General features: G+C 59.4%; 33 protein-coding genes, 1 tRNA gene and 1 pseudogene (1 of these 35 running past the window's edge). 23 read left to right on the top strand and 12 right to left on the bottom strand.

All coding sequences use genetic code 11. The features are described from left to right. The 5 genes and pseudogenes from E4P00_RS09310 to E4P00_RS09290 form a co-directional block, all read left to right on the top strand. Positions 1-1,410, top strand: the 3' portion of a protein-coding gene (locus E4P00_RS09310) for a long-chain-acyl-CoA synthetase (RefSeq protein ID WP_248131252.1). It extends 417 nt beyond the left edge of the window; the window shows 1,410 of its 1,827 coding nt (coding positions 418-1,827); the start codon falls outside the window, past its left edge; the stop codon is at positions 1,408-1,410. A 106-nt stretch (positions 1,411-1,516) separates the two neighbouring features. Continuing rightward, on the top strand, positions 1,517-2,032 hold the full coding sequence (locus E4P00_RS09305) for an ankyrin repeat domain-containing protein (RefSeq protein WP_078821929.1): 516 nt from the start codon (positions 1,517-1,519) through the stop codon (positions 2,030-2,032). Between the two features lie 40 nt (positions 2,033-2,072). After that, on the top strand, positions 2,073-2,603 hold the full coding sequence (locus tag E4P00_RS09300; protein ID WP_078821928.1) for a hypothetical protein: 531 nt from the start codon (positions 2,073-2,075) through the stop codon (positions 2,601-2,603). Positions 2,604-2,671: 68 nt separating this feature from the next. Beyond that, positions 2,672-2,863, top strand: coding sequence for a PLDc N-terminal domain-containing protein (locus E4P00_RS09295; protein ID WP_003172956.1), 192 nt, complete (start codon positions 2,672-2,674; stop codon positions 2,861-2,863). Between the two features lie 397 nt (positions 2,864-3,260). Beyond that, positions 3,261-5,347, top strand: a pseudogene (locus E4P00_RS09290) (LTA synthase family protein). Positions 5,348-5,402: 55 nt separating this feature from the next. On the opposite strand, the gene E4P00_RS09285 reads toward E4P00_RS09290, so the two are convergent. Next, positions 5,403-5,555 (bottom strand): DUF3309 family protein, encoded by a 153-nt coding sequence (locus tag E4P00_RS09285; protein ID WP_003192767.1) that lies wholly within the window; start codon positions 5,553-5,555, stop codon positions 5,403-5,405. A gap of 329 nt (positions 5,556-5,884) precedes the next feature. Between E4P00_RS09285 and E4P00_RS09280 the strand changes: the two genes are divergently transcribed. Beyond that, positions 5,885-6,700 carry an SDR family oxidoreductase gene (locus E4P00_RS09280; RefSeq protein ID WP_223018166.1) on the top strand — a complete coding sequence of 272 codons (816 nt, stop codon included), beginning with the start codon at positions 5,885-5,887 and terminating at the stop codon, positions 6,698-6,700. A 127-nt stretch (positions 6,701-6,827) separates the two neighbouring features. Continuing rightward, positions 6,828-7,031: a carbon storage regulator CsrA gene (csrA, locus tag E4P00_RS09275; protein WP_005789902.1), complete on the top strand. Its 204-nt coding sequence runs from the start codon at positions 6,828-6,830 to the stop codon at positions 7,029-7,031. A 9-nt stretch (positions 7,032-7,040) separates the two neighbouring features. Here csrA and E4P00_RS09270 read toward each other — a convergent pair whose 3' ends face one another. From E4P00_RS09270 to mnmC, 5 genes are all read right to left on the bottom strand, one after another. Beyond that, positions 7,041-7,268, bottom strand: coding sequence for a YheU family protein (locus tag E4P00_RS09270; RefSeq protein ID WP_003192759.1), 228 nt, complete (start codon positions 7,266-7,268; stop codon positions 7,041-7,043). A 75-nt stretch (positions 7,269-7,343) separates the two neighbouring features. Beyond that, a complete protein-coding gene (locus E4P00_RS09265; RefSeq protein WP_005789901.1) occupies positions 7,344-8,528 on the bottom strand; it encodes an osmoprotectant NAGGN system M42 family peptidase in 1,185 nt (394 codons plus the stop codon). A 171-nt stretch (positions 8,529-8,699) separates the two neighbouring features. Continuing rightward, positions 8,700-10,445, bottom strand: a complete 1,746-nt coding sequence (gene ngg, locus E4P00_RS09260; protein ID WP_078821927.1) for an N-acetylglutaminylglutamine synthetase — start codon at positions 10,443-10,445, stop codon at positions 8,700-8,702. A 3-nt stretch (positions 10,446-10,448) separates the two neighbouring features. After that, positions 10,449-12,221 carry an N-acetylglutaminylglutamine amidotransferase gene (locus tag E4P00_RS09255; protein WP_032880150.1) on the bottom strand — a complete coding sequence of 591 codons (1,773 nt, stop codon included), beginning with the start codon at positions 12,219-12,221 and terminating at the stop codon, positions 10,449-10,451. Positions 12,222-12,355: 134 nt separating this feature from the next. Next, entirely contained in the window at positions 12,356-14,356 is a 2,001-nt protein-coding gene (gene mnmC / locus E4P00_RS09250; RefSeq protein ID WP_248131250.1) for a bifunctional tRNA (5-methylaminomethyl-2-thiouridine)(34)-methyltransferase MnmD/FAD-dependent 5-carboxymethylaminomethyl-2-thiouridine(34) oxidoreductase MnmC, read from the bottom strand. 212 nt (positions 14,357-14,568) lie between these two features. On the opposite strand from mnmC, the gene E4P00_RS09245 reads away from it, so the two are divergent. The 3 genes from E4P00_RS09245 to E4P00_RS09235 all read left to right on the top strand — a co-directional run bounded on the left by E4P00_RS09245 (position 14,569) and on the right by E4P00_RS09235 (position 22,214). Continuing rightward, on the top strand, positions 14,569-19,404 hold the full coding sequence (locus E4P00_RS09245; RefSeq protein ID WP_248131248.1) for an NEL-type E3 ubiquitin ligase domain-containing protein: 4,836 nt from the start codon (positions 14,569-14,571) through the stop codon (positions 19,402-19,404). A 101-nt stretch (positions 19,405-19,505) separates the two neighbouring features. Continuing rightward, positions 19,506-21,020 carry a polyphosphate:AMP phosphotransferase gene (gene pap / locus E4P00_RS09240; protein WP_078821923.1) on the top strand — a complete coding sequence of 505 codons (1,515 nt, stop codon included), beginning with the start codon at positions 19,506-19,508 and terminating at the stop codon, positions 21,018-21,020. A gap of 237 nt (positions 21,021-21,257) precedes the next feature. Further along, positions 21,258-22,214 carry a DMT family transporter gene (locus E4P00_RS09235; RefSeq protein ID WP_032880154.1) on the top strand — a complete coding sequence of 319 codons (957 nt, stop codon included), beginning with the start codon at positions 21,258-21,260 and terminating at the stop codon, positions 22,212-22,214. On the opposite strand, the gene E4P00_RS09230 is transcribed toward E4P00_RS09235, so the two are convergent. Next, a complete protein-coding gene (locus E4P00_RS09230; protein WP_032880155.1) occupies positions 22,211-23,593 on the bottom strand; it encodes a class II fumarate hydratase in 1,383 nt (460 codons plus the stop codon). The two genes, E4P00_RS09235 and E4P00_RS09230, sit on opposite strands and share 4 nt — an antisense overlap. Before the next feature lie 195 nt (positions 23,594-23,788). Here E4P00_RS09230 and E4P00_RS09225 point away from each other — a divergent pair, with 195 nt between their 5' ends. The 4 genes from E4P00_RS09225 (at position 23,789) to E4P00_RS09210 (ending at position 30,578) form a co-directional block, all read left to right on the top strand. Next, positions 23,789-24,307 (top strand): DUF2059 domain-containing protein, encoded by a 519-nt coding sequence (locus E4P00_RS09225; protein ID WP_032880156.1) that lies wholly within the window; start codon positions 23,789-23,791, stop codon positions 24,305-24,307. A 6-nt stretch (positions 24,308-24,313) separates the two neighbouring features. Continuing rightward, complete coding sequence (locus E4P00_RS09220; protein WP_032880157.1) at positions 24,314-24,607, top strand: BolA family protein; 294 nt, start codon at positions 24,314-24,316, stop codon at positions 24,605-24,607. Between the two features lie 147 nt (positions 24,608-24,754). Then, on the top strand, positions 24,755-27,466 hold the full coding sequence (locus tag E4P00_RS09215; RefSeq protein ID WP_078821921.1) for an RHS repeat-associated core domain-containing protein: 2,712 nt from the start codon (positions 24,755-24,757) through the stop codon (positions 27,464-27,466). Positions 27,467-27,590: 124 nt separating this feature from the next. Further along, a complete protein-coding gene (locus E4P00_RS09210; protein ID WP_216091878.1) occupies positions 27,591-30,578 on the top strand; it encodes an RHS repeat-associated core domain-containing protein in 2,988 nt (995 codons plus the stop codon). Positions 30,579-30,741: 163 nt separating this feature from the next. Here E4P00_RS09210 and E4P00_RS09205 read toward each other — a convergent pair whose 3' ends face one another. Genes E4P00_RS09205 through E4P00_RS09195 form a run of 3 tightly spaced genes read right to left on the bottom strand, consistent with a single transcriptional unit; the run spans position 30,742 to position 42,982 of the window. After that, the gene (locus E4P00_RS09205; protein ID WP_248131246.1) at positions 30,742-35,325 is read right to left on the bottom strand and encodes a SpvB/TcaC N-terminal domain-containing protein; all 4,584 of its coding nucleotides are present in this window, start codon (positions 35,323-35,325) and stop codon (positions 30,742-30,744) included. After that, complete coding sequence (locus E4P00_RS09200) at positions 35,322-40,148, bottom strand: neuraminidase-like domain-containing protein (protein WP_248131244.1); 4,827 nt, start codon at positions 40,146-40,148, stop codon at positions 35,322-35,324. Before E4P00_RS09200 ends, E4P00_RS09205 begins: the two co-directional genes overlap by 4 nt. Positions 40,149-40,192: 44 nt before the next feature. Then, positions 40,193-42,982 (bottom strand): Tc toxin subunit A, encoded by a 2,790-nt coding sequence (locus E4P00_RS09195; RefSeq protein WP_248131242.1) that lies wholly within the window; start codon positions 42,980-42,982, stop codon positions 40,193-40,195. Positions 42,983-43,182: 200 nt separating this feature from the next. On the opposite strand from E4P00_RS09195, the gene E4P00_RS09190 reads away from it, so the two are divergent. The 6 genes from E4P00_RS09190 (at position 43,183) to E4P00_RS09165 (ending at position 52,988) form a co-directional block, all read left to right on the top strand. Further along, entirely contained in the window at positions 43,183-46,089 is a 2,907-nt protein-coding gene (locus tag E4P00_RS09190; RefSeq protein WP_248131240.1) for an RHS repeat-associated core domain-containing protein, read from the top strand. A gap of 131 nt (positions 46,090-46,220) precedes the next feature. Beyond that, positions 46,221-47,162, top strand: a complete 942-nt coding sequence (locus tag E4P00_RS09185) for a rhodanese-related sulfurtransferase (RefSeq protein WP_248131238.1) — start codon at positions 46,221-46,223, stop codon at positions 47,160-47,162. Between the two features lie 3 nt (positions 47,163-47,165). Continuing rightward, a complete protein-coding gene (locus tag E4P00_RS09180; protein ID WP_078821909.1) occupies positions 47,166-47,801 on the top strand; it encodes a DsbA family protein in 636 nt (211 codons plus the stop codon). Beyond that, positions 47,794-49,596 carry an ABC transporter ATP-binding protein gene (locus tag E4P00_RS09175; RefSeq protein WP_005789883.1) on the top strand — a complete coding sequence of 601 codons (1,803 nt, stop codon included), beginning with the start codon at positions 47,794-47,796 and terminating at the stop codon, positions 49,594-49,596. The genes E4P00_RS09180 and E4P00_RS09175 overlap by 8 nt, the downstream gene beginning before the upstream one ends. Positions 49,597-49,667: 71 nt before the next feature. Next, positions 49,668-52,130 (top strand): EAL domain-containing protein, encoded by a 2,463-nt coding sequence (locus E4P00_RS09170; RefSeq protein ID WP_078821907.1) that lies wholly within the window; start codon positions 49,668-49,670, stop codon positions 52,128-52,130. Positions 52,131-52,175: 45 nt separating this feature from the next. After that, positions 52,176-52,988 (top strand): iron-containing redox enzyme family protein, encoded by an 813-nt coding sequence (locus tag E4P00_RS09165; RefSeq protein ID WP_032880165.1) that lies wholly within the window; start codon positions 52,176-52,178, stop codon positions 52,986-52,988. A 21-nt stretch (positions 52,989-53,009) separates the two neighbouring features. On the opposite strand, the gene E4P00_RS09160 is transcribed toward E4P00_RS09165, so the two are convergent. Both E4P00_RS09160 and lldD read right to left on the bottom strand, forming a co-directional pair. Beyond that, a complete protein-coding gene (locus tag E4P00_RS09160) occupies positions 53,010-53,936 on the bottom strand; it encodes a GGDEF domain-containing protein (RefSeq protein WP_005789880.1) in 927 nt (308 codons plus the stop codon). 407 nt (positions 53,937-54,343) lie between these two features. After that, the gene (gene lldD / locus E4P00_RS09155; RefSeq protein ID WP_032880167.1) at positions 54,344-55,480 is read right to left on the bottom strand and encodes an FMN-dependent L-lactate dehydrogenase LldD; all 1,137 of its coding nucleotides are present in this window, start codon (positions 55,478-55,480) and stop codon (positions 54,344-54,346) included. Positions 55,481-55,580: 100 nt separating this feature from the next. Here lldD and E4P00_RS09150 point away from each other — a divergent pair, with 100 nt between their 5' ends. From E4P00_RS09150 to E4P00_RS09140, 3 genes are all read left to right on the top strand, one after another. Beyond that, positions 55,581-56,477: a LysR family transcriptional regulator gene (locus E4P00_RS09150; protein ID WP_032880168.1), complete on the top strand. Its 897-nt coding sequence runs from the start codon at positions 55,581-55,583 to the stop codon at positions 56,475-56,477. 60 nt (positions 56,478-56,537) lie between these two features. Continuing rightward, positions 56,538-56,613: transfer RNA gene (locus E4P00_RS09145), tRNA-Asn, on the top strand. A gap of 121 nt (positions 56,614-56,734) precedes the next feature. Beyond that, positions 56,735-57,622 (top strand): ParA family protein, encoded by an 888-nt coding sequence (locus E4P00_RS09140; RefSeq protein ID WP_248131236.1) that lies wholly within the window; start codon positions 56,735-56,737, stop codon positions 57,620-57,622. Positions 57,623-57,671: the final 49 nt, after the last annotated feature.

Genomic DNA, 57,671 nt, shown 5'->3' with positions numbered 1-57,671 from the left:
GTCGACCCGGTTGCCATTGTGGTGGGGGCAGAGTTGCTGAGCGCCTACGCAGCGGTGCGCGATCAGGTGCAGATCCCGGCCGAGCGCACTTGGTTTGTGGCGGATCAACCCGATGGTGCAGTTCCTGAGGGCTACATCGACCTGATGGCGGCCAGTGCCGGGCACCCGGTGGACAACCTTGCGATCTGCGCGCAGATTTCCTACAACGATCCCTGCTTCTATATCTACACCTCCGGCACCACCGGCTTGCCCAAGGCCGGCATCATGAAGCATGGGCGCTGGACCAAAACCGCTGTGAGCTTCGGCAGGATTGCCCTGGACATGGCACCGCACGACGTTCTCTATTGCACCTTGCCGCTGTACCACGGCACCGGTTTGTGCGTGTGCTGGGGCTCGGCCATTATCGGCGCGTCCGGCTTCGCCATTCGGCGCAAGTTCAGCGCCAGCCAGTTCTGGGAGGATGCGCGCAAGTTCAACGCAACCACCCTCGGCTATGTCGGTGAGTTATGCCGCTATTTGCTCGACCAGCCCCTCAGCGAACAGGATCGCGATAACCGCGTGACCAAGATGGTCGGCAATGGCCTGCGCCCCGGTGTATGGGCGCAGTTCAAACAGCGCTATGAGGTGGAGCATATTTGCGAACTGTATGCGGCCAGTGACGGCAATATCGGTTTTACCAACGTGCTGAATTTTGACAACACCATCGGCTTTTGCCTGCAGCATTGGGCATTGGTGGATTACGCCCCTGACACAGGTGAACCGTTGCGCGGCAGTGATGGGTTCATGCACAAGGTCTCAACGGGCGGGCAGGGCTTGTTGCTGGCGAAGATCGATGAAAAGTCACCGTTCGATGGCTACACCGACCCGCAAAAAAATCGCAAAGTGGTGATCAGCGACGTGTTCGAGAAGGGCGACCGGTATTTCAATACTGGCGATCTGGTACGCAGCATCGGCTTCGGTCATGCGCAATTTGTCGATCGCCTGGGGGACACCTACCGATGGAAGGGTGAAAACGTCTCGACCACCGAAGTGGAAAACGTGCTGCTGCAACACCCGCAAATCGCCGAAGTGGTGGCTTATGGTGTCGAGATCGCGAACACCAATGGCCGTGCTGGCATGGTCGCCATCACCCCGAGTGAGTCTCTGGCTGCCCTGGACATGCGCGAACTGCTGCAATTTGCCCACGGCCAGTTGCCGCACTATGCGGTGCCGCTGTTCCTGCGGATCAAGGTAAAAATGGAAACCACCGGCACCTTCAAGTACCAGAAAATGAAACTCAAAGAGGAAGCATTCGACCCCGCCAAGGCCGGCAATGACCCGGTGTACGCCTGGCTGCCAGGTTCGCAGAGCTACGTGCCGGTTACCGGGCAATTATTGGCGCAGATCCAGGGCGGGCACTTTCGTTATTGATTCTGGCTATGGCGGCTTTTGACAAAAAAGCCATGACAGGGGGGAACTCCATCGCGACACTGGGCGCCTTATTCAGTTACACAAGCCGCCTCAGCAAGGAGCCCCCATGTCAGATCAGCCTAAACAAATGACCGAAGACGAAGCCGCCGAATTTGCCGAGCAGGTCTTCGACGTGGCCCGCCGCGGCGATGCAGCCATGCTTGCTGCGTTATTGGCCAAGGGCTTGCCGGCCAACTTTCGTAATCACAATGGCGACACCTTATTGATGCTCGCGGCCTACCACGGCCACTCCGAGGCGGTAAAAGTACTGCTGGAATTCAAGGCCGACCCCTTGATCGCCAATGACAAGAACCAGTTGCCGATTGCCGGCGCGGCGTTCAAAGGCAACCTGCCGGTGGTTCAGGCCCTGATCGAAGGCGGCACGCCGGTTGAGGCGGCCTCATCGGATGGGCGTACGGCGTTGATGATGGCGGCGATGTTCAACCGCGTTGAAATGGTCGAATACCTGCTCGGTCAAGGCGCCAATCCCAAGGCTACCGACGCTCAAGGTGCCACGGCACTGGCTGCGGCACAGACCATGGGCGCGGTGGATACGGCGGCGCAGTTGCAGAAACTGGTGTAGGCTACGCGCCCTCGAAAACCCGCCCGCTACAGGATCGCCCATGAAAACCGCCCTCGTCGAACTCATCAGCAAAATCAGCGCCGGCGTCATGGCTGAGGACGAGGTGGCACGTATTGCCGACGAAGCGGCGCAAGCCTACGCAGACCCGGCCGCTTTCCTGGCGGCTAACCCGGATATCAACTACGACGACAGCTTCCCGATACCGCTGGGGGAGTGGGTGGTGGTCGGCAGCCTGCCCGACACGGTGTTGTTTCAGGCTGATACCTACGGCGACCTGTTCGCGCAGATCGTCGCCTCGTTTGGTCCGGGCGTGGCGTTCAATCTCAAGCCCAAGCAATTGACCAAGACTGAAGACCTGACCGCGTTGAACCGCATCCAGATTCAGATGAGCGCCTTGAGCCCGGAAGACGGCGGTTATGTGCTGATGAACTTCAGTCAGTTGCTCGATGATGAGATCCAGGCCGTATTGGTGTTCGGCAACGACCTGCCGCGCGTGCTGCAACTGTGCGTTGAAGTCGGCATCAAGGCTGAGCCGTCGCTTGAGGCATTGAAGATCGCCGTGCACGTCTGAAATTAAAACGGAACCCCCGCCAAGGCTGACTATCCTACAAGTGCATGCCCTCACTTAGGAGCGACACCATGGGTTCCACTTTCAACGGCCTGATTGGCCTGATCATCCTCGCGCTGGATATCTGGGCGATCATCAACGTGTTCAAAAGCGGCGCAAGCACAGGTGCCAAAGTGCTGTGGATCCTGTTGATCCTGCTGTTGCCGGTACTGGGTCTGATTATCTGGGCTATTGCCGGGCCACGCGGTAACGTGCGGATCTGAGCGCCTCACTCCTCCTGGAGTCGGCGCAGTCAATGTGGGAGGGGGCTTGCTCCCGATAGCGGTGGATCAGTGACAAATAAGCTCACTGACACACCGCTATCGGGAGCAAGCCCCCTCCCACATTTGTTCGAAAAATTTGTGTATCGAAATATTCGCTGTACAGAATTTTCACATTCCATCCAAGACAATTCGCCGGCTTTATTCGCCTGCCAAGGCTCTATCCCTGGGGCCTTTAAAGACACGACAAGGTTGCACGTTCAGTAATTAATAGCCTTGCCGGCCTTGATCGGGCACCATTTGTGCCACCGCGTAAACCGCTTACCCCAGCCAGCCTGGGCGAGGGCGGACGCCACTGCATTATTTCGCAACTTAAACTTCCAATGGGTCCTAAAACGACATGGCAAACCCGGACGCCCTGAATCAGCAGCGAGCTTCAAATCGCCTGCTGCAACCGACCGTCAAATCCCATCTGGCGTACACGCTGCTCTGCGCACTGGTCATGATGGTGATGTTCTCCCTGCTGCGCCTGGCGTTGCTGGTCTACAACCGCGAGATGATCCTGGACACGCCGGCCTCGACGTTCCTGGAAGCGTTTGCCAATGGCCTGCGCCTGGATATCCGCTTGGTGATGTACCTGCTGATCCCGTTGCTGCTGGCGTTGTTCAGTGTACGGGCCATGGCGGCACGGGGTTTCTTCCGTTTGTGGCTGACCGTCGTGTCCAGCATCGCCTTGTTCCTGGGGCTGATGGAAATGGACTTCTACCGTGAATTCCACCAGCGCCTCAACGGCCTGGTCTTCCAGTATGTGAAGGAAGACCCGAAAACCGTGATGAGCATGCTCTGGTACGGTTTCCCGGTGGTGCGCTACCTGCTGGCCTGGGCCGTGGGCACGCTGATCCTGAGCATGGCCTTCAAGGGCGCCGACCGTGCAACGCGCCCGCGTGGCCCGTTCAGCGGCGGTACGATCAGCACGCGCCAGGTGGCTCCGTGGTACAGCCGCATCGCTGTATTCGTGGTTTGCCTGCTGGTCGCCGTGGTCGCCATTCGCGGCCCCTGCGTCGGGGCCCGCCATTGCGTTGGGGGGATGTCTACACCACCGATTCGAACTTCGCCAACCAGTTGGGCCTCAATGGCACCCTGTCGCTGATCGCGGCGGCCAAGGCGCGGTTCGGTGAAGACCGTGCCAACATCTGGAAAGCCACCCTCGAACAACCGCTGGCCACCCAGACCGTGCGCGACATGCTGGTGTTGCCGAGCGAAAAACTGGTGGATACCGACACCGCTGCCGTGCGCCGTGATTTCACGCCGCCGGCCGAGAAAACCCTGCCGATCAAGAACGTCGTAGTGATCCTGATGGAAAGCTTCGCCGGTCACTCGGTAGGCGCGTTGGGGCGTCCGGGCAATATCACGCCGTACTTCGACAAGCTGACCAAGGAAGGCTTGCTGTTCGACCGCTTCTTCTCCAACGGTACCCACACCCACCAGGGTATGTTCGCCACCATGGCCTGCTTCCCGAACCTGCCGGGCTTCGAATACCTGATGCAGACCCCGGAAGGCAGCCACAAGTTGTCGGGCCTGCCGCAGTTGCTCAGTGCGCGTGATTTCGACGATGTGTATGTCTACAACGGCGATTTCGCCTGGGACAACCAGTCGGGCTTCTTCAGCAACCAGGGCATGACCAACTTCATCGGCCGTAATGACTTTGTCGACCCGGTGTTCTCCGACCCGACATGGGGCGTGTCCGACCAGGACATGTTCAACCGTGGCCTGGAGGAACTCAAAGCCCGTGAAGGCGGCAAGCCGTTCTACGCATTGCTGCAAACCTTGTCCAACCACACCCCGTACGCGTTGCCGACGCCATTGCCGGTTGAAAAAGTCACCGACCGTGGCAGCCTCAACGAGCATTTGACGGCCATGCGCTACTCTGACTGGGCTCTGGGCCAGTTCTTTGAAAAGGCCCGCAAGGAGCCGTACTTCAAGGAAACGCTGTTCGTGATTGTGGGCGACCACGGTTTCGGCAACGAGCAACAGATCACCGAAATGGACCTGGGCCGCTTCAACGTGCCGATGCTGATGATCGCACCTGGCATGCAGGAAAAGTTCGGCGTACGTGACCACACCGTGGGCACCCAGATCGACATCGTGCCGACCATCATGGGCCGCCTGGGTGGTGACACATTGCACCAGTGCTGGGGGCGTGACCTGTTGAACCTGCCGGAAGGCGACAAGGGCTTCGGCGTGATCAAGCCATCGGGCAGCGACCAGACCGTGGCCTTGCTTACCGCTGACCGCGTACTGGTATTGCCCAAGGAAATGCCACCCAAGTTGTGGGAATACACCCTGGGCGCCGAACCGACTGGCAAGGTGATCCCTGAGTCGCCGGACGAAGCTGCGCTCAAGCAGAAACTTGAGTCGTTCCTGCAGACCGCTACCAAGAGCCTGCTGGATAACACCGCAGGTGTTGTAGATGGTAAGCCGGACTAACTGACCGGCAATAAAAAAGAGGCCTCGATCGAGGCCTCTTTTTTTGTCCCGGCTTTTATATCTTGCCGAGCAACAACAGCACCAGCAGGACGACCAGCACCACACCCAGGATACCCGACGGTCCATAACCCCAGTTACGCGAGTGCGGGAACACTGGCAGGCCGCCGACCAATAGAAGGATCAGGATAATGATTAGAATGAGGCTCATGGTTTTATTCCTTATAGGTTCTGTGCAAAAACCGGCTGTTTGACCGTTATCTCGTCCATGTGCATCGGGACGTCTTAACCATTCCGACTCATGCACTTCGCAGAAAATTCATTGTTTTTCTAAAACATTTTGATTAGTTGCTTATTTCTTTTAACCCGTGCGCAACTTGAACTAATCAGTTGAAAAAAATTGAACTTGGGCTATATGCGTGCCTGCGACCCGGCCCACGGTTTGCCTGGGGCATTCATCAATCTGATGGTGCGTGGGTGCGGGAAAAACCTTCGCTACACTGCCGGTCACTTCTTCGGTAAACCACAAGGCTACTTCCTATGCAAAACCGCATGATGATCACTGGCGCCGGGTCCGGCCTGGGTCGTGAAATCGCTCTGCGCTGGGCCCGTGAGGGCTGGCAGTTGGCGTTGTCGGATGTCAGTGAGCCCGGTTTGCAGGAGACCCTCAAACTTGTGCGCGAGGCGGGGGGGGAAGGGTTTATCCAGCGCTGCGACGTGCGCGACTACAGCCAGCTCACCGCGTTTGCCCAGGCGTGCGAGGTCAAGCTCGGCGGCATTGATGTGATCGTCAACAACGCAGGCGTGGCCTCGGGTGGGTTCTTCGCCGAACTGTCCCTGGAGGATTGGGACTGGCAGATCGCAATCAATCTGATGGGCGTGGTCAAGGGCTGCAAGGCGTTCCTGCCGCTGTTGGAGAAGAGCAAGGGCCGGATCATCAACATCGCGTCGATGGCTGCATTGATGCAGGGGCCGGCCATGAGCAACTACAACGTGGCCAAGGCCGGCGTAGTGGCGTTGTCGGAAAGCCTGCTGGTCGAGCTCAAGCAGCAGGAAGTGGGCGTGCACGTGGTGTGCCCATCGTTTTTCCAGACCAACCTGCTCGACTCCTTCCGTGGGCCGACCCCGGCCATGAAGGCGCAGGTGGGCAAGTTGCTTGAAAGTTCACCTATTTCGGCGACCGATATCGCCGATTACATCTACCAGCGCGTGGCCGCGGGCGAATTCATGATCCTGCCCCATGAGCAAGGGCGCATGGCCTGGGCCCTGAAGCAGAAAAACCCGCAGTTGCTGTATGACGAAATGACGCTGATGGCCGACAAGATGCGCGCGAAGGCGCAGGTCGTTAAGGGCTGATTTGGATGAAGTCTGTCAGGCAAATTACCTACCTGTGTAGGTAATGCCTGATTTTCCAGCAAGCCATTGCCGGTCCATTTCCAAGGGCGCATGGTCCAGGTCCTGCTACTTGAAAAGGACACACGCCATGCTGGTCTTAAGCCGCACCATAGGCGAAGCCATCGCTATTGGCGATGACATCACCGTCTATATTCTCGAAGTGAACGGCACCCACGTGAAATTCGGTATCGAAGCCCCCGTGGGCGTCAATGTGCACCGCGCCGAGGTTTACCAGAAGATCCGCGAACGCCAGGGGCCCGTCACGCATCCCGTGTCGGTACCCAATCCTTAGGCGGGGTTTTCAGTCGAACAGGTGCTTGGGCACATCGTGCTTGAGCATCAGTTGGCATTGCTCGCTCTCGGGGTCGAAGACGATCAGCGCCTGGCCCTTGGTCAGTGCCTGGCGTACGCGCAGCACACGCGTTTCCAGCGGCGTGTCGTCGCCATTGTCGGTGCCGTCGCGGGTGACGAAGTCTTCGATGAGGCGGGTCAGGGTGTCGACTTCAAGTGCATCGTAGGGAATCAGCATACAAGCCTCAGGTGTCAGGTCCCGGCGATGCTACTGCGCCGGGACCTATGTTGCCAGTAGCAGCTGTCGCCGGCGTCAGGACTTGTTTCCGACCAGGCTGTCCACCGACGGCACGCGGGTGTCGCTCTCCATTTGCGTTTCATGCTCGATCTGATGACTGAACCGATCCAGGGAACCCTGGGCCGGTTGCGCATCGCTGGCAAAGACCGGCGGGCTGAGGATATAGGCGCCCAGCAAGCGACTCAGGGCGGCCAGGCTGTCGATATGGGTACGCTCGTAGCCGTGGGTGGCATCGCAACCGAAGGCCAGCAGGGCGGTGCGAATGTCATGGCCGGCGGTAACCGCTGAGTGCGCATCGCTGAAGTAATAGCGGAACAGATCGCGGCGCACCGGCAAGTCGTTATCGGCGGCCAGGCGCAGCAAGTGCCGCGACAGGTGATAGTCGTACGGCCCGCCGGAGTCCTGCATCGCCACGCTCACCGCGTGTTCGCTGGAGTGCTGGCCCGGGGCGACCGGGGCGATGTCGATGCCGACAAACTCGCTGACATCCCAGGGCAGGGCGGCCGCTGCGCCACTGCCGGTTTCCTCGGTGATGGTGAACAGCGGGTGGCAGTCGATCAGCAGCGGTTCGCCACTGTCGACGATTGCCTTGAGCGCGGCGAGCAGGGCGGCGACCCCAGCTTTGTCGTCCAGGTGACGGGCGCTGATATGCCCGCTTTCGGTGAACTCCGGCAGTGGGTCGAACGCTACATAGTCACCGACGCTGATGCCTAGGGAGTCACAGTCGGCACGAGTGGCGCAGTAGGCGTCCAGGCGCAGTTCCACATGGTCCCAACTGACCGGCATTTCATCCACGGCGGTGTTGAACGCATGCCCGGACGCCATCAACGGCAATACGCTGCCGCGGATGACACCGTTATCGGTGAACAGGCTGACCCGGCTGCCTTCGGCAAAGCGGCTCGACCAGCAGCCCACCGGTGCCAGGGTCAGGCGGCCGTTGTCCTTGATCGCTCGCACGGCGGCGCCGATGGTGTCCAGGTGCGCAGAGACGGCACGGTCAGGGCTGTTTTTCTGGCCCTTGAGGGTGGCGCGAATAGTGCCGCGCCGGGTCATTTCAAACGGGATGCCAAGTTCTTCCAGGCGTTCGGCGACGTAGCGCACGATGGTGTCGGTAAATCCGGTGGGGCTGGGAATGGCGAGCATCTCCAGCAGCACTTTTTGCAGGTAGGCGAGATCGGGTTCTGGGATGGTTCTGGTCATGGAAACTCCTGATGAGTTGAGGGCATCGATGGTTTCGATGATAGGGTTGAGAGATTCGTTGCCAGTGCCGGCCTCATCGGGGGCAAGCCCCCTCCCACCCTTGATGTGTGAACACAGGAAAATGTGGGAGGGGGCTTGCCCCCGATAGCGGTTTCACATTCAACACAAGCCTCAAGCGGCCGGTTGACTGTGTGGAAACAACAAATCCACAAACTTCTCTGCAGTCGGTTGCGGTTCATGGTTGGCCAGCCCGGCCCGTTCATTGGCTTCGATAAATACGTACTCCGGCTGGTCGGCCGCCGGTACCATCAGGTCCAGGCCGACCATGGGAATATCCAGGGCGCGGGCGGCGCGCACGGCGGCGTCCACCAGCGTCGGGTGCAGGATGGCGGTGACGTCTTCCAGACAACCGCCGGTATGCAGGTTGGCAGTTCGCCGCACGGCCAGGGTCTGGCCGCGGGGCAGGATGCTGTCGTAGTCGTAGCCGGCGGCCTTGAGCGTGCGCTCGGTCTCGCCGTCCAGGGGGATCTTGCTTTCGCCATCGGTGGCGGCCTGACGACGTCGGCTTTGCGCTTGGATCAATGCACGAATCGAATGCTGACCGTCGCCGATCACTTCGGCGGGGCGGCGAATCGCGGCGGCGACTACGTCGAAACCGATCACCAGGATGCGCAGGTCCAGGCCCTCGTGAAAGCTTTCGAGCAGTACGCGGCTGTCGAACTGGCGTGCCGTTTCGATGGCTTGCTGCACCTCCTCGATCGTTCGCAGGTCCACCGCCACGCCCTGGCCTTGTTCGCCATCCAACGGCTTGACCACCACGCGCTGGTGCTCGTCCAGAAACTCCAGGTTGTCGTCGGCACTGCCTGCCAACTGCTGCGCAGGCAACTTCAGGCCAGCGGCCTTGAGCACCTTGTGGGTCAGGCTCTTGTCCTGGCAAAGGGTCATGCTGATGGCGCTGGTCAAATCGCTCAGCGACTCGCGGCACCGCACGCGGCGCCCGCCGTGGCTGAGGGTGAACAGCCCGGCATCGGCGTCATCCACCTGCACATCGATACCGCGCCGATGGGCTTCTTCGACAATGATTCGTGCATACGGATTGAACCCCGCCTGCGGCCCCGGGCCGAGAAACAGCGGCTGGTTGATGCCGTTCTTGTGCTTGATCGCAAAGGTGGTCAGTGCGCGAAAACCCAGCTTGGCGTAAAGGCTCTTGGCCTGGCGGTTATCGTGCAGCACCGACAGGTCCAGGTAGCTCAAGCCACGGCTCATGAAGTGTTCCACCAGGTGGCGCACCAGCACTTCACCCACGCCTGGGCGGGTGCACTGTGGGTCTACCGCCAGGCACCACAGGCTGCAACCGTTTTCCGGGTCGTGAAAGGCTTTCTGATGGTTGAGGCCCATCACGCTGCCGATCACGGCGCCGCTGTCTTCGTCTTCCGCCAGCCAATACACCGGGCCGCCTTGATGGCGCGGTGTGAGGCGTTCGACGTCGACGGGCAACATGCCGCGGCCCTGATACAGCAAGTTGACGGCGTGCCAGTCGGCTTCGCTCTGTACGCGACGGATCCGAAAACCGCGAAACACACGGGTGGCGGGGCGGTAGTCACTGAACCACAGGCGCAAGGTGTCTGACGGGTCGAGGAATAACTGCTGCGGGTCGATCCCGAGGATTTGCTGGGGCGCGGCCACATACAGAGCGATATCACGTTCGCCGGGCTGTTCGTTGAGCAGCTCCAGGGCAAGGCTGGCAGGGTCGGGAAACGTATGCCCGATCAACAAGCGCCCCCAACCGCAATGCACGGCAATCGGTTCGGGACCTTGCGGGCTGCCGTCTTCGGCAAGCCGGGCCTGCAGGCGCTCGTAGGTCGGCGCCTGGCCTTTGATCAAGCGTTGGCTATACGCCGCGGCGTTAGGTTTCATGGATCAGATTCCTTGTTCGCTGAGCCACAGGTTCAGCGCCGCCAGTTGCCACAGCTTGGAGCCGCGCAATGGGGTCAGTTGACCCTGAGGGTCCGTCAGCAGGCGATCGAGCATGGCCGGGTTGAACAGGCCACGGTCCTGGCTCGGGTCCAGCAGCAACTCGCGCACCCAGTTCAGGGTGTCGCCTTGTAAATGCTTGAGGCCGGGGACCGGGAAGTAACCTTTTTTACGGTCGATGACTTCGCTGGGGATCACCCGGCGCGCGGCCTCTTTGAGCACCTGTTTGCCGCCATCGGGCAGTTTGAACTTGCCCGGTACGCGGGCCGAGAGTTCTACCAGGCGGTAGTCGAGGAACGGTGTCCGGGCTTCCAGGCCCCAGGCCATGGTCATGTTGTCGACGCGTTTGACTGGGTCGTCCACCAGCATCACCGTGCTGTCCAGGCGCAGGGCCTTGTCTACGGCGGCTTCCGCGCCCGGCATGGCAAAATGTTCGCGCACAAAGTCGCCGGCAGCGTCGTTGGCGGTCAACCATTTCGGTGCGACGGTGGCCGCGTAGTCATCGTAGCTGCGGTCGAAAAACGCCTCGCGGTACGCGGCATACGGGTCGCTTGCGCCATCCACCTGCGGGTACCAGTGGTAACCGGCGAACAATTCGTCGGCGCCCTGGCCGCTCTGCACCACCTTGCAATGCTTGGCGACTTCCCGCGACAACAGGTAGAACGCGATGCAGTCATGGCTGACCATCGGCTCGCTCATGGCGCGGAACGCCGCTGGCAGTTGCTCGATGATCTCGCTTTCGGCGATGCGCAGTTGGTGGTGGCGGGTGCCGTAATGCTTGGCGATCAGGTCCGAGTACTGGAATTCGTCGCCGCGCTCGCCACCGGCGTCTTCAAAACCGATGGAGAACGTGGACAGGTCCTGCACACCGACTTCACGCAGCAGGCCGACGAGCATGCTCGAGTCGACGCCACCGGAGAGCAGCACGCCCACATCCACGGCGGCGCGTTGGCGGATGGCCACGGCTTCGCGGGTGCTGTCGAGCACGCGGTCGGTCCAGTCTTCCAGCGTCAGGTGTTTTTCGTCCTCATGGGGCCCGTACGGCAGAGTCCACCAGGTTTTCTGTTCGGTCTTGCCGCTTGCGTCGATGCGCATCCAGCTGGCGGGCGGCAGCTTTTCAATGCCCGCCAACAGCGTGCGCGGCGCGGGGACCACGGCGTGGAAATTCAGGTAGTGGTTGAGAGCGACCGGATCGAGGATCGGGTTGATGTCGCCGCCCTTGAGCAACGCCGGTAACGCCGAGGCAAAACGCAGGCGCTGGCCGGTGCGCGACAGGTACAAAGGTTTTACGCCCAAGCGGTCACGGGCGATGAACAGACGTTGGGCGTCACGTTCCCAAATGGCGAAGGCAAACATGCCGTTGAGCTTGGGCAGCAGTGCTTCGCCCCAGGCGTGGTAGCCCTTGAGCAGCACTTCGGTATCACCGCCGGAATAGAAGGCGTAGCCCAGGGCTTCCAGCTCTTCTCGTAGTTCCGGGAAGTTATAGATCGCGCCATTGAACGCCAGGGACAACCCCAGTTGGGCGTCAACCATCGGCTGCGCGGAGCCGTCCGACAGGTCCATGATTTTCAGGCGGCGGTGGCCCAGGGCAATCGGCCCTTGGGCGTGGAAGCCCCATGCGTCGGGGCCACGGGGGGCGAGGTGATGAGTGATGCGTTCTACGGCTGCCAGGTCGGCAGGTTGATGATCAAAGCGTAACTCGCCAGCTAATCCACACATAAGTTCCTTACCGGTTTTTCCGTTGGGGAGGGGTCAATACTCAATACGCCAAACGGCGCGTACCCAGAAACTGACCCAGTGCTATGCGTGGAGTTTTAGACCGATAAGTTATAAGGCAGATGGCCGCCTAGCCATCAATCCCGCTCTTTACGGGCTGCGGCCTGGCCTCGAACCAGAGCGCGCAGGGTAAACCGGTTGGGGTGGCAAGCCGCGGCCACGCTGGCCGGTACCGGCAGCGGTTCGTCATTCAGCCAGGCGGCCAGGAGCTCGCCGCACAGTGGTGCAGTGATCAGGCCGCGGGAGCCATGGCCACTGTTGAGGTACAGCCCGGGCAGCCAGGGGCACGGCGTATCCGGTACTTGCCGGGCGTCTTTGCCCAGCACGGCATAAGCCTGCTGGAACGCTTCATGGTCGGCCAGCGGCCCGACGATCGGCAGGTAATCGGGGCTGGTGCAGCGAAACGCAGCACGCCCTTCCAACTGTTCGGCCGCCAGGCGGTCGGCGCCCAGGCGCTGCAGCAGGTCTGTGGAGATCTCGCGCAGCATCTCCAGGTTGCCGGTGTGTTCAGCGAGCGTGGGTGTGAGGTCCTGGTTGTTGAAGTCAAAACTGGCGCCCAGGGTATGTTCACCAAGGCGGGCTGGTGCGACGTAACCCTCGGCACAGACCACAGTAGTAAGGGCCTCACTGGCCGGGGTTTGTGCGAGCCGGGTGATCTGCCCGCGAATACGCTTGAGCGGCATGTCTGCGCTCAAGGGGAAACGCTTGATCTCGGCCGCCCCGGCGAGCACCACCACGCTGGCGCTGGCCAGCACGCGATCGCCGGCGCGAGCGTGCCACTGGTCGTCGTGCCGGTCCAGTTCAAGCGCCTCATGGTGGCTGAGCACCTCAATCAGCGGATGCGTCGCCTGCCACTGGCACAGTGCGGGTGGATGCACCCAGCCGCCCTCGGGGAAAAACAGGCCGCCGTGGGCCAGTTGGATTCCAGCCTGTTGTTGCGCCTGCTCGCGGTCGAGCAGGTGCAGCAGGCTCGGTGCGAAGGCGTCGGCGAGTTGGGCCTGGCGCTGGCCTTCCTTGGCGTCGAACGCCAGTTGCAACACACCACAGCCATCCCAATCCACGCCACGGTGCAAGTGCTCCAGCAGGCGGCGGGTGTGGCCGAAACCGCTGAGTATCAGTTGGGACAATGCGGTGCCATGGGCCGACAGCTTGAGGTACAGCACGCCCTGAGGGTTGCCCGAGGCTTCCTGCGCCAGGCCGGCATGGCGTTCCAGCAAGCTGACGCGCCAACCGCGGGCGGCCAGGCTGGCAGCCGTTGCGCAACCGGCCAGGCCACCGCCAATAACCATGGCGTGGCGTTCACCGTCGATGGCTGGGGGGCGAGCGAACCAGGGTTTGCTTTTTGCGGGCGGCGGCGTCTCGTCGGGCCAGCCGAGAAACTCTCCACGCAGGATCTCCCACTTATGCCCGATGCCCGGCGTGCGCTTCATCTTGAAGCCCGCGGCGTTGATCAGGCGCCGTACCCAGCCGGTGCTGGTAAAGGTGCTGATGGTCGAGCCCGGAGCGGCCAGGCGCGCCAGTTCAGCGAACAGTTCGGCGGTCCACATATCGGGGTTTTTCGCCGGGGCGAAACCGTCCAGAAACCAGGCGTCGATCTGCGCATCCAGTTGCGGCAATTGCTCCAGAGCATCGCCGATCAACAGGGTCAGGACCACGCGGCCGTTATCCAGTACCAGGCGTTGGAAGCCTTGGTGAATGGCGATGTATTGCGCCAAGAGTTGTTCGGCCAAGGGTTGCAGTTCAGGCCAGAGGGCGAGGGCGCGTTGCAGGTCGGCATGGCTCAGCGGATATTTTTCCACGCTGACAAAGTGCAGGCGCGCGCCGGCCGGTGCGTGTTGCTCAAACAATTGCCAGGCGCAGAGAAAATTCAAACCCGTGCCGAAGCCGGTTTCGCCGATCACCAGCCGCCCGCCCGCTGGCAAGCCAGCAAAGCGCTCCTGCAAGCGGTTCTGCTCCAGGAACACATAGCGGGTTTCTGCAAGGCCCGACTGGTCGGAGAAGTACACGTCGTCGAACACCCGCGAATGCGGGCGACCTTGGTCATCCCAGTCGAGCTGGGCGTGGGTGATGGGGGTCATGGGCGGCTCATAGACATACAGCAGGCAAAGACAAGGCGGCCATTCTAGCCGATCGCGGCGCGCAGGGCCGATTCCAGGTGGTAGCCCCATAGGTTTTGCATGGAAATAGCTGCTGCGTCCGGCCTGCAATCCATCAACTATCAGCGTTAATTCTGTGCAAGTTGCTGCGGTATCGTAATAGCTTGATTTATAGGCAATAAAGGACATTGCTGATGCGCCCGCAGGACGATTTGAACAGCAAACTGAACCAATTGACCCAGCGGCAACTGCAATCCGCCTTACTGGAAATGACGGGTGATTTGGACAAGGCCCAGGTGTTGCAAAAGCAACTGCCGGGCTGGATGGTCAACGCACCGCCTGGCGTGTTGGACGCACTGACCAGAGATGCCGCACGGGTTGCAGATGCCCAGGCAGTTGTCGCCGAGCAATTGAAGCCTTTGCAAGCACTGGATGAGTTTTGCAGTGAGCGGCTCAAGGCTTACTGTCAGACCCGATGGCAACTGACCGTGGATCCGAAAAAAGATCTTTTGGTGCGTGCTGTAAACGAGTACGAGAAAGAAGTCTTGCCATTGAAATATGTGAAAACGGTGAGGCTGGTGCAGGACAGTCTCCTGCATGTGGCGATGCAGAATTTTTCCGAGGATGAAGTGCGAGCGCAGCACTTTCCGACGGGCTCGCTGCTGCGCTTGGGGGCTGCCGCTCGCGGGGTCATTGGCATAACCCCCCTGGAGTTTGCCCAGGGGTGCCGTGCCCTGGATCTGGGTGGCCTGTATCAGCAGCACATCAGTGAAGTATTCAAGCTGGGGAGTGATCAGCCCAACCTCAATGATGTCGCAACTGATATCGGCCAGATGAAAACCCTGGATATAAAAATCGACGCCCACATTGCCCTGATGCGCGCAGATATTTCCCAAGGTGTCTACGAGGTGTTGTGCAAATTGCTGGACCGCAAGCTGACAGCGTCTCAGGCTCAGGCGGCAGGGATTTTGTTTGAATGGCGCCCCGTCACTTGGCAATGGCTGAATGTACAGGGCAGTTGCCTGTGGAGCATCCTGGTGTTCTCCGGCCGCTCGGTTGCGCAATACCCGCAAGAACCCTGTGTGGTGTACATGCCCAATGAGCCGGAGCGGCCATTGTTCGAGTATTCCTCGTTTGATGACTTTCAGGTCTACCTCAAGGGCAAGCTTGAAGTGCCGGCTTATCGTAGTTTCTTTACCCGGTACCTGAGCCAGGATGACCGGGTCGGCTTCTTCAGCCATTTCGATCAATCCCGTACCTTGGGGGCGCTGGAGGCAAACCCCATTACGGTTAGCCTGGCGGGGCATTTTTTCGCAACTTACGCCGCCAAACTCCAAGCCGACGCGCGGACCCTGGCGGTACCGGTGGCCGACGTGGATGAGGTGGCCCGCGAGCAGCGCTTGCAAGCGTACCTGGATGCCGGTTTGACAGTGCTCAACCTCGCCGGGTTTGTTGTGCCGGAGTTGGGACTATTGATGACTGGCGTGGCGGTGGGCCAGATGCTCGGCGAGCTGTATGAGGGCATTGAGGACTGGCGCCGTGGCGATAAAGAGGAGGCGTTCAAGCAGTTGGCAGCGGTAGCGCAAAACATCACCTCGATGGTGCTGTTCGCGGCGGGGAGCAAGGTTGTCGGTTCGGCGATGAAACGCAGCGGTCTTAACCTGGATAACTTTTTTCGCCAGTTTGAAGTGGTACGCCCCACAGATGGCAATCTGCGGCTGTGGCGGGCAAATGTCACGCCGTACTTCCATGATCAGCGTCTTGTCGACGACGAGGTTGCGGACGCTACGGGAATTTACAAAGTCGGAGGGCATTCATACGTCAAGGTCAATGATTGCGTACATCGGGTTGCGTTTGACTCGAAACTGGATCGATGGCGGGCCAGCCACCCGCTGCGGCAGACGGCTTATCGCCCGCTGTTGCTGCACAACGGCGAAGGACGCTGGCGTTTTGCGTTCGAAACGCCCGACGAATGGGAGGATCAGGAGTATCTCTTTTCACGCCTGAACCCGGCAGGCCCAGGTGCTTCGCTGCATCCCAGGAAGCTTGTGCAGATCAAGGCCATTATGGATATGCCCCATGAATGGGGCGTCTATCAGGCCGAAGAGTGCCTGCCCTTTCCCGCACGTTTTCGTGATTTGTATGAGCGTTTCAAGCTGGACCAGTCCATTCGTGATCTGATCTGGCAGTTGGAAAGCGGTGCGTCCCCCAGTGTAGAAAACTTGACCTTGCAGATGCATGCCCTGCCCTTGTTAGACGGGTGGCCGGTGGGGCGCTATTTTGAGGTGCTGGATGCACAGGGCAGCGTCAAGGCGCGTTACCCCACCGGTGGGCCGTTTGACAATGCAGGCCTGCGTTTGACGCTCACTGAGCAGATGCTTCGTGAGGGCAAAGTGTTTGATGTGCTGTTGTCCGAGCTGGACGAGGCACAAAAAATCGGCCTGCTTGGAGAGGGGGTTGCTGCTGATCAGGAGCGCGGCGTATTGGAGCGTCGGTTGCTCGCACACCTCAAGGCTGACTGCAGGCCGTTGTTCGAGCAGTTGTATCAGGCCCATGACGGACCTGTACCGCCCGAATGGGCGTTGCTCAGGCGTACTTATCCGCAACTGCCCTGTACGCTGATGCGCGAATTGATGGCCCAGACCTCAACGGTGCAGCGCGAGACCCTGCGCGATAATCAACGTATCCCCATGGCATTGGCCGAGTCGGTCCAGCGTGCTCTCGGGGAGCAACGCCTGGACCGCGCCCTGATGGGGTTTGAGCAGCCTGAGCTGGCCAGCCTGGATACGGCGCGTGTGGCAGTCAGGTCCATGCCGCATTTATCAGGGTGGGGCAGGGAGGTGCGGCTTGAGTTGCGCCAGGGTTCGTCACAAGGTGATTTATTGGTTCTGGGCGCGAGCAATGGCGCCGGTGCGCGACGAATAGTGGTCAGCTCGGACGCTGGGTTTGCAACGTTCGACGACAACGGCCTGAGTCTAGGTGGGCCTTACTCCGGACCGGACGGCTTGTTTCAGGCGATTGAGTGCGCGCTGACCGACAGTCAGCGCGTAGCAATGGGGTTGCCGCTCAACGAGGCCAACAATCTCTGGCGCCTGCGCTACATGAGCGCTTCCCAGGCCAAGGGGGAACGGGAGCTGGCCGCCGAGGCTTTTTCCAGCAGGGGCAGCGAGCCGGTGCTGGACGCGATGCCCTGTGAAATGGCTGATTCGCCGACGGGGCCATTGGCGCACCCTCGCGCGCTGGTGCGCAAGGTGAAGCGTTTGTACCCCTTGTTCAGCACTGCACAAGTGTCTTCGCTGCTGATGGCCTTGGGTGCTGACCATCTTTCCCGGGCCAGGGCGGTAAAGCGTTTGAAGGCAGAGCTTACTCATCTGCGAGCGCTGCTCAAACACTGGAAGACCGATACCCAGGGCATGGATAAACAGCCGGGCCTGAGTGACATTCGTACCAGCCGCGAGCAGGTGGCTGAGCGCATTGAAGCTTGTTGGCGGCGTCAAAGCTTTGCTCTGGATGAACATCAGATGTCGGTTGCCAGTTTGAACCTGGACGGAATGCGCGTCGGATCGTTGCCGACGCTGCCTGCCGACATTCGTTTCGACCATGTCCGTCAGGTGTCACTCAAGAACATGCGATTGGGCGATGACGTCGCGTATTTCCTCAAGTGTTTCAAAGGCATTCGGCATCTGGCGCTGGACCGTAACCGCCTGACGCGCTTGCCGGAAATATTCTCGCGGATGCTCGACCTCGAAAGCTTGTCGATGCCCCATAACCGTCTTGCACTGACCGAGTATACCCAGCTGAAACTGGCTGATCTGAATACGCTGCGCCTGCTGGACCTGAGCCATAACCCACTGGATAAACTGGTGGATGTCAGCAGGATGCGTGACTTGCACACGCTGTTGCTGCGGGACAGCAGACTCGTCGACCTGCCGTCGGGCATCGGGCGGTTGGCCCACTTGGAGCAGGTGGATCTGCGCGATAACCTGATCACCGTGCTGCCCGAGTGGTTGTTCACGGTGCCGCGCATTTTCAGCCAGTCGATCGACTTGGGCGGCAATCCGCTATCCGACACGACAGTAGAGGCACTCGAGCGTTACCGCGCTGACGTGGGTATTGGTATGGGGTATGTAGACGACGATCAGCCTCGTATGAGCGAACTGAAGGCCAGGGCGCGGTGGTTGCCGGACGAGGTGGCCGCCCGCGATGCCAACAAGCGTAGCGTCTGGGCCAACCTGCGGGATGATCCGGAGTCGACAGAGTTGTTCCTGTTGCTGGCTGAATTGACCAGTGCTGCTGACAGTCGCCGTGTGCGCGAGGATATGACGCAACGTGTCTGGGACGTATTGCAGGCGACCCATGACAATGTCGGGCTGCGCGAGCAGGTCTTCCAACTGGCAGCCCATCCGACTGGTTGTGAGGATGGGGCGGCGCAGATGTTCAGCCAGATTGAGGTTCTCAAGGAAGTCGAGAAGGCAACGCTGCAGGCGGGTCGTGCACAGAGCAACTCCGGGGCGCTGTTGAACTTGAGTCGAGGTTTGTTTCGCCTCAGCGAGCTGGAGAAAATTGCGGCGACATACGCGGTTGAAAAAGCCTCCTCGGATCCGCTGGAAATCAACCTGGCATTTCGGATCGGGTTGGCCAAGGACCTGCAACTGCCGGGGCAGCCGAAACATATGGTCTATGACTCGTTTTTCGAGGTGCCCAGCAGCGATTTGGCGATGGCGCAAGCCCAGGTGCGAACAGCTGAGCTGTCGCCTGCCTTCTTGCGTTTTATTACCCAGTTGACGTTCTGGAAAACCCATCTCAAACAGCAGTTTCCTGCTGAGTTCCTATCGGTGACTGAGCCCTTCGATACGCAGCAGCAAACACTTTTTGAGAATCGCCAGGACCTTACTGACGGGGAGTATTTCAAACAAATGGAAGCCCTGCGCGCACCGCGACGGCAGGCAATAACCGCAGTGATGGAGCGCCTGACACAGCAGATGTTGAAGCATCAGGACCTGGGCCTATGTCACGTTCCTGGGTATTAACCGTAGCCGCGGTGATTGATCCACGGCAAGCCGAGTGAAATTCCTTGCCTGCCGTGGTGCCCAATCCGCTAGTCTTGAGCCATCTTGAAACGGAGCTGCCCATGTTCGAATCCGCCGAAATCGGTCACGCCATCGACAAAGACACCTATGACGCCGAAGTGCCGGCCCTGCGTGAAGCCTTGTTGGAGGTGCAGTACGAGTTGCAGCAGCAGAAGCGCTTCCCGGTGATCATCCTGATCAATGGCATCGAAGGCGCGGGCAAGGGCGAAACCGTCAAGCTGCTCAATGAATGGATGGACCCGCGCCTGATCGAAGTGCGCACCTTCGACCAGCAGACCGACGAAGAACTGGCGCGCCCGCCGGCCTGGCGCTATTGGCGGCAACTGCCGGCCAAGGGTCGCATGGGCATCTTTTTCGGTAACTGGTACAGCCAGATGCTGCAAGGCCGGGTGCATGGGCAGATCAAGGATGCGCGCCTGGACCAGGCCATCGCCGGCGCCGAACGTCTGGAAAAAATGCTCTGCGATGAAGGTGCGCTGATCTTCAAGTTCTGGTTCCACCTGTCCAAAAAACAGATGAAGGCGCGCCTCAAGGCCCTGGCCGACGACCCGCTGCACAGCTGGCGCATCAGCCCGCTGGATTGGCAGCAGTCCGAGACCTACGACAAGTTCGTGCATTTCGGTGAGCGTGTGCTGCGCCGCACCAGCCGCGATTACGCGCCGTGGCATGTGATCGAAGGCGTCGACCCCCATTACCGTGGGCTGACCGTGGGCAAGATCCTGCTGGATGGACTGCAAAGTGCCTTGAAACAGGCCAAGGTCAAGGCCAGCGGCATGAACCCGGCGCCGTTGCTTGCCTCGGTTGACCAGAAGAGCCTGCTCGACAGCCTGGACATGACCCTGCGCCTGGACAAGGACGATTACGAAGAACAGCTGATCACCGAGCAGGCGCGCTTCTCTGGCCTGATGCGCGACAAACGCATGCGCAAGCACGCGCTGGTGAGCGTATTCGAAGGCAACGACGCAGCCGGCAAGGGCGGGGCGATCCGTCGTGTGGCGGCAGCACTGGACCCGCGCCAGTACCACATCGTGCCGATTGCCGCGCCCAGTGAAGACGAACGCGCCCAGCCTTATCTATGGCGGTTCTGGCAGAAGATCCCGGCGCGTGGCATGTTCACCGTGTTCGACCGCTCCTGGTACGGCCGCGTGCTGGTGGAACGCATCGAAGGCTTTTGCACCCCGGCGGACTGGATGCGCGCCTATGGCGAGATCAATGACTTCGAAGAGCAATTGCGCGATGCGAGGGTGATCGTGGTCAAGTTCTGGCTGGCCATCGACAAGGACACCCAACTGGAGCGCTTCCAGGCCCGCGAGGAAATCCCGTTCAAGCGCTTCAAGATCACTGAAGATGATTGGCGCAACCGCGACAAATGGGACGACTACCGCGCGGCGGTGGGCGACATGGTTGATCGCACCAGCACCGAGGTGGCGCCCTGGACCCTGGTAGAAGCCAATGACAAGCGCTGGGCGCGGGTCAAGGTGTTGCGCACCATCAACCGGGCGCTGGAGGATGCGTTCGCTAAAACCGATAAGCACGACAAAAAGAAAAAGAAATAGCCTGCACCCGGCTCGGTCAAAATGTGGGAGGGGGCTTGCTCCCGATGGCGGTGAGTCAGTCACAGATGTGCTGACTGACACTCCCTCATCGGGCCACAGCTCACTAGTTGTCTGCTCTAGCTCTTAACTGACTGGCATTGGGGCAAGCCCCCTCCCACATTTAGGATTGTGGCGTATCCCAATCCAGTGACTTGCCCCTAGAATGCGGTTCCACTTCCTCTGGCATCTGGGGCACTCATGCACATCTCCTCCGGCCGCTGGGTCTACGGCTTTTTCCTGACCCTGCTGACCGCGTTTCTGTGGGGCATCCTTCCGGTCAAGCTCAAGCAAGTGCTGCAAGTGATGGATCCGATCACCGTCACCTGGTTTCGCCTCACGGTGGCCGGTACTTGCCTGTTTGTCTATCTGGCTGCCACCAAGCGCTTGCCCAGCCGTAAAGTGCTCGGCCCCAGGGGCGGCTGGCTGGTGGGCATGGCGGTGTGCGGCCTGGTCGGCAACTACGTGCTGTATCTGGTTGGGCTGAAAATGCTCAGCCCAGGCACCGCGCAGCTGGTAGTGCAGATGGGCCCGATCTTTCTGATGGTAGCCAGTGTGTTTGTGTTCAAGGAGCGCTTCAGCCTGGGGCAGGGTGTGGGGCTGGTGGTACTGATTATCGGTTTTGGTTTGTTCTTCAACCAACGCCTGGTGGAGTTGCTGACGTCCATGGGCACCTACACCGCCGGTGTGCTGACGATCCTGCTCGCCACCACCATCTGGGTGTTCTATGCATTGGGGCAGAAGCAGTTGCTGACAGTGTGGAATTCGTTGCAGGTGATGATGGTGATCTACCTGTCGTGCGCGGTGTTGCTCACGCCGTGGGCGCATCCGCTGGAGGCGTTGCAGTTGAGCCCGCTGCAAGGATGGCTGCTGCTGGCGTGTTGCATGAATACGCTGGTGGCCTACGGCGCATTTGCCGAAGCCCTGGCGCATTGGGAAGCCTCGCGGGTCAGTGCGACCCTGGCGTTGACGCCGTTGGTGACCTTTGTGGCGGTGGCCTTAGCGGCCTGGCTGTGGCCCGACTATGTGCAGGCCGAAGAGATCAATGCCTTGGGGTATGTGGGGGCGTTGGTGGTGGTGACGGGGTCGGCGATGGTGGCGTTGGCGCCTTCGCTGCTCGCCGGGCTCAGGGCCCGGCGGCTGCGGATATCGGTTTAAGCGCCGAGCATGTTTTCCGGGCGGACCCACTGGTCGAACTCGGCGTCGGTGAGGTAGCCGAGCTCCAGCGCGGCTTCGCGCAGTGTCAGCCCTTCGGCGTAAGCCTTCTTGGCGATCTCTGCCGACTTGTCGTAGCCGATATGCGGGTTGAGCGCGGTGACCAGCATCAGCCCGCGTTCCAGGTGTTCGGCCATTTGCGCGGCGTCTGGCTCAAGACCCGCGATGCAATGCTCCTGGAAGTTGTTGCAGCCATCGGCCAGCAGCCGGATCGACTCCAGCAGGTTGTGAATGATCACCGGTTTGTACACGTTCAACTGCAAGTGCCCTTGGCTGGCGGCCATGCCGATGGTCACGTCGTTGCCCAATACCTGGCAGGCCAGCATCGACAGCGCTTCGCACTGTGTGGGGTTGACCTTGCCGGGCATGATCGAACTGCCCGGTTCGTTGGCCGGCAACTTCACTTCGGCCAGCCCTGTGCGTGGGCCGGAACCCAGCAGGCGCAGGTCGTTGGCGATTTTCATCAGGGCCACGGCCAGGGTTTTCAGCGCGCCGTGCAAGGTGACCAGCGGTTCATGGCCGGAGAGGGCTGCAAATTTGTTCGGTGCGGTCACGAAGGGCAAGCCCGACAGCGCCGCCAGTTCGGAGGCAATCGCCTCGCCGAAGCCATGGGGTGCGTTGAGCCCGGTGCCGACAGCAGTGCCGCCTTGGGCCAGCTCGCACACGGCGGGCAGGGCGCTGCGGATCGCGCGCTCGGCGTAATCGAGCTGGGCGATAAACGCCGACAGCTCCTGGCCGAAGGTGATGGGCGTGGCGTCCATCATGTGGGTGCGGCCGGTCTTGACCAGCTTCATATGCCGCGCGGCCAGTTCCGCCAGGCCACCGGACAGCGTCGCGATAGCAGGCAGCAGTTGCTGGTGCACCGCTTGCACCGCAGCAATGCTCATGGCGGTTGGGAAGCAGTCGTTGGAGCTTTGGGAGCGGTTCACATGGTCGTTGGGGTGTACCGGGCTTTTACCGCCCCGATTGTTGCCGGCCAGTTCGTTGGCGCGGCCGGCGATCACTTCGTTGGCGTTCATGTTGCTCTGGGTGCCACTGCCGGTCTGCCAGACCACCAGCGGGAACTGGTCGTCATGCTGGCCGTCGAGGATTTCGTCGGCAGCCTGTTCGATCAGCCGGGCGATATCGGCGGGCAGGTCGCCGTTACGGTCATTGACCCGGGCGGCGGCCTTCTTGATCAGGGCCAGGGCATGCAATACCGCCAGCGGCATACGCTGCTCGCCAATCGCAAAATTGACCAGCGAGCGCTGGGTTTGCGCGCCCCAATAGGCATCATCAGGGACCTGTACTTCTCCCAGGCTGTCGGTTTCGATACGGCTCATCGGGCACCCTCCTTATCCAGTCGTGATTGGTCAGTTTAGGCCCTGGCGGCTGCCGTGGGTTCCCTAAATCCGCATTTGTGCCATTGCGCCCCGCAAAACCAGGGCCTACGTGGGGTGGGGTTGAGCCGCGAGGTTTTTTAGGCGCAGAATGGGCGCCCTTGGGGTCTTACCTCGCCTGCTAGAAAAGGAAACTCGATGACTCGTCTTCGTGCCATCTGTACCGCGGTTGCTCTGGTTTGCGCCAGCGGCCAGGTTTTTGCCGATACCGCCAGCCACAACGCCAGTGCCGAAGCCTTCCTTACCCTGGCCCACGCTGACAAGCTGGGGACCCCGGTGTACATGCAAGTGCAGCAAATGTTCGCCCAGCGTTTCGAACAGACCAAGGCGCCTGCCGCCAAGCAGTCCGTACTGGACAGCTACCAGGCCAAGGCCAACGCCGCCCTGGACCAGGCCATCGGCTGGCCGAAGCTCAAGCCCGATATGGTCAAGCTCTACACCACCAACTTCAGCGAATCCGAGCTCAAGGACCTGGTAGCGTTCTACCAGTCGCCACTGGGCAAGAAAGTCCTGGAAAAAATGCCGCAGCTGACTCAGCAATCGGCCCAGATGACCCAGGCCAAACTGGAAAGCGCCGTACCGGTGGTGAACAAGCTGTTGGAAGACATGACCAATGAGCTGGCGCCAAAAGGTGCCGCACCGGCCAAGAAGAAGTAAGCAGCAATGACCATGCAACAGCGTATCGAAACGGCGCTCGCCGCCCTGGGCCCGGAACACTTGAGTGTGCTGGATGAAAGCCACATGCACAGCCGTGGGTTGCAGACCCACTTCAAGGCCGTGCTGGTCAGCCCGCAGTTCGAAGGGCTCAACCGCGTCAAGCGCCACCAGAAGGTCTACGCCACCCTGGGTGACCTGATGAGCGAATTTCATGCGTTGGCGCTGCATACCTACACGCCTGAGGAATGGGCGAAGATCGACGCAGCCCCGGCCTCGCCGACCTGCGCCGGCGGGCACTGAAAACCTTTGAGGCCAGCAGGTGCCAAGCCTGCTGGTCTCGACAGGTGGTGCCAGAATCTGGTTACACAAGGCTACTTTTTATACCCCTTTATCGAGGCCGGTACCTCTAGGATTTGTTGACCTTAGTGCAAAACAGGTCATGAATTCATGTCTAACGCCCTTCATCGAAATACGCCTACCTTGACGGCCATTGACCCTCGCGGGTTAGCCGTGCGCACTGTGCAGTATCATCGTGCAACGCTCGCGGACTCCCCTCAGGCGCGGGTCAATCGCCAGGTGTTGAGTGCCAGTGGTTTTTTGCTTGAACAGTGGGACCCACGTCAGTTCGCCCTTGGCTCGACCGGGGTGGCGGCGCAATCGAACCTTTACAGCCTGTCGGGTGAAACCGTGCGAACCCAGAGTATGGATGCCGGTTGGCGCTTGGTCATGTACGGTGCAGCGCGGCAGCGGTTGCACAGTTGGGACTCGCGCGGCGCCCTCCAAGCGTTTCACTATGACAGTTTGCTGCGCCCTGTGGCGGTGTTCGAACAATCTGCAGAGGACCCGTCACCCCGTTGTGTCGAGCGTATGACGTACGCGCCCGCAATCTCGGCCGAGGTCGTCGGCAATCGCTGTGGACGGTTGATTCGCCATGCGGACCCGGCGGGTGTGCTGCTGGTGGAGGCGTACGCGATCGATCAACGCGTCATCAAGCAAACCAGACGGTTTCGCGCCGATATCGCTCTGGTCGACTGGCCAAACAGCGATGAGGCACAGGATCTGCTGACGGAACGCCAGGCCTATACCACCACCTGGCGTTACGATGCGCTGGGTGCAATGCTGGAGCAGATCGATGCCAAGGGCAACCGCCTACAGTGGCGCTATGGGCAACAGGGCTGGGTGTTGGAAATGCTGCTGATCTTCAAGACCGGCGAGCGCCAAGTGTTGATGAATCAGCGGGTATACAACGCCAGCGGCCAAGTCGTGTCCGAGCGGGCGGGCAATAACGTTACCAAAGTCGCCCGTTACGCCGAGCACGACGGTCGTTTGCAGCAACTTGAGGTGTACCGCCAAGGGCAGGCCGGCACGCCGCTGCAGCAGCTGGTATATGAGTACGATCCGGTCGGCAACATCCTCAGCCTCAGCGACCTGGCGCAACCGACTCGATGGCACAGCAACACCCGGATTGATGCGGTTAATCGCTACCAGTACGACACGCTTTATCAGTTGATCCAGGCCAGCGGTCGGGAAAATAGCGCCAATGCCGGGGGCCGGGCTTTGCCAACGCAGGTGCAGTTCGGGGCGACGGATCAGGGGCTCTGGCGCAATTACACCCAGCATTATGCCTATGATGGTGCGGGCAATCTGACGCGCCTTCGACACGTGCCCTCCAGCGGCACAGGCTATACCCGCGAAATGCAAGTGGCGGCGCTCACGAACCGCGCCGTGCCCGTAGCGCAAGGGCGGCAGGTTCAATGGGATGGGGCGTTCGATGCCAATGGCAATCAGTTGTCGCTCGACGGCACACAGCAGGCGGCCTGGAATGTGCGCAATCAATTGACCTACACCACCCAGGTACAGCGTGAGAACGGTGACCCTGACGTGGAGAGTTACCTGTATGACAGTCAAGGCCTGCGCGCACTCAAGGTTCGCAGCCGTGAGGCTCGTGCAAAACCTTACACCCAGGAAACCTATTACCTGCCGGGCCTGCAAGTACACAAGCAAAGGGCACAGCGCTTCAATGTGCTGGACATTGATACGGGCGGTGGGCGAGTCACCGTGGTGCAATGGGAGTCGGGCAAACCCAGCGAGATGAGTACCCACTCACTGCGATTCAGCATTCTGGATCACCTCAAGAGCTGTGCGCTGGAACTGGACGAGCAGGCTCGCTTGTTGAGCCAGGAGCATTACTATCCTTATGGCGCAACGGCGTGGTGGGCAACCAGCAATATCGTTCGTGGGCACCCTAAGATTCGCCGTTACTCCGACAAGGAGCGCGACGCCACGGGCCTGTACTACTACGGTGCGCGTTATTACGCACCGTGGTTGCAGCGCTGGATAAGCCCGGACCCGATGGGCGATGTGGACGGCTTGAACCTGTATGCGATGGCCCGAGGCAATCCCGTAGGGTTCAGGGATGCCGATGGCACGCAAACGACGTTTGGCGAGCAATTCCAACCCAGTCGTGGCGATATCATTTTCGGCTTGGCGGATACCGTGCGTCTCTACCGCAGCTTCTGGTCGAAGCTGACTGCACGTGGGGACATAATGGCCGCCTATTTCGGGAACGAGGAGATAGGGCCGGCGACTGCGAGGCTGAGAAAGGAAAGTGCCCCCATGTTCATTCAGTTCAAGCTCGGCAGGATCGATGAACACGAGTATGAGCAAAGGCTCACGGAGCAAGGCTCGTCGGTTGCACAACAGTTCTATGGCGCTATTGTGTCGAAGTATTCGGGCTGTACGTCGACCACCGCCAACCGGGAGTTCGCGAAGCGGTTCGTCAGTGATCTTGCTTCCAGTGAGTATTCGTTCGAGCGTACTCTGAAGGATTATATCGACGTGGACTTGAGTGAGTTCCAGCATAAGTTGGTCAGCCGCGCCAGTAAGTCGGCGTTGAAGACGCTGACGGACCCTCAGAGCACCCGGCAGGTGCATTTTGCCCTTGATAATCTGGACGTGGATGATGTGATCCATAAGTCCACGACTTCCGCCACAGGTTCGGAGTTGCGTTGGCTTTATCGGCATCGTCTGCAACTGGCAGGCCGTGTGACGTTCTATCGACACCAACAACGGGTCGACGCGCCTTGGGAGTCAAACGCGCGAGCTTGGCGTCGCTACAAACCCAGCCGTCCGAGGGTGTCAGGGCGGGCGGCACGCTGACACGTGAGCGGGTCGGGGCGATGCCAGTAACTGGATACACAAAAGCATCCTCCAGCACCACCTTTCTCATCCCCTCATCCCTAGGCTCTCAGGACTACTTGTTCAGCAATAAGGTCCTGAGGTCATGTCTGATTCCATCCATCGAAACACGCCGTCCCTGGTCGCAGTCGACCCGCGTGGGTTAATTGTTCGTAACATCGATTACCACCGTTCAAGCACAGAGGTTGAACCGCAGATGCGCATTCATCGTCAGGTGTATGGCAGTACGGGCTTGATGATTGAACAGTGGGACCCACGTTTGTTGCAGTTGTCACGCTCACAGCCTGACACCGCGCCCAATCAACGCACGGTCTATAGCCTTGGTGGACAAGCGTTGCGCACCGACAGCGTGGATGCCGGCTGGCGGCTGACGCTGATGGGGGAGGCTGGGCAGTTACTGGAAGAATGGGATGGGCGGGGCGCTCACCAGGCTCATCGCTACGATCAATATCTGCGGCCGGTGGCGGTCTTCGAGCAGGCGGCCAGTGACGGGCAAGCGTTGTGCGTCGAGCGTCTTGCCTATGCTGCATCTTCGAACGAAGAGGCGGCGCGCAACCGCTGCGGCCGGGTGGTTCGCCACGATGACGGCGGCGGCTCGTTGTTCCACGAGCGGTATGGGGTGCACGCAGAAGTTGCTCAGCAGACCCGACGCTTCCGGCAGGCGGATGCCGCGCTGGATTGGCCGCAGCTGTACGCACAACGCGAGGTGCTCCTGGAGCCCGAGAGATTCCAGACATCCATTGGGTTCAACGCGCTGGGTGAGCGCCTGCATCACACGGACGCCAAGGGCAATCGCTTCGACTACGCCTACGGCATTGACGGCCAGCCGGCGAGCATCTTTGTGACGCCCAGGGGCGGCGAGCGTACGCAGGTACTGGGCCAGCGGCACTATAACGCAGCGGGTCAGGTGCTCAGCGAACGCGCCGGCAACGGCGTTGTGCGTGCCATGCACTACCGTGAATTCGATGGTCGCTTGCGGCAAATGACTGCCCATCTGCCCGCGCGACCGGGCGCAGCGCTGCAAGACCTGCGCTACGAGTATGACGGCGTTGGCAACGTCGTGCGGATCGATGACCTTGCCCAGCCGACGCAATGGTCCAGCAACACCCGAATCAGTTCGACCAGCCTTTATGAGTACGACACGTTATCGCAACTGACCAAGGCCACCGGCCGCGAAACCGCCGGCAACACTGGAGGCCCGGCGTTACCAGCGAGTGTGACGTTCGGCTCGACTGACGACAGCGTATGGCGTCGCTACACCCAGCGGTTCAGCTATGACGCCGCCGGAAATATGCTTGAGTTGCAACATGTGCCCAGCAGCGGCACGGGCTTCACGCGGCAGATGAGCGTGGCCGCGGGCAGCAATCATTTTTTGCCGCAGGCCGATGGCAAGACTGCGCCGGGGTTGGGCCAGGGCTTTGACCGCAATGGCAATCTGCAAGCGTTGGCAGGCGATCACAAGATGGGCTGGGATGTGCGCAATCAACTGGTGCGCCTCACGCAGGTGCGGCGCGAGGGCGGCAACGACGATGAAGAACGTTACGCCTACGATGCCACGGGCCAGCGCATCCTCAAGCGCCGGGTCTCCCAGGCCCGGGGCGTGCTGCATAGGGCCGAGGTGCGCTACTTGCCGGGGCTGGAAATTCGGCATGACAGCGCGACGGGTGAGCAACTGAATGTACTCAACCTTGATGCTGGTACGACCACGGTCCGCGTCCTGCTTTGGGATCGCCACCCTTCGGGGGGGCGCCAGGACGCGCAGATCCGTTACGGCTTGTCGGACCACTTGGGCAGCAGCAGCCTGGAACTGGGCGAGCAGGCGCAACTGCTCAGCCAGGAAAGTTATTACCCCTTCGGCGGGACTGCCTGGTGGGCGGCGAAGAATGCCAGTGAGGCGAGTTACAGGTTCATCCGTTACTCGGGCAAGGAGCGCGATGCCAGTGGGTTGTCTTACTACGGCTTCAGGTATTACGCACCGTGGTTATGCCGATGGATCAGCCCGGACCCGATTGGCGATGCCGATGGTTTGAATCTGTACGCCATGGTTGGCGGTAATCCGGTTAGCAAGGTCGATGCGCAAGGGCTGGCTGCCACACCGGCTTTGGAGGAGTCGCAGGATAAACAAATACGCAGGCTTTCCATCAGCCGCAGGCTCGCGAATATAGGCAGGGTTATGCGCCCGAGGATACAACCGGCCTCGGCGGCAGCGATTCGCGATGGTTTATCCACCTATATCGCCAATGCAATTGCGACGGGCGTCGATCTGGCGGTCTTCAGTACCGTCCAGCCCACGGCACAACGCAACCAAATCTTGCGCCTTACCGTTGCGGTGCTGGATGCAGTGTCCACGGCACATATGAGCACCGGTATCGCCGGTAACTGGACGCGATATGCGCCACAGATCGGTGCTATTTTTGCAGGTGCCGCGGGTATGGGGTATGCCATGCATGGCGACTCGATAGGTGATCAAGCCGAGCACAGCTGGGACCCGGTGGCGGTCCAGCGGTTGGGCGGACATGTGCGCGCGCTCTCCAGAGAACTGGTGCAGCAGGTCCTTCGTGGGCACGGTACCGGCATCTCCTGGGGCAGCACGCCCCTGCGCGGCAGGGTCACGCGCACCGCCGGAGCGACGGCCGCCTATGCCCTTGCCACCGTGGCCAACGTTGTTTATGGCGGGGAAGTGCCTGCGCTGATGCAACCCAATGTCTCACCTGCAATAGAAGCCTACGATGGGGCGATGGGAACGATGATGCGTGGCGGTCACCGGACCGCCGTCCACGATCCCCATGGCCAAACCGTACAGTTGCCGGATCCTGTCGCGACGGCGCACGGTGGGCTGAGCAGAATGTTCAATCAGGTGTGGACGCACTGGGCCGCGTCCGGTGTCGAGGCATTGGCCGTTGCGCTGACGGGCCTGCCACAGGCCGCTCAAGGCCGGACCACTCGAACAATTGTCATGGCGGCCCGCGGCGTGATTGCATCATTGACCGAATGGCGCGGCTTTTTCGTAACGTTTGCCAGGCGCGGGTATACAACCTTGGCGTCGCGATGGGGCGCAGCCCGGCGATCCTGACAAGAACATGAATGGGTCGTCGCTGCGGCCCATTCAACATCCCAGTCGGCTTCAAGGCTGCCTTTGCAGGCAAGCCTCACACACATTTGAACGGCTCACGTTGGAGGGGCCAGACCGCTACAGGTCTGGCGCAGGAGCAAAAGTTCTGTAGATACCCAGGTCTTTAGGGGGTATCAGTCAGTATGTTGTCGGAGTTCAGCTCTGCATAAGTGTCGTTTTCGTCCTCATTGACGGTGTACCAGGCCCAATAGGTGTTACGCCGCATAAATCCTCCTGCGGTCAATGTCTTTGTCGGGCGCCCGAGGGGGTCGTAGAACTGTCGGTCGCTGTGGCCCAGCTCGCGCATGGATTGATCATTGACGTAGGTGTGCTTGTCGGCGAAGTAGGGGCGGTAGACGCGAATGACCAGGCCCTTGTTGTTGTATTCGACACGCTCGCTGATGCGCCAGCGGGGGTCGGCTTGCACTTGGCGCAGCTGTTTCTTCAAAGTGGCGTTTGCATCCGGCAGTTCGTCGACCAACAGGTTGCCCTTGTCGTCGACGGCATGGGCCGGGCCTGGTTCGGTCTTCTGCTTGGTCTGCAATGAGCGGCCGAAGCCATCCCAGCAGGTCAGGGTCATGCGAACCTGTTGTTCGGCATCGCCGGGGTAGCGGTCAGCTTGCAATATGAGCCCATGTACCGGCGTACGGCTGGCCTCATCGATCAACGCCTTGAGTTGTTTTGCACTGTCACTGAGGGGCTGGCGAGCACCACCCAGCCGCGATCGCGCGCTCATGCGGATATGCCCGCCGGGGAGCAGATACCCCTTGGTAATCCACTCGGGCTTGACCAGAGCCAAGTCGATGCTGCCCATCCAACTGAAAGGCGCGTAGCAGTGCGCGCTGGCCATGTCTTGCAGCACGCTTTGCGCCTGTTCGATGGCCAATGCGGGCGTTACATTTTTGCGCGGGCGGTAGCTTTCCAGAGCGGCGAAGCCCACTCTGAGGCTTTGTTCGTGGCCGTAAAAGGTGTTGGCGAGTAACTGCCCAAAACCGTCATAAAGCGCTTCTTGAATAGTGCCATTGGGGTCGACGATTTTTATCGGCAGCAGCAATCGATAGTCGTATTCGGCCTTGGTTACACAATCGTCGGGCATTTTTACGCGCACGGTTTGCAACGTGTAGGGGTCATAGGTGAGCTTTGTTTCGCCATGGGCCTCGGTGGCCCGCAGCGCCCTTATCCGATAAAACTGGGTGGCCTTGCCATAGCGGGGAAAGTGCCGGCGAATCGACCACAGTCGGTTTTCCTTGGGCGGCACCTCGCCGTCGAATAGAAAAAACAACTCCATGGTGTGATAGCCGCTGTCGGTGAGCTTTTGCACCAGGTCCACCTTGGGTTGGTTGGGCATGGCCGGAATGTCGTTGTAGGCACTTATGGCCTGGTCATCCAGCTCGGCGATTTCCAGATAGTCAGTCAATGCCTGGACGGTGGCGACGCCAGGCTCCAGGGTTTTACCGGAGCTACCGGCCTGCCGGTAGTACTGCAGCGACAAGCCGCTCAGGGTGCGGCTGGCCCCTGCGGCCAGCGGCCCGACGCTGGTATCGATGAACACCTCATAGGCGATACGCGCAGGGTCCAGCCCGCCAGGCGCCGGCGCCTTGCCGAGCACCAGGGCGTTGTCTCGTTGGCGGTAGGGCAAGGCCAGGTACCACTGCTGTGCGTCGTCCAGATGAATGGGCTGCGCCAGCGTTTCGCTCAGGTAATAGAATTGTTGCGCGTTGTCATGGGTATCGTGCCACCAGCGCTGCTGGTGCTCATCCACCAGCACGGCGGGCGGCGGGCTGTCGGTGGTGGTACGGCGGGCATAATGCAGGGTCACGCTATGCACCAGGTAACCATAGGCATCCCAGCGCAGATTGATCTGGTGCTGGCAGACGGGATCGTTTTCCACGCCTTCGTATTGATAGCTGATCGACTCCAGCGCTAATGGCAGCAACCGGGGGTAGGGCGTATGAGCACTGGCGGGGGCCAGTTCACGGACCAGATACCGCTGGTGTTTGACCGAGTAGGGCACGGCGTCTTGCGCCGGGTCTGCTGCCATCACTTCGACCCGCAGCACCGCGCCACTGAGTGCACGGGCCACGTCGCGTGCCAGCGCCGGTGCGGGGTCGCTGATCAAGTCGTCATGATGATCCAGCGGTTGTGCCCCAGCTGTCCCCCTGTAGCGGCTGACCAGCGTGCGGCCGGGAGCCTTGGCGTTCGGGTCGTGAGTGCTCTGGCCGAGGCAGGGCATGTCAAGGGATCGCCCGGTATGAAACCAGGTTTTGCTGAGCACGGGAGCGCTTGAACCCGGCGCGTGAGGGGCGTCTTTGCGGCTGTCGGTGTCGGTTTGCAGCAACAGCCCAAAGCCACGAAACTTGCGGTCCACACGGTCGTAATAAGCCTGACGATAGCTCACGCGCTGGGTCAGCTGGTTGCCGGTAATTTCGTCTCGTTGGGTTTGTTGGCTGGCCAGCAGCAGCGCAAAGGGTAACTGGCTGATAGCGGGCTGGCCCTTGGCATGCAGCTCGCGTTTTTCGTCCAGCCACTCCTGGGCGCTGCTGCGATATTTGATCGCCGCCTGGGCGCCCATGTTGTTGTCGGTGCGTATGAGCAGCCAGGGCTTGTGGCTGAAAAAGTCGTAGCGCCAATGGATGGGGGTCTGGTGGGCGGCGGTCAGGATCAGGCTAGGGCAGCCCCGGCCGCTCACGTCGACGATGTTGACCTGGCAGTGGTCGTCATACTGCACACCCTCTGGCCACGGGACCTTGATCGCCTGCGCCTCGAAACCGTTGCCGCCTTTATTGAGGAAAATCCACAGGTGGGCGGCGCTCAAATACAGCAAGTCCGTAGCGCCACCTCCATTGAGGTCGACGAGCAGTACATTGGCCGGCTTGAACGTTTCATAACGCAGTGGCAACGTAGCCAACACAAACCCTCGGGCAAAGCGGCCTCGACCCAGGTTCGGCCAACATTTCACTTCGTCATGCCGGATACGCACCAGATGCTGTTGGCCCGTGGCGAGTACATCGCTGAACGCCACCAGCTCGTTAGGCGAGGCGGAAACGATCGGCAAGACGTCATCGAGCTTATGAGGCACCTCAATGGCGGGTTCGAAGCCTTTTCTTCGGCGATTGGCATACAGGCGTACGCTACGGGGGCCGATCATGGCAACGTCAGGGCGTCCCGTCCCCATCAAGTCGGCGAGGATGCCCTGGGGGTGGAAGAACTCCGAGGGGAATGCATCGAACGACGTATAGGCTGACCAGTTACGCTGTTCATCCAGGCTGAAAAAGCCATTCATTCCTGGGTGGGCAACCAGCCAGTCCAAACGGCCATCGCCGTCCACATCGGCCAGCGCCTGGTGGATGGGCCGGCTGCTGTCGGCGACCGGCACCCGCGCCAACTCCTGGGCCGCGCCGTAAATCACCTCGTCGCTGGTTTTCGTGTGCTGCGGCCTGAGCGGTTCACGGTAGTACCAACTCTTGTCAGTGCGATACAACACACCCGGTATGCCTTCGCCATACAGATCGACCAGTTGATAGCGATCGCTGTCATGCAGCCCGGGCAGCGAACTGAAGGGCTTATAGCCGCTCTTGTCTACCTTGAGCTGGCTCGATTGGTAAAAACACTCCAGCGGCGGGCGGCTCACACTATTGCCCGAGCTGTCGAAGGCCTGCTCATGGACCCCAATCAACAGGCTGACATGGGTGGGCGCGCGGTATTCCAGCAGCAGACGTTTGACCAGCACCGGGTCGGTGCCCATTTGCGCTTCCTTGGGGAAGTGGTGAAACATCAGAATCTGGTTGCAACAGCGCAGGGTGCGTAGCTCGAAGCCGAACGAAAAATCCGAGCAAGGATCGGGTCGTGTCGGCCACTCCCGGATTTTCTGATACGTCGGCCGCTTATCCAGCTCAAGGTCACGTTCGCCATAGTCAAAGAGCAACTGAAAGTGCCAGCCCATGCCCGGCTCATCGTCGGTCTTCCAAAGGTAGAGTTGTTCCTGCTCCTCGGCGGTGAAGTTGCCGTAGCAGACGCGCTCCAGGTAACGCTGGGCTCGACAGTCCCTCGGGTAGCGTGAGGAGTCAGTTTCTTTTTTGTAGTGATAATAAATGTGTTCGCCGTGGGTATTCAGGCTTTCCTGCAACAACCATTGCGCCACATGGTGCGGGTGGTCCGGATCGGCAATTCGGGCCAATGGGGTCTTCCCGTAAAAGTGCTGACTGCCATCGGCACTTTGTATCAACCAGAAGCCTGCAGCATCGGTTGCCGAGTGCCAGTGCTCGATACGGTCGAAATGGCTCTCAACCCGCGGAAAGTACCGGGTGGCCGTGTAGGCGATGGTCAGTGGCAAACCATTGAAGGAGGTCGCGGCGCGGCTGACGATCGCACCTTCGGCGTCGCGTTCGGGTAGCCATATTTGCGCGTCGGGGCCCACCAGTACGTCGTGCTCCGTGTAGGCCGGCACACCATGGGAGGTACGCCGGCTGACAGCCGGCAGGGGTATCCCCCAACCCAATCCGAAGGGGCCGTTGCCAGCGCCGCTGTGATAGGCCAGCGACATGGCCGGCGCGTAACCGCGCGCGGGAGAGATCGGCAAGGGAATCTCAAAGGTGGCCATACCGCTGGCGCCGACATCGCCCCAGCCTTTGCCGGTGCCTTGAATGGCACCGCCGCCTTTGGGCAGGGCCGGGGTATTGACTTGGAGGTTGGGCGTATCGTCGTTCATACCTTACCCCCGCTGGCAACTGGCACCCTGGCGGTGTAACGCAGGTGAATGACGATATCGTTGATTGATTGGAGTACGGCTTCTTGCCGGCTGTGATTGGGGAATTCCAGGGTCCAGTTGGAGATGGCCCCGGTGTATTCGAAGGGCAAGTAGCGATCGTGGCTCTCGAAGTTGAGGGTGAACAGGCCGTTGTCATCCAGGCCGGTGGACAGTGCGATTTGCTGATGGGCACGCATGTCGCGGCGCCGCTCGCCTGCGGGCAATACGATTTCGTTATGGGTTTGGGTCAGTATCGCCTTGATGTCCTCATAGGGGCCTAGCGTCGCGGGCAACGACACGCTGATGCTTTTTATTCGCCGCAGGATGTGGTGGGGGTAATCCTCTTCAAACAGAGCCTCGGGCAACTTGAAGCACAGCGTGCCGTTATCGACCAGTTGTCGTTTATGCTCGGCCCATGTGTTTTGTGTACTCGATGATTGAGTGCCGGTTGTGTCTGTTGTGGGTGTGGAGACTTTGCAATCGATCATGCGATGACGCAGGGAGATGGTCTTGACGATCTCCAGGTCCCGCACGTTCTGGTCCACATAGGCCGCATTCATCTTCAACAGCGACAGCTTCAGGGCCTCACCCGCCAGGTAGCCGCGGTAGTTGTTGTTCCAGGCACCGGGCTGGATAAACGTGCTCGCATAGTCTGCGACTTCGTACTGCCAGCACGCTTGCGCGGTGCGGCACAGGGAAAGGCTAAGGTCATAGACTTGGTAGTAGAACTTGCTCAGTTGTACATTGAGCCAGTCATACAGTTGTGCCCTGGTAAAGCGCTTGGCCAGCAATTGATAGTTCGACCAGGCCTGGGCCAGGGAGGTCTCGGCCAGGCGTAATTGCAGGCGCGTGGCTTTTTCCTGCTCGGCATAGGCTTGTAACTGGGCATCGACCTGTGCCAATTCGAGTCGGGCCTGATCCTGGGCATGCGCCCACTCTTGCTCCCGACGGTTGAATTGCTCGGAACGGTCCAGGTCTGCGGCAGTGCCCCGCAACACTGTCGCGACGCCTTGAGCCAAGGCTTGGGCTGCATAAAACGGGCCCTCCCAGCGCGACCCGCCGGTACTCGTACCGAAGATGTTCGGCGCGATCATCGCGATGCCGGCCGCTGCGGCGGCGGCGGAACCTGCGGCCTCGAATCCGCTACTGATCAGGTAGAGTTGGCCTGCGTGTGCTTCTGCGGGGCTGATGCCTTCGGTGAGCAGGCGTTCGTAGTGGCGCATCCGGGATTCGATCATGCTACGACTGGCGCCGAGTGCCTGGCGGTTTTTCTCGTCGAGCAACAATGCCTGGTGTTGTTGGGTGACGACGATATTGGCCAAGTCCCAGGCTTGTTGTTGCTGCAACTCCAGGTATTCAGCCTGTTCCTTGCGCTCAATCAGGCTCAGCACCGTGTTGCCGAATTGAATCACCGCCTCGGTTGCCGTGAGCGCGTGGCCCAGCATGATCTGGAAGCGATAATGGCCGACTTGCGCGTCAATGAACGGCGCCGCGCCTCCTTCGCCGAAGGCACCGCTGCTGCGGCTGGCCAACAGCTTCAGAGGTGAGAGCGGGGTTGCGTACAGCGACAGGCGCAAGGGTTTGCCAGTGATATCGAGATTGTAGCGCAGGTTATGCAGGCGACTTTCGAGCTTGTCCCAGCGCGCCACCAGATCGGTATTGAAGGGTAGGCACAGATTATCGGTGTCCGTGAGCGAAGCCAGTGCGGTGCTTTCGGTCGCAGGGTTGACATTGATTGGTGGGTTTTCTTGCTCCAGTTCTACCAGGGCTTTAGAGCGGCTCGTCGTCAAACTTTCGAGGGTGATTTCATCCCACGGTTCAGTGGTGGTGACGCGGGGGCGTGGCCCGAGAAAGTGATTGGCTCGCGTGTACCAGAGTTTGGCCTGGGTCAGGCTGTCGGGGGTGAGTTGCCGATAGGCTGCATCGCCACGATTGAGCAGTATGTCGAGATAAAGCAGGTAGATTGCTTTGCGAAAATGCACCGGTGAGCGAATCGCCAGTTTATGTGGGTCGTGAGTGACTGAACCGGGGAGCGGACCCGTACGAACGAGCTCGTTGAATCCCCAAAATGCAGGGCGCTCGCTGGCCGTATCGGCCAATCGCCCTGGGTCGAAGATGTGTTTGAGCCAGGCTTGGGCTTCGACATACTGCTGCTCCTGATTCAGGCGGTGGGCAACCAACCAGGGCACGTACAGGAACAGCTCCCAGAAGTACTTGCCGTGAGCCCCGTTAAAGTCAATGTCCTCTGCTGCTCCACCTGGCGTGAGTGGAGGTTCTTGCCACGTTTTCGGCGTTAACGAAAACAAATGCTCAAGGCTGACATTGGCCGCCTTGACCAGATTGCCGGCAAAACAGGTATTCATGCGCAGGCGGGGGGGCGTGTCGGCAGGCGGGGTTGAGGTGCTCGTTGGGAAATCAATAAATTCGGCGGTGCCGAGTTTTTCCGACGTCTGTCTTTTGATCGTCGGCGCCAGTTGTTGATTGAGCGTTGTGTCAGAGGTGGAAGGGGCCAGCTTCAAGGTGGTCGCTTTCAGGGTATAGCCGAGAATTGTCGAGTCGTCTTCTTTGGCAGGCTCAAGCGTCACCACCCCGTGTATCAGGGTGATGCCCGACGTTATTTCCTCCGTGGTCACTGGAATCCGCGCCGTGACCCGATGCCCGCTGGGTAATTCGGGATTTGATCCGGTGAGGCTTTCGTGGGTAGTGTCCTGATAGTTGATGATTTGATGTGAGTTGGCATTGATTTTTTCGGTGAATGGGTAGTCTTTGAAATTGGCTCTCATAATGATGTGCTTATAGGCACGTAAATTAGATGTGCGCACGTTGGGCCTTTTGATGGTCAACGTATTTTGTGCGTGCAGCGACGTCTTTTTGTTTGCGTCTGGGTATTTGCTGTAGCGGTCAAGGGCGACCTGGATGGAGTTTTTTGTACCGGTGTATAAACTGATGAACGCATTCTTGTCGATATAATGATCTTCGAGTGAGACGGTGTTCCCGTCTTTGGATTTAGCGTTAATGAGTAACCCGTTTTTGATATGTACAGCGTTGGGGAACTCGTCATGCGTGGCCGTGTTTTTAAAATAAAGAGCGTAAAAATCAGTTTTTAACTCGTCTGTTGGGCCGGTAATTTTAGACTCACTGGTCAGTTTGAGCTGAGTGGCTTTCGGATCATCCAGTGCGTCGTCTACTATCAGTATGATGCTAATATCCTTAGGGGCTTCTTTTGTTAATGTGACGCTGTACGATTGCCGGAAATTTTCATTGAGGGTGGAAGTAAATACGAGTTCATTGGTATTTGAATCAAAAGAGACGTCACTTGTTTCTGGGTTTTTTATTTTTTCTCGATTTTTTCCAAAGTTCCAATGAATGTTGTTTTCGGTAATCGTTTCCTCCCTGGGGGAAATCGAGTGCTTGTTTGGGGGGGGCACCTTGAACTGCAAGTTACCTTGGTTTTTATGAGCAAAGAACGTGAGGTATTGCCGGGCGGTGTCAGGCAGCAACTCACTGTAGTACCCACTCACGCTTTGATCTTTGCCTTGAACGACAGTCTGCACTTTTGTCTTCTGCGACGGATCGAAGTGTTCCAGGAGTCGGTTTATCTCTTCGTCCACCTGTGAGCCGGGCAGCACGCTGTAGCGCTCGGGGCTGCCGCCATCGGCGATGGTGGTGATGTTGAAGGACTGGTCGACGTGGACAGCCTGGAAAAATTTGCCAATAAAGTTCTCCTGCTGTTTGGGGTCTTTACGGCTGGTGGCCAGCACACTTAAAAACAGTACCGGGGGGCCGTTACTGTCGACGATAGCTACCGTCTGCGTAATGGTTTTCAGAAAGGCAGAGGTCAATGCGTTGACGTCTTCGGTGGCGCAGTGCTCCTCGATGCAGGCTTTGGGTGCACTCCAACTACCATCGTGCTTTTTATAAGAAAAATTGAGGCGAAACTTGACGTAGCGGCTGTTGATCCATTCGGTCAGCTGTTTTTTTTCCCCTGAATCCGTTTGCGCCGGTGGGACGGAACTGGTGGGGGCGGGTTTGATGCATTCGGCCCAGATGAAAAATAACCGGTTATTGAAGTACACCGGCCGGATACTTTGCTCGGCGGTGGCGTCGGAGACCGACAAGTTGATTCTCTCCCAGTCTGACCAGGCGTCCTGAAAAAGTACCGAGCCTGCGCGCTTGGACAGGTCGAGGGAGCGCCAGTAATAGGTGTTTTCGGAACTCGATTTACCGACGAAGTAATAGGTGCCGCTATGCAGCTTGCTCAAGTCGGCGTCGATATAACCGTTGATCGTGCGTATGTTGGCGGTTTCCTCGAACCTGGCCAGGTAATTGTGAACCGCCGTGGTGACGGTATCCGCTTGAATTCGATACTGGCTCAGGTCGTTTTCCAACTGTTCAAAACTGTCGGTCTTGTCACGCCGTAATGTCGGGTCCAAGTAGTTGGCGGGGTGATAGTGCAACTGCTGGTTGGCGTTCCAGAGAGCGTAGGTGTGCAACTGTTCGCGCCATAACGTGTCCTGTTGCGCAGTCATGCCCTGCTTTTCATAGCCCGGTTCCAGGCCGAGTTGGATGCGCGTGATGTACTGCTGCAGGCTGGAGATGGTACAGGCTACCGGGCTGGTCGGTACGGCTTGGCTGACTTGTACGTCGAGCAGCCAGTATTCGTAAAGATCGTCGGCATGGGTGATCTTTTCCTTTAAGTCGGTAGGTACCTTGTAGGTCAGGTAGTACGCGAGCATGGCGTCGCGCAGGCTTTCATTGAGCTGTTGATTAAGCGAGTGAGACATGATCAATCCTTGAGCAGGTCGAATGTGAGTAGGGTGTGAGTGGGTTATGAATACGCACTTGTGATCGCCTCACCGACGCTCTTCCAGTCAGCAAATGTAGAGTCGGCTTTCAGTTCGCTGGCTTTGATCAGCATGTTGGCAGGCAGGCCTGTGTCGATGCTGGCTTGGCGGCAGCGCAGCACCCAGTCCAGGCGCATCATTGAGGTAATGCGTGGAGGTCTCAATTTGTCGCAGAAGACGTCGATTTCACTGGCATTCCAACCTAAAAGTTGAGCGAGACGCTCGTTCGTTTCTTCACTGGTGTTTTGCGTAGCGCCGTTGGGCAAGGTATTGGCGTGTTCGAAGTAGTCGAGCAGTTGCTCTTCCGTCAGGCCGCAGTGGTGTAGGCAATGTTTGAACTGCTGCATGAGGTAGAGGTTGTACGGGGTGAGTTCAAGTAATGAAGACATCTTGTACTTGCTCGCGAGCCAGTGCGGATTGATCAGGAACTGGTGAAGTGCTTGTGGGCTGAGGGGCAGTTGCAGAATATCGGCGGCGTGAGGTAACCGCAGTATCAGATAACTGAGCGTTTGCAGCGGCGAAGCAGCGGGGGCATATAAACGCAGGAAATGGTGGTCATTGTCGTATTTTTGATAGCCGTTGGTATTGCTTGGTTCATGGAGGACGGCTTGGGTGATTTCTTTAAGGCGTAGATATAAAGCCCACAACTCATCACGCACCTTGCTCAGCAGTGTGTTGAGTGTAGGTTTCGCTTGGTTGATCAAATGTGTCGTACGTACAGGCATAGTGCTGATTTCAACGGAGGAGAGCACTTGATCGAGCGCCATCTCGATGCTGTTATTGGGACGCATCCGTTGCAGCGCCGCATAGGCCAAGGATTCCCAGTCAACGGCGGGTAAACGAACTGTTTCGTCATCGGGTTGCTGAGGAAGATCAAGCCGGTGCAACGCTTCGGAAAGAGACGCTTGGTCATAGCTGGCGAACTCCTTCAATAGCTGATTGATGATCGGGTCCTGGACCTGGCGATCCAGCAATAGCTGGCGTCTGAGCAGCGCCAGGCTGCTGCCGTTTTCTTTAAACCAACGGCTGGCCCACTCCAGGTGCATGAGTATGTCGAGGAAGTCAGTCGTGCCCTTCGGTTTGTTGCGTAGCGTTGGGTTGCGCAGCTGCATGAGAAAGTTCGCATTCCCGAGCATTTGCACCAACTGTCGGCATTCCACGACCGATAACCCGAACAGGCGAGCGACTCTCGCTTGCCGATAGATCTCGCTGACCGTCTCGATCGTGCGGGTTGCAGGTTTGTTGGGGTTGATCAGTAGTTGAAGCGAATCCTGGGTGTCTTGCAGGCCCAACCCCGCGCAGAGCTGTTGCCGGGTGGTACCGTCGAACGTAGCGCTGTCCAGATACAGGGGAGGCAGGGCGGAACCCGTGCGATTGAACACCTGGTCGAACAATGACACGCGGTCACCTGAGGCATGGACGGGTAACTGATGAAGCAGGGCGGCAAATTCTTCGGCTTGCAACGTGTAGCGTTTGCTCAAATAGCAAAAGACCCCCAGCGACCGGAGGGTGTTATGGGTGATCAGCAGCGTGCTGTTGCGATGGCCTTCACAGCGCATGGCGCTGACTATCAGGGTGTCCAATTGCGCGAAAGGCAGGCCGAGCCAGCGCTGTAGACGAATCATGCGTTGCAGCCTGTCGAAGCGCTCAAGGCTAACGTGGGTCAGCTTGGCGTTGTCCAGGCTGATAGCGGGTGTGGTCGTGCCGTTGATATAGCACGCACCGTAGGTGAGGCCGGGGTTTTGCTTGCAGTTAGGCGATTGGCGTGGTGACTGAGTCTGTTGTGCAAGCAGCGCCTGAAGTTGGTCGGCATCCAGTTGTGTATGGTTCAGAAAGTCAGTGAGTTTCTCTGGTCCTGTCTGATCTATCGTCCAGTTGTAAAACTGGAGATGGAACTTTTTCACCTTTTCCTCTTTTTCCACCTCTGTTTCGGTAACCCATTTAGCTTTCAGCATTGTCTGTTGTTGAGGGCTCAACCCCGATAACTGACACTGGACTTCGTTGTTCTGTTCGCCGACCTGCCCGTAAGTGCTGGTTTCTCCCGCCAGAGGCAATTGGCGACTGATGCGATAGTTCAACTCACCCAACGCCGGCTTGTCGCCCGACAGGCCCTGTTGGCATTGCTGATGGTGCAAATGATAGGGCAGAGAAAACGGATACCAGGTTTCACTCAGCACCTTATAGGTATCTTCTTCTTTGGCCGGCGCGATATTTTTGAGCAAGATCTGGTTGACGATCGACAACATGGGAACCTGGCCCGAAACGCTATGTTGGTTGATCACCTGGTCTTTGAGTTCCGGGCGTCGCTGCGACAGCTTGAGCGCGTTTGCGTCCTTGGTGTTTTCTTCCAGCTGCTGGGCGAACAAATAGAGCGCCCGCAGGTAGGCAGTCGGTGAGTCAACCGCTGCAATCGACGAACTGGAGCAGAACTGGTCCCACTTTTCCTTGAACAAGGCCTGGTAGGTTGCGCTGGTCTCGGGGGGGAGACTGCGTTTATTGCGCGGTGAAGAAGGGGGGGACGAGACTTGCTGTTCGCGAAATAGCGTTTCCAGTTGCGCGGCGACGCTCTGGGCCTTGAGGTACACCGTGTGTGCATCGTCATCGTTGTACGTTGCCAGTTGCTCGGCAAAGGCTCTTTCGGACAATCGTACGATGTCCAATACCGAGGTGAGGTTGAGGCGCTGCAGGGCGGTCTTGAAATCGTCCCGACCGGGGGCGGGAGGACGTGAGTGATCAATCAGCTTGGCGAGCAAGGGGCTGCTGTCGGTTTGCATATTCATACGTTCCTTCACGCCCGCCGAGGGTGCCGGCGGGCAATGAAAAACGCTATCACGCAGGTTAACGGGGCCAGGTATAGGTATTTACAGGCGTCGTCGGCGCACGCCGGTTGAGGTGTCTATACACCGATACCACCTCTGTGCAAGACATGAGCCCTAGGCTTTTCTGACCATTGTGCAACTCAGGCCATGTGATCATGTCTGCTTCACTTCATCGAAATACGCCCTCGCTTGTAGCATTCGACCCCCGTGGGTTGACGGTCCGCAGTGTCGCTTATCTGCGCGCTACCCCCCAGGCTGCGCCGACGGCCCGTGTCAGGCGTCAAGTCTATGGGGCCAGCGGCCTGATGCTTGAGCAGTGGGACTCTCGCCTGCATACCCTTAAATCACGTGAACCATTGATCGAGGCGAATCAGGTGTCGGTGTACAGCCTGTCCGGGACGCTGATCCGCAACCACGATGTGGACGCCGGCATGCGGCTGATGCTGGCAGCGCCATCCGGGCAACTGTTGCAGGTCTGGGATGGTAGGGGGGCCTATCAGCGCCACGACTACGATGACTTGCAACGTCCGGTGGCGGTGTTCGAACAGGCTGCCGACGAAGAGCGACCCCGGTGTGTCGAACGCCTGGTATATGCCGCCCCAACGTCTGAGCACCGCGCGCTTAACCGCGGTGGCCGTCTGGTGTGCCATGCCGACCCGGCTGGCACCCAAGTGTTCGAAGCGTATGGGATGAGCGGGCAAGTGCTTCGGCAGACGCGGCGATTTCGCGAGGCGCCGGGCGATGTTGACTGGCCGCTTGCTCAGGCCGATCAGGACGCGCAGTTGGACGGCGAGCGTTACACCACACGCTGGATATTTGATGCCCTCGGCGGCACGTTGGAACAGGTCGACGCCAAGGGTAATGGTCGGCAGTTTGCCTATGGGTTGGACGGACAGACGAAACATATTCACCTCGCCTTGAAAAGTGGCGCACGCAAAACCGTGATAGATCGCTACGTCTATAATGCCGCCGGTCAGGTGGAGACGGCCCGGTTGGGCAATGGCGTGAGCAGTCTGGCCGCCTATCGGCCCGAGGATGGCCGTATGAACCGGTTGATGGCGTACCGCCAGAATGAGCCGGCGGCGCCATTACAGGATTTGCGCTACGACTATGATCCCGTGGGAAATGTTTCGAAGCTGCGGGATCAGGCGCAACCGGCCCAATGGAGCCACAACACGCAAGTGAATGCCGCCTATTGCTATCAATACGACTCGCTGTACCAACTGACCCAGGCGACAGGCCGGGAAAGTACCGTCGCCGCCATCACCCCAGCACTGCCTGCGCGTATTTCGTTCGGTTCGATCGATGCCGGTTTATGTCGCAACTACACCCAGCATTATGCTTATGACGAGGGGGGCAACCTGACCCGGTTGCGGCATGTGCCGTCCAGTGGCGTCGGTTACACGCGCGACATGCAGGTCGCCAGTGGCAGTAACCGCGCGTTGTCTAGCGAGCATCCGGTTGGCGCGTTGGCGCAGGGTTTTGACGCCAATGGCAATCAGCAACGGCTGGGGCGTGGTGTAGCGATGGCGTGGAATGTGCGTAATCAGTTGTCCAGGGTCACGTCAGTTGTGCGCGACGGAGCTGACTCGGATGAGGAAGCTTATGTGTATGCAGGCGACGGCCAGCGTGTGCTCAAGCTCACTCACCAGCAGGTTGCCGGCAGTCGACAAACGGCGCGTGTCTATTACCTGCCAGGCCTGGAAATTCGCCAGTGGCCATTGCGTCGATTGAATGTGTTGCGCCTTGACGTAGCGCGCTGCGCGGTGGAGGTCTTGCAATGGGAGCTGGGACTTGATGAGGGGGCTGACGATGAAGCCCTGCGTTTCTGCCTGACCGATCAGCAGTCGAGCCATGGGTTGGAGTTGGGCGAAGAGGCCGAGTTATTGAGTCAGGAGAGTTATTTCCCGTATGGGGGGACAGCGTGGTGGGCATCGCGCAACGCGGTGGAGGGCAGTTACAAAACCCGTCGATATTCAGGCAAGGAGCGTGACGGCAGCGGTTTGTATTACTACGGTTTCCGCTATTACGCCCCATGGTTGCAGCGCTGGATAAGCCCCGACCCCGTTGGGGAAGGGACGCAGCTGAATCCTTATCTCATGGCGTTCAACAACCCGGTCACGTTCGTTGATTCAATGGGGTTGCAGCCTACCGACATGGAAAATCCTCAGATACAGGACGAGATCATACTCATCCTGGTTCTGGCCTTGCTGGGCCTGGGGGCGGGAGCGTTGCTGGGTGATGCGAGGGTGGGGGCTGCCGTGGGGGGGCTGGTGGGAGGCCTGCTGGTTGGTACCGCCCGCTTCATTACCTATCAAAGCATGCAGCCGCAGGCCCTGGCCAGCGCAGCGCAACAACAGGAAGAAAATTTCGCCAGGGCCGTTTCGGAGACGGCGATTGCTGCGGCGGAGGATGCGGGGCTGAGTCACGAAGAAACGGAGCGGCTGGTGAATTTTGCCTACGCGCGCCGTCATGCTGAAAAAGGCATTACCCTTATGGTCCATCGGCGTCAGGGGACCCTCCGTGGCTACGTGGGGCCTGTGGACGAGGCGGAAGACCTCGAACGCGTACTGGGGGGGAATCGTAACCCTATGCCGGAGTTGAAACGCATGGGCTATGGCGTGATAGTGCTGCGAAGTCCAGCACGTGAGTCCGCTGCCGCGAGCGGTCAGCAGGCGGGGCCAAGCGCGTTCGAGGTTGGGGTGACGACACCGGTGGCTGGTTCAAGTCGCGCACGCGGTGGTCGGCAAGCACAGGCGCAGGTGCCGTTGGTGGCGCCGGCGGCAGCGAGAGCCGCTACCCCGCAGATGGAGTTCGATACCGCGAGGCTTGTAGATACCCAACTATCGGGCCGCGAGCGCCGCAGTATTGCCCTTACCCTCAGCCACTTGCGTGAAGGGCGTTTTGGCGCGGTTCATTGGCATGCTCACAGAGACCAACTATGGTCCGCTGATTTGCACGGCTACGCCGCTGCTCGTGGACGCGGTGCCTATCGTTTGATGTTCAGCCATCTCGGCGGCCAGCGGTACCGAGTGGAAGGGGTACGTAACCCACATCGCTGAGGACATATCAGAGGCTGCGTGCCGATGCGATGGCGCCGCACTTTTGTTAGAATGCGCGCCGCGTCGCCTGACCGACGCCTTTTTGCATCCGGTTCACCCCTTACGAGGGTAGCCACCTGGAGAGAACACCCATGACTCAACCGATTGTTGTGGCGGCACTGTATAAGTTCGTCACCCTCGAAGATTACGTCGCCCTGCGCGAGCCACTGCTGCAGGCGATGGTCGACAACGGCATCAAAGGCACCTTGCTGATCGCCGAAGAAGGCATCAACGGCACCGTTTCCGGCAGCCGCGAAGGTATCGATGGCCTGATGGCCTGGCTGAAAAAAGACCCGCGCATGGTCGACATCGACCACAAGGAATCCTACTGCGACGACCAGCCGTTCTACCGAACCAAGGTCAAACTCAAGAAAGAGATCGTGACCCTGGGCGTCGAAGGTGTTGACCCGAACAAAAAAGTCGGCACCTACGTCAACCCGCAAGACTGGAACGCACTGATCAGCGATCCTGAAGTGCTGTTGATCGACACCCGTAACGATTATGAGGTGTCAATCGGTACCTTTGAGGGCGCAATCGACCCAAAGACCACCAGTTTTCGCGAATTTCCCGACTATATCAAAGCCAACTTCGACCCGGCCAAGCACAAGAAAGTCGCCATGTTCTGCACCGGCGGCATTCGCTGCGAGAAGGCGTCGAGCTATATGCTCAGCGAAGGCTTTGATGAGGTTTATCACCTCAAGGGCGGGATCCTGAAGTACCTCGAAGAGGTGCCCCAGGAGGAAACCAAATGGCAGGGCGACTGCTTTGTGTTCGACAATCGCGTGACCGTGCGCCACGACTTGAGCGAAGGCGACTACGATCAATGTCATGCCTGCCGCACACCAGTGAGCGTAGAAGATCGCGCCTCTGAGCATTATGTGGCTGGCATCAGTTGCCCCCATTGCTGGGATAAGCTGCCGGAGAAGACCCGTCGCAGCGCGATCGACCGGCAGAAGCAGATCGAGCTGGCCAAGACCCGCAATATGCCGCACCCGATTGGTTTCAACTACAAGCAAACTCCTTCCGAGGCCTGAGCCATGTCTGCGCGCCTGCTCTATGTAATGGATCCGATGTGTTCCTGGTGCTGGGGCTTCGCCCCGGTCGCGCAGGCGCTGGTAGAGCAGGCCCAGGCGGCCGGCGTGGACGTGCACCTGGTGGTGGGCGGCTTGCGTACCGGTAGCGGTGCAGCGCTGGAGCCGACCACCCGGCGCTACATTCTTGAGCACTGGCAAGCGGTGACCGAGGCCACCGGCCAGCCATTCAAGCGTGAGGGCGCATTGCCTGACGGGTTTGTCTACGACACCGAGCCTGCCTGCCGTGCCATCGTCACCGCGCGCAGCCTGGCGCCGGATTGCGCCTGGAAGCTGCTGGGGCTGATCCAGCGCGCGTTCTATGTCGAGGGACAGGACGTGACCCTCGCCCATGTGCTGGTGGACCTGGCCGAGCAGGCCGGTATTCCGCGTATCGAGTTTGCAGGCGAGTTCGACCGCGCCGAGCAGCATGCCGCCACGGCCGCCGATTTCACCTGGGTGCAGGATCTGGGGATCGCCGGTTTCCCGACGTTGCTCGCAGAGCGCAATGGCCAGTTGGCCTTGCTGACCAATGGTTACCAGCCGCTGTCCGAGCTGTCGCCGTTATTGGGTCGATGGCTGGAGCGAGCTGCCTGTGTATGAGCAACCTCAACGCACTGACCGCCTGACCTGGGCAGAGATTCGCCGTCTGGCGCTGCGTCACAAGAAAGCCCTGTGGATCGCCAATGGCGTGGCCGTGCTGGCGACGCTGTGCAGTGTGCCGATCCCCCTGCTGTTGCCATTGCTGGTGGACGAAGTGCTGCTGGGCCACGGCGATGCCGCGCTCAAGGTGATGAACCACGCGTTGCCCCTGGGGTGGCAGAAAGCCGCCGGCTACATCGGCCTGATGCTATTGGTAACGCTGGCCCTGCGCTGTGGTGCGTTGGTGTTCAACGTGGTGCAGGCGCGGCTGTTTGCGCGTCTGGCCAAGGACATCGTCTATCGCATCCGCGTGCGCCTGATCGAACGCCTCAAGCGGATCTCCCTGGGTGAGTACGAAAGCTTGGGTAGCGGGACGGTCACTACCCACCTGGTCACCGACCTGGACACCCTGGACAAATTCGTCGGCGAAACCCTCAGCCGTTTCCTGGTGGCGATGCTCACCCTGGTCGGCACGTCGGCAATCCTGGTGTGGATGCATTGGCAGCTGGCGCTATTGATCCTGTTGTTCAACCCGCTGGTGATCTACGCCACCGTGCAATTGGGCAAGCGCGTCAAGCATCTGAAGAAGTTGGAGAACGACAGCACCTCGCGCTTTACCCAGGCACTGACCGAAACCCTCGATGCCATCCAGGAAGTGCGCGCCGGCAATCGGCAGGGCTTTTTCCTCGGGCGCCTGGGCCAGCGTGCCCAGGAAGTGCGCGACTATGCGATTCATTCCCAATGGAAAACCGATGCTTCCAGCCGCGCCAGTGGGTTGCTGTTCCAGTTCGGTATCGACATTTTCCGTGCGGCAGCCATGCTTACGGTGCTGTTCTCCGACCTGTCCATCGGCCAGATGCTCGCCGTGTTCAGCTACCTGTGGTTCATGATCGGCCCGGTGGAACAACTGCTGAACCTGCAATACGCCTACTACGCCGCGGGCGGCGCGCTGACGCGGATCAACGAGCTGTTGGCACGCGCCGATGAGCCGCAGTACGCCGGTGGTGCCGATCCGTTTACCGGGCATGAGACTGTCGGTATCGAGGTGCGTGGTCTGGAGTTTGGCTACGGTGAGGACCTGGTGCTCGACCAATTGAACCTGGCGATCGCGCCGGGGGAGAAGGTGGCGATTGTCGGCGCCAGCGGCGGCGGCAAAAGTACCCTGGTGCAGTTGCTGCTGGGGCTCTATACACCACAGGCCGGCAGCATTCGTTTTGGGGGGGCCACCCAGCAGGAGATCGGCCTGGAAACCATTCGTGAAAACGTCGCCGTAGTCCTGCAACACCCGGCGCTGTTCAACGACACCGTGCGCGCCAATTTGACCATGGGCCGCACTCGCTCCGATCAAGCCTGCTGGCAGGCGCTGGAAATCGCCCAGCTGGATGCTACTGTCAGGGCGCTGCCCATGGGCCTGGACAGTGTGGTGGGGCGCTCGGGTGTGCGCTTCTCCGGTGGTCAACGGCAGCGCCTGGCCATCGCCCGCATGGTGCTCGCCGAGCCTAAAGTGGTGATTCTGGACGAAGCCACCTCGGCACTGGATGCGGCGACCGAGTACAACCTGCACCAGGCATTGGCGCGGTTTCTCAGCGGGCGTACTACACTGATCATCGCCCACCGGCTGTCCGCGGTGAAACAGGCTGACCGAGTACTGGTGTTCGATGGCGGGCACATCGCCGAGGATGGTGATCATCAGCAATTGATCGCCGACGGCGGGCTCTACGCCAAACTTTACGGACACCTGCAACAAGTGCGTTGATTTAGCTTAGGCTGTGCTATCGGAAGCGGATTTTCGCGTGCGTATCAAGCTGTGCATGTGTAAGGGACTTCATGAAGCAAAAGCGGACTCTCGGAACGCCACGGTTGTTGGGTATCGTCTGGCCCTTTATTGCCGTTGTCTTGTTCCAGGCATTGTTAGGCTGTGGCAGTCTCTACGTGCTCTCTGCGGTGCGTGGCTATGTGGCTGGCGAAAGCTTGTGGTCCAAGGGCCAGAAGGATGCCATCTATTACCTGACGCTGTATGCCGATAGCCGCGACGACGCCACCTATCTCAAATACCAGCATGCCATTGCCGTACCTCAAGGCGGGCATGAGCTGCGTGTGGCTCTGGATCGGGCCACGCCAAACCTGGCTGCCGCGCGCCTGGGCATCCTCAAGGGTGGCAATCACCCGGACGACGTCCCCAGCCTGATCTGGCTGTACCTCAACTTCCGCCATTTCAGCTACCTGGAAAAAGCCATTGAACTGTGGACGGTGGGCGATGATTACCTTGAGCAACTGGATGAACTGGCCCAGCAGATGCACAGCGCCATCAGCACCGATCAGGTCACCGAGCAGGATGTGCGCGCCTGGAAAGCGCGCATCATTGCCATCAACGAGGGTGTAACGCCGGCCGCCAAGGCGTTCAGTGATGCGCTGGGCGAAGGTTCGCGAATGATCCTGCGCCTGTTGTTGATCACCAACCTGGCCACCGCCCTGGGGCTGATCGTCCTGGCGCTGTTGCGTACCCACAAGTTGCTGGCCCAGCGCCACGCCTTCGCTGACGCGCTGCAGGCGGAGAAGGAGCGGGCGCAGATCACGTTGGAGTCGATTGGTGACGGGGTGATCACCACCGACGTCGACGGCGCCATTGCTTATATGAACCCCGCGGCCGAAGCGCTGACCCACTGGAAGTCCGAACAGGCCCAGGGCTTGCCGTTGGCGGCGTTATTCAAGTTGCTGGATGAAAACGCCGAGCCCGACGGCTTTACCTTGATTGAACACATCATCAAGGGCCAACTCAGTGGCGGCAGCGAGCATTCCAAGCTGATCCAGCGCCTGGACGGCAGCACCGTCTCGGTCACGCTGGTGGGCGCGCCGATCCGCAGTGCCGGCAAGGTCAGCGGTGCGGTGTTGGTGCTGCACGACATGACCCAGGAGCGCCAGTACATCGCCAACCTTTCGTGGCAGGCGACCCATGACGCCTTGACTGGCCTGGCCAATCGCCGCGAATTCGAGTTCCGTCTTGAGCAGGTACTGCAACAGGTGGCACGCCAGCAAAATGGGCGACATGCCTTGATGTTTCTCGATCTCGACCAGTTCAAGCTGGTCAACGACACCTGCGGCCATGCGGCAGGCGACGAACTCCTGCGCCACATCTGCGCGCTGTTGCAATCTGACTTGCGCGAGGGCGATACGTTGGCACGCCTGGGGGGGGACGAGTTCGGCATTCTGCTGGAGAACTGCCCGGCGCCGGTGGCGGAAAAGATCGCCGAGAGCTTGCGCCATACGGTGCAAAGCCTGCATTTTGTGTGGAAAGGCCGACCGTTCATGACCACCGTCAGCATCGGCCTGGTGCATATCTCGCAAACCCCAACCACCCTGGAAACCTCCCTGCGGGCGGCCGACATGGCCTGCTATATGGCCAAGGAAAAAGGGCGCAACCGCATACAGGTCTATCACGCCGATGATTCCGAGTTGTCGCTGCGCTTTGGCGAAATGGCCTGGGTGCAGCGCCTGCACATTGCCCTTGAGGAGGATCGGTTTTGCCTCTACGCGCAGGAAATCTCGCCGTTGGGCCACACCGAAGCCGGCAATGGGCACATCGAAATTCTTCTACGCCTGCATGACGAAGCCGGGCGCATCATTTTGCCCGACAGTTTTATCCCGGCAGCCGAACGATACGGTTTGATGACGTCGCTGGATCGTTGGGTGGTTGAAAACGTATTCAAGATCATTGCTCGATGCATGACTGAACGTCCGGGCCGTCCTATGGCCATGTGTGCGATTAATCTGTCAGGAATAACTATCGGTGATGACGATTTTCTAGGTTTTTTACGTGAGAAATTCGGTGCTTACAGCATTCCACCAGAAATGATTTGTTTTGAAATAACTGAAACCAGCGCTATAGCCAATTTGGGTAGTGCCATTCGATTTATTAATGAACTCAAAGCGTTAGGTTGCCATTTCTCACTCGACGACTTTTGCGCCGGAATGTCCTCATTCGCATATTTGAAACATTTACCTGTAGACTTCCTGAAGATCGATGGAAGTTTCGTAAAGGATATGCTGGACGACCCGATTAACCGCGCCATGGTCGAAGTGATCAACCACATCGGCCACGTCATGGGTAAGCGCACAATTGCCGAATTTGTTGAAACACCCCAGATCGAACAAGCGTTGCTTGAGATCGGTGTGGATTACGCTCAGGGCTACCTGATTGAACGCCCGCAATTGTTTACCTTTGATAGCTTGCAGTGTCGACCCGTGCGGCCTCAGCCCTTGGTGTTCAAGGCGCCCGGCACATTCCGCTGAAACATTTGCTGGTCTGTAAAATCACACTTAAAAAGGAGCCCTACAGTGATCGACACATTCAACAGAACCGGGCCGCTTATGGAAGCCTCTAGTTACCCAGCCTGGGCGCAGCAATTGATCCAGGCCTGTAGCGAGAGCAAGCGTCGGGTTGTCGAGCACGAACTGTATCAGCGTATGCGCGACAACGCCCTCAGCGCCAAGACCATGCGCCACTACCTCATTGGTGGTTGGCCGGTGGTGGAACAGTTTGCTTTGTACATGGCGCAAAACCTGACCAAGACCAAGTTCGCCCGCCACCCGGGTGAGGATATGGCGCGACGTTGGCTGATGCGCAACATTCGCGTGGAACTCAACCATGCTGATTATTGGGTGAATTGGGCGCGTGCCCATGGTGTCAGCCTTGAAGAGCTGCAAGCCCAGGACGTGCCGCCGGAATTGCATGCACTGAGCCATTGGTGCTGGCACACCAGCTCGGCGGATTCGTTGATCGTCGCGATTGCCGCCACCAACTATGCGATCGAGGGTGCGACAGGGGAGTGGTCTGCCGTGGTCTGCTCTACCGGTGTGTATGCCGACGCCTTCCCCGAGGAAGATCGCAAGCGGGCGATGAAGTGGCTGAAGATGCACGCCCAGTACGACGACGCCCACCCGTGGGAAGCCCTGGAAATCATCTGCACCCTGGCCGGGAACAACCCTGGCAAGGCCCTGCAGGAAGAGTTGCGCCAGGCAGTATGCAAAAGCTACGACTACATGTACCTGTTCCTGGAAAGCTGCATGCGCCTGGAGAACGTAGAGAAAGACAAAGAGAAGGCGCCAGCCATTCGCGAGCGCCCGGTGCGCGTTGCCAGCGAGGCGTGATGTAAACGTGATGGCGGGGACTTACCCCGCCATCGCCAAGCGGTTGCGGCCTTCGCGCTTGGCCACGTACAGCGCGTTGTCTGCCCGACGCAGCAGGCTTTCAGCCGATTCGGCCGCCAGCAGCGTCGAGCAACCCAGGCTCACCGTCAATTCGACCCGCGTGCCTTCCACCCAATAGTCCTGGGCTTGTGCCGCCTGGCGCAAACGCTCACCGACCATCTTCGCTGCATCGCGTCCGGTGTTGGACAGCAGGATCAGAAACTCTTCCCCGCCAAACCGAAATACCATGTCGACGTTACGCAACTGGTGTTTGATCGCCCCCGCCACGGTGCGCAGCACGCTATCGCCGGCGGCGTGACCATGGGTGTCATTGATTCTCTTGAAGTGGTCGATGTCCAGCATCAGCACGGATAAGGGGTGCAGATGCCGCCTGGCCATGTCGATTTCCCGTTGCAGCGTCTGATCCATGGCCACGCGGTTACCGGTTTCGGTCAGCGAATCGCGCAGGGCGCTGCGGGTGGCTGCACGGTAGAGCAGGGCGTTACGCATCGGATACAGCAACGTCACCAGCAGGGATTCGAGCTGGCTCAGTTCCTCGTCGATCAACCGTTGGTTGCGGCGAAACACCAGTTCCCCAAGGTGCTCGCCTTCGTGGCTCAAGGTGTAGCTCACCGAATGGTGGCCACGATGACCGAACTCGAGGCGCAGGTCGCTGGCGGCATGGCGATACTGCAACGCATCCAGCGGCACCAGGCGTTGTATTTCGCGAAAGAACAGGCCGAGGATGCGCTCCGGCTCCAGGCTGGTTTGCAACTGTTGGCTCAGTTGCTGGCACAGTTCGCTCAGGGTTGCGGGGCGGCGTGGACGCAGGGAAGGTTGACCAAATCCCAGGCGCTGCAATTTGGCAGTGTCGAAGTCAATCGCGTTGGTCTGGGTGGGTGTTTTCATAAGCGGGTGGCCTCTAAGCACTTGGCTGTCTTACAGGCAAGATGAGGGCGGCAAGTGCCAGGCGTCTTACTGTTCCTTCAGTTCCGTAAAACATGGGAGCAGTTTAAACCGCTTTGCATTGAGTTATAACCCCGGGGCACGTGCCGCACGTCTTGTCATCACTTAACCTGCTTAGGAAGTGTTACAGCGAGATTCGTGCCAAAGCCGTTTTGTTTTAAAAAGTTCTTATAAATCAAAAGACTGTAATTAAAGCAAAAATTATCTTTTAATTAATGGCGCCAGTTATTTGGCTGGTATGGGCCGGCGTTGCAGCCGACCCGTTCAACTTTAATGTCACGGTGGTTCGCGTTGTTTGTCGCGAACAAACAACGTCTCAAATAAACCTCACATAAATGACACCGCCTTCATCACGGCTGGACCAGCGTCGTGCGGTCGATCTGCGCGATGGAAGTGACGCCGGTCAGCGTCATGGCCACGCGCATTTCCTTGGCGAAGATATCCAGCACGTTCTCTACCCCACGTTGGCCTTCGGCGGCCAGCGCATAGGTGGTCGCGCGCCCCAGCAGGCACGCCTTCGCACCCAGGGCGAGCATACGCACCACGTCGAGCCCGGAACGAATGCCGGAGTCCACCAGCACGGTCAAGTCATCGCCCACCGCGTCGGCAATCGGCGGCAACGCCTTGGCGGTGGACAGCACGCCGTCGAGTTGGCGGCCGCCATGGTTGGACACCACGATACCGTCGGCACCGAAGCTCACCGCATCCCTGGCATCCTGAGGGTCGAGGATGCCCTTGATGATCATCGGGCCTTTCCAGAATTCGCGGATCCACTCCAGGTCTTTCCAACTGATCGACGGGTCGAAGTTGTTGGCAAGCCAGCCAATGTAGTCCTCCAGATGGGTGGGTTTGCCCAGGTACTTGGAGATATTGCCCAAGTCGTGGGGGCGGCCCATCAAGCCCACATCGAATGCCCATTGCGGCTTGGTGACCGCCTGCAACATGCGCCGCTGCGCCGCGTACGGCCCGGACATGCCCGAGTGCGCATCGCGATAGCGTGCGCCGGGTGTGGGCATATCCACGGTGAACACCAGCGTGGTCACGCCGGCCGCCTGAGCTCGCTCCAGCGCATTGCGCATAAAGCCGCGATCCTTGAGCACATAGAGCTGGAACCAGATCGACTGCGGGCTCTGCGAGGCCACTTCCTCAATTGAACACACCGACACCGTCGACAGGCAGAAGGGGATGTTTTTGTTGGCAGCTGCCTTGGCCGCTTGCACTTCACCGCGCCGCGCATACATGCCGGTCAGGCCGACCGGGCTAAGAATGACCGGCATCGCCAGTTCCGTGCCGAACAAGTTGGTGCTCAGGCTCAGGCTGTCGACATTGCGCAGGATGCGTTGGCGCAGGCTGATCTCGGCCAGGTCCGAACTGTTGGCGCGCAACGTGTGCTCGGCGTAGGCGCCGCCGTCGATGTAGTCGAACAGAAAGCGCGGCAACTTGCGCTTGGCCGCAGCGCGGTAGTCGGAAGCGGACGAGATGATCATCGACGGTGTCTCCACAGGGCAAAGTGCTACACGATAAGCAAAGTTGTGACATGATAAAAACAACTTTTATCACTGCTATCCAGTCGCAAAAGGAATACTGATGAACCTGCGAACATTGCGTGCGTTTGTCGAAGTGGTGCGCCAGGGTGGGTTCTCCCAGGCGGCCGAGGTGGTAGCGTTGACCCAGTCTACCGTCAGCAAGGCGATCAAGACGTTGGAAGACGAGCTGGGTACGCCGTTGCTCAACCGCCTCGGCCACAAGAACGAGCTGACCGCCGCCGGTGAAATCGCCTACCGCCGCGCCTTGGTGATACTCGCCGAACGCAACGACCTGATGGCTGAAATCAACGACCTGCGCGGTCTTACACGCGGCGTACTACGCATTGGCCTGCCGCCGGTGGGGTGCGGGGTGCTGTTTGCCGCCATGTTCGCCACGTACCGCAGCCGTTACCCGGACATCGACATTGAACTGACCGAGTACGGCAGTAAAAAACTGCGTGAATGCCTGGAAGCCGGGGAGGTCGATCTGGCCGCACTGCTGTTGCCGGTGGACGAAGGCTTTGACTACCAACCGGTACGCAACGAACCCCTGATCGCAGTACTGCCCATCAGCCATCCACTGGCCCGACGCAAGCGCATCGACTTCACCGACCTGGCGGACTCGCCGTTCATCCTGTTCGAAGCCGGTTTCGCCCTCAACGCCAAGATTCTCAGCGCGTGTGAGCGCAAAGGTGTGACCCCGAAAGTCACCGCCCGTAGCGGGCAGATCGACTTTATCGTCGACCTGGTCACCGCCGGCCTGGGCGTTGCCTTCCTGCCGCGAATGCTGGCGCACAAGCACCAACACGCCGGCATCGCCTTGATCCCCCTGGACGAACCCCACACCGACTGGCACATCGCCCTGGCCTGGCGCGCCAGCGCCCACCTGCCACCGGCGGCACGGGCCTGGCTGGATCTGGCGGCGGAACCGGCGTTTTCAAGCGGTCATGGCGGGTAATTGAAGCGAATGTAACGCAAAGCTTGACTTCTTCTTTTTAATCAGTAACATACGGCGCATTCCGCGATAGCTCAGTTGGTAGAGCAAATGACTGTTAATCATTGGGTCCCTGGTTCGAGTCCAGGTCGTGGAGCCAGATAGAGAAAAGCCTGTAGAGATACAGGCTTTTTTTTGCTTGGGATTTGACCCAGCAAACCAAACGCTTAGCGCGCTTAGCATGACGCCATCTCTAATCCTTCGATTCAGAGGTAAGGCCAATGAAAGTCGCAGCAGTCGTTTCAACCAAAGGCGGACCGGGGAAAACTACGGTTGGCGCCAATCTAGGCGCGTTCTGCGCCGACGCGGGTCTTCGTACCTTGCTCATCGATCTCGATACCCAGCCGTCATTGTCCTCGTTCTATACGCTAACGCATGAGGCGCCGGGCGGGACCTACCAACTGATCGCCAATAACGAGACGCGTGCCGATCAGGTCATTTCCAAGACCTGCATCCCTAATCTCTCACTGATCCATTCGAATGATCCGTTAAATCAGCTTGGAAGTTTGTTGCTTCATGCTGCTGATGGGCGCTTTCGCCTCAAGAATTTGATACAGGCGTTCGCTCAAGATTTCGATTTGATCCTTGTAGATACCCAGGGTGCACGCTCCATTGTCCTTGAAATGGCGTTGCTAGGCGCTCAGATGGCTATTTCTCCTATCACTCCCGATATGCTGACTGCGAGGGAGTTTCAGCGTGGAATGCTCCAGCTTTATAGAGATGTGGAGCCTCTGGCAGCGCTGGGCGCTACGACACCCTTGCTCAATATCGTGATCAATAAGCTTGATGCTACTAATGACGCAAATCTGATTTATCACACGCTAGCCGAGACCTTTTCTGATCACCCCAAAGTGCGAATGCTTCATACCACAATCCCTGCAGCGGTGAGCTTTCGCCGCGCTGCGACTGAAGGAGTTCCCGCACATCGTCTGGAGTATCGGCTTCCGACTCACCGCCGCTCTCCAACGGCTTTCAAGGTCATCAAAGACCTTTCAATAGAGCTGTTTCCCGAGTGGCGGGCGAAGTTTGATGCGCTGAACGAGGAGCGCCTTAGTCAGGCCTTGTCGCTGCTCTCGAAAAGGGTTGTCTCAAGGAGAGAGGCAGTATGAACTGGTCCAGTGATTTCGGACATTCTTTTCGGTTTTCACGCCGCTAGCT

Origin of the sequence: Pseudomonas sp. B329 (assembly GCF_023127835.1) — a bacterium.
Classification (GTDB): domain Bacteria; phylum Pseudomonadota; class Gammaproteobacteria; order Pseudomonadales; family Pseudomonadaceae; genus Aquipseudomonas; species Aquipseudomonas synxantha_A.
Note: the sequence above shows the minus strand (reverse complement) of the source record. Positions and strands in the feature narration are given on the sequence as shown.

Excerpts from the sequence above, each read along its gene's own strand:
- E4P00_RS09220 (WP_032880157.1), top strand. The coding sequence starts at position 24,314 with ATGACCATGCAACAGCGTATCGAAACGGCGCTCGCCGCCCTGGGCCCG.
- E4P00_RS09170 (WP_078821907.1), top strand. The coding sequence starts at position 49,668 with ATGAAGCAAAAGCGGACTCTCGGAACGCCACGGTTGTTGGGTATCGTC.
- pap (WP_078821923.1), top strand. The coding sequence starts at position 19,506 with ATGTTCGAATCCGCCGAAATCGGTCACGCCATCGACAAAGACACCTAT.
- E4P00_RS09280 (WP_223018166.1), top strand. The coding sequence starts at position 5,885 with ATGCAAAACCGCATGATGATCACTGGCGCCGGGTCCGGCCTGGGTCGT.
- lldD (WP_032880167.1), bottom strand. The coding sequence starts at position 55,480 with ATGATCATCTCGTCCGCTTCCGACTACCGCGCTGCGGCCAAGCGCAAG.
- E4P00_RS09270 (WP_003192759.1), bottom strand. The coding sequence starts at position 7,268 with ATGCTGATTCCCTACGATGCACTTGAAGTCGACACCCTGACCCGCCTC.
- E4P00_RS09160 (WP_005789880.1), bottom strand. The coding sequence starts at position 53,936 with ATGAAAACACCCACCCAGACCAACGCGATTGACTTCGACACTGCCAAA.
- E4P00_RS09230 (WP_032880155.1), bottom strand. The coding sequence starts at position 23,593 with ATGAGCCGTATCGAAACCGACAGCCTGGGAGAAGTACAGGTCCCTGAT.
- E4P00_RS09225 (WP_032880156.1), top strand. The coding sequence starts at position 23,789 with ATGACTCGTCTTCGTGCCATCTGTACCGCGGTTGCTCTGGTTTGCGCC.
- E4P00_RS09300 (WP_078821928.1), top strand. The coding sequence starts at position 2,073 with ATGAAAACCGCCCTCGTCGAACTCATCAGCAAAATCAGCGCCGGCGTC.
- E4P00_RS09235 (WP_032880154.1), top strand. The coding sequence starts at position 21,258 with ATGCACATCTCCTCCGGCCGCTGGGTCTACGGCTTTTTCCTGACCCTG.
- E4P00_RS09185 (WP_248131238.1), top strand. The coding sequence starts at position 46,221 with ATGACTCAACCGATTGTTGTGGCGGCACTGTATAAGTTCGTCACCCTC.
- ngg (WP_078821927.1), bottom strand. The coding sequence starts at position 10,445 with ATGAAACCTAACGCCGCGGCGTATAGCCAACGCTTGATCAAAGGCCAG.
- E4P00_RS09265 (WP_005789901.1), bottom strand. The coding sequence starts at position 8,528 with ATGACCAGAACCATCCCAGAACCCGATCTCGCCTACCTGCAAAAAGTG.
- E4P00_RS09200 (WP_248131244.1), bottom strand. The coding sequence starts at position 40,148 with ATGTCTCACTCGCTTAATCAACAGCTCAATGAAAGCCTGCGCGACGCC.
- E4P00_RS09255 (WP_032880150.1), bottom strand. The coding sequence starts at position 12,221 with ATGTGTGGATTAGCTGGCGAGTTACGCTTTGATCATCAACCTGCCGAC.
- E4P00_RS09140 (WP_248131236.1), top strand. The coding sequence starts at position 56,735 with ATGAAAGTCGCAGCAGTCGTTTCAACCAAAGGCGGACCGGGGAAAACT.
- E4P00_RS09295 (WP_003172956.1), top strand. The coding sequence starts at position 2,672 with ATGGGTTCCACTTTCAACGGCCTGATTGGCCTGATCATCCTCGCGCTG.
- E4P00_RS09190 (WP_248131240.1), top strand. The coding sequence starts at position 43,183 with ATGTCTGCTTCACTTCATCGAAATACGCCCTCGCTTGTAGCATTCGAC.
- E4P00_RS09245 (WP_248131248.1), top strand. The coding sequence starts at position 14,569 with ATGCGCCCGCAGGACGATTTGAACAGCAAACTGAACCAATTGACCCAG.
- mnmC (WP_248131250.1), bottom strand. The coding sequence starts at position 14,356 with ATGACCCCCATCACCCACGCCCAGCTCGACTGGGATGACCAAGGTCGC.
- csrA (WP_005789902.1), top strand. The coding sequence starts at position 6,828 with ATGCTGGTCTTAAGCCGCACCATAGGCGAAGCCATCGCTATTGGCGAT.
- E4P00_RS09205 (WP_248131246.1), bottom strand. The coding sequence starts at position 35,325 with ATGAACGACGATACGCCCAACCTCCAAGTCAATACCCCGGCCCTGCCC.
- E4P00_RS09215 (WP_078821921.1), top strand. The coding sequence starts at position 24,755 with ATGTCTAACGCCCTTCATCGAAATACGCCTACCTTGACGGCCATTGAC.
- E4P00_RS09195 (WP_248131242.1), bottom strand. The coding sequence starts at position 42,982 with ATGCAAACCGACAGCAGCCCCTTGCTCGCCAAGCTGATTGATCACTCA.
- E4P00_RS09180 (WP_078821909.1), top strand. The coding sequence starts at position 47,166 with ATGTCTGCGCGCCTGCTCTATGTAATGGATCCGATGTGTTCCTGGTGC.
- E4P00_RS09305 (WP_078821929.1), top strand. The coding sequence starts at position 1,517 with ATGTCAGATCAGCCTAAACAAATGACCGAAGACGAAGCCGCCGAATTT.
- E4P00_RS09285 (WP_003192767.1), bottom strand. The coding sequence starts at position 5,555 with ATGAGCCTCATTCTAATCATTATCCTGATCCTTCTATTGGTCGGCGGC.
- E4P00_RS09210 (WP_216091878.1), top strand. The coding sequence starts at position 27,591 with ATGTCTGATTCCATCCATCGAAACACGCCGTCCCTGGTCGCAGTCGAC.
- E4P00_RS09150 (WP_032880168.1), top strand. The coding sequence starts at position 55,581 with ATGAACCTGCGAACATTGCGTGCGTTTGTCGAAGTGGTGCGCCAGGGT.